A 57,671-nucleotide genomic window follows, 5' to 3' on the forward strand; every position below is an offset into this window, starting at 1 on the left:
CAGCTGTTCGGCGTGCAACTTGACCGGTAGGCCCAGCTCCCGCGCCGCAATAAATACCCGCTCGACCTGAGCCGGTGAAAAGGCCAGGTGCTCGCAGAAGGCATCCACCGCATCGACCAGCCCCTGCGCCGCCAGGGCCGGGAGCATCTCGGTGCAGATATGCTCGATATAGTCGTCGGCACGCTCGGCGTATTCGGGCGGTAGCGCATGGGCGGCCAGGCAGGTACTGCGCACCGTCACCGGCAGCACCTCGCCCAGGCGGCGGATAACCCGCAGCATCTTGCGCTCATTGGCCAGGTCCAGCCCGTAGCCGGACTTGATCTCGACCGTGGTCACGCCTTCACGCAACAAGTTGTTCAGGCGCTGGCAAGCACTGCTGAACAACTCGTCCTCACTGGCCGCACGCGTGGCTCGCACGGTACTGGCGATGCCACCACCGGCGGCGGCAATCTCGGCATAGCTGGCACCTTGCAGGCGCTGCTCGAACTCCGCGCTGCGGGTGCCGCCAAACACCGCATGGGTGTGGCAATCGATCAGCCCCGGGGTGACCCAGGCGCCGTCCAGATCCTCGACGAGCCCATAGTCGTCTGCGGGCAGCTCGCTTCGCGGGCCGATCCATTCGATCTGCGTCCCGCGGGTCACTATCGCAGCATCCTCGATCATCGAGTAACTGCCTTGGGCCATGCTCGCCACATGGCAGTTGTGCCAGAGCGTCTTCATCTCTCTATTCCTTGTCGGTGCGAACGGGCTCGCGATTACAAACTGGGCAACAGTTGCGCCGGTACCAGCGCATTCAGGCAGCGGGAGGCCAGCAGTTGCCCGGCCGCCTCGATATCCGGGGCGAAGAAACGATCCTTGTCGTAGTACGCAACCTTCTCGCGCAGCACTGCCCGGGCCTGCTCAAGACGGGGTGAGGTCTTCAGCCCCGCACGCAGGTCCAGGCCCTGGCAAGCGGCAAGCCACTCCACAGCCAGGATCACCCGGGTGTTTTCGGCCATTTCCCAGAGACGCTTGCCGGCCGCCGGGGCCATGGACACATGGTCTTCCTGGTTGGCCGAGGTGGGCAGGCTGTCGACACTGTGGGGATGGGCCAGGGCCTTGTTCTCGCTGGCCAGCGCGGCCGCGGTGACCTGGGCAATCATAAAGCCGGAGTTGACCCCGCCATTGGCCACCAGGAACGGCGGCAACTGGGACATATGTTTGTCCATCATCAACGAGATCCGTCGCTCGCTCAGCGAGCCTATCTCGGCAATGGCCAGGGCCAGGTTGTCGGCGGCCATGGCCACCGGCTCGGCATGGAAATTCCCCCCGGAGAGCACATCCCCCTCGGCGGCAAAGACCAGCGGGTTATCCGAGACGGCGTTCGCCTCGACAGCCAGCACCTCGGCGGCCTGGCGCAACTGGGTCAGGCAGGCCCCCATCACCTGTGGCTGGCAGCGCAGGGAGTAGGGATCCTGGACCTTGTCGCAGTTCTGGTGGGACGTCGAGACTTCGCTGCGCTCGCCCAGCAGGTGGCGATAGCTGGCCGCCGCATCGATCTGCCCGCGCTGGCCGCGGGCCGCATGAATGCGTGCATCGAAGGGCGCACGCGAGCCCAGTACCGCCTCGACGGTCAGGCTGCCGCAACTCAGCGCGGCGGCGAACAGGTCTTCACCCTCGAACAGCCCACGCAGGGCAAACGCCGTGGAGACCTGGGTGCCGTTCAACAAGGCCAGGCCTTCCTTGGCCGCCAGCGTCAGCGGTTGCAGGCCGGCCTGCTTCAGCGCCGTCGGCGCATCCAGCCACTGCCCCTGAAAACGCGCCTTGCCTTCGCCCAGCAGTACCAGCGACATATGGGCCAGCGGCGCCAAGTCACCAGACGCCCCCACCGACCCCTTGAGCGGAATATGCGGATAGACCTGGGCATTGATCAACGCGATCAGCGCATCGATCACCTGCCGACGGATCCCGGAAAAGCCCCGGCTCAAGCTGTTGACCTTGAGCACCATGATCAACCGCACCAAGGCATCGCTGAGCGGCTCGCCAACGCCGGCGGCATGGGACAGCACGAGGGAACGCTGGAGATTTTCCAGGTCTTCGCGGGCAATCCGCGTCGAAGCCAGCAAGCCAAAACCGGTGTTGATGCCGTAGGCGGTGCGATTTTCGGCCAGGATCTGCTCGACACAGGCCACGCTCGCGTCGATGGGCGCCGCAGCGCTGGCATCCAGACTCAGTTGCAGCGGCTGCTGATAAATAGCGCGCAGTTGGGCAAGGCTTAGCTGGCCGGGAATCAGGGTTAGCGCAGTCATCTTGTGCTCCTTATCGCAGATTCGGTAACAGCAATGCCAGAGATTGAGGGTCCTTGAGAATGGCCGCACTGCGGGCAATATCCGGCGCCAGCCAGCGATCCTGCTCATACGCAGGTACATGCTCGCGCAGCAGACGCCAGGCCAGCGCCGTGCCGGCACCGAAGCCCTGCTCACGCAGAAACTCGAAGGCCTGGGCCGCCAGCAGGTATTCGATGGCAAGGATCTGCGTGCAGTTTTCCAACAGTTGCAGCAACTTGAGCGCGGCATTGGTTCCCAGGCTCAAGTGATCCTCCTGCAGCCCCGATGTGACGTAATTGTCCAGGACTGCGGGTTGGGCCAATTGGCGGTTCTGCGCGCACAGCGACGCGGCCACGTACTGGACAATCATCATCCCGGAGTTAACCCCCGGCTGGCTGACCAGAAACGCCGGCAGGCCGCTGACATGGGGATTGATCAGGCGATCCAGGCGACGCTCGGCAATCGAGCCGATTTCCGCCATGGCCATGGCCAGCAGATCGGCCGCCATGGCCACCGACTGGCCATGAGGATTGGCCTGGGACACCACCCGATAGTGTTCCGGGGTGCCAAGCAGCATGGGGTTGTCGGTGACGGCATTGAGCTCGGTTTCGATCTGCACCCGTGCGTGCTCCAACTGGTCACGGGCTGCGCCGTGAACCTGCGGGATCGAACGGATACTCAAGGCGTCCTGGGTGCGGATGCCCTGGCTGGCGGCAATCACCTCACTGTCCGCCAACAGCGCCCGCAGATTCTCGCCGACCACCTGCATGCCTCGATGGGGTTTGAGGGCAATGATCTCGGCATCGAAGGCGGCGATCTGGCCGCGCTGGGCCTCGAAACTCATGGCGCCGATCACGTCGGCCCATTGCAGAAGGTGAGTCGCATCAGCCAGGGCCAGGCAGCTCAGGCCGGTCATGCAGGGCGTGCCATTGACCAGGCACAGGCCGTCCTTGGCTCCCAACTGCGCAGGCGCCAGGCCTTCGGCGGCCAGCGCCTGCTCTGCCGGGACGATCTGCCCCTGGTAGCTGACCTGGCCCACGCCGAGCAGGGTGATGCCGATATGCGCCATATGGGTCAGGTAGCCGACCGAACCCTGGGACGGCACCTGTGGCGTGATACCCCGGTTGAGCAACGCCAGCAGGGCCTCGACCACCGAGCGCTGAATACCCGATTTGCCCTGGCTGTAATTGGCGATGGCGGCGCACATGATGGCCCGCGTCTGTTCGTCGCTCAGCACCGGGCCGACGCCGCAGGCATGGCTGAGCAGGGTATTGCGCGACAACTGGGCCAGTTGTTCCTGTTCCAGTGACACATTACATAAGGCGCCCAGGCCGGTATTGACCCCATAAGCTCGCTCGCCACTGGCAACGATGCGCCGGACAATGGCCTGGGCATTTTCGATCCGAGCCCAGACCGGGTTCGACAGCGCCAAGGGCGCGCCGTGACGGGCGACTGCCACCACATCCTGCCAGCGCAGTGGCGCCTCGGCGATTAAGACTGTTTCAACCAACGACATACTGCACGCCCTCACTGATTTCGTTTGGGCCGCCGGGCGGCCCCCTGACACCAACCATTATTCGATGGTCGCGACCCGTCGCTGGACAAACCGATCGACGTACTCGTCGGCCGGCGTATGGAGAATCTCCCGCGGCGTGCCGACCTGGATCAGTCGACCGTCCTTGAGAATCGCGATGCGGTTGCCGATGCGCACCGCCTCGTCGAGGTCATGGGTGATGAAGACAATAGTCTTGTGCAGGGTCTTCTGCAGCTCGAGCAACTGGTCCTGCATTTCGGCGCGAATCAGTGGATCGAGGGCACTGAATGCTTCGTCCATCAGGATGATGTCGGTGTCGGCCGCCAGGGCCCGGGCCAGGCCAACCCGCTGGCGCATGCCGCCGGACAGTTGGTGCGGATACTTCTTTTCGTAGCCCTTGAGGCCTACGGTATTGATCCAGTGCTGGGCGCGCTCGCCGCAATAGGCCTTGCTCTCGCCCCGAACCTTGAGGCCATAGGCGACGTTGTCCAGCACGCTCTTGTGCGGCAACAGGCCGAAGCTCTGGAAGACCATGCTGATCTTGTTGCGCCGAAACTGGCGCAGGGCTTCCATGTCGTATTGCAGGATATCCACACCGTCCACCAGGATCGCTCCGCTGGTGGGGTCGATCAGGCGGTTGAAATGGCGGACCAGGGTCGACTTGCCGGAGCCGGACAGGCCCATGATCACGAAGATCTCACCGGTACCAATGGTCAGCGATAAGTCATTGACCCCAACCACGCAGCCGGTGGCGGCCAGCACCTGGTCCTTGCTGCTGTTCTGGCGAATCATCGCCAGGGCCTCATCGGCGCGGGCGCCGAAGATCTTGAAGACATTGCGCACTTCGATCTTGCTACTGGCCTCACTCATTTGCTCACCTCATGTCGCGGGCGACCATACGCCTGGGTAATGCGGTCGATGACCACGGCAAGAATCACAATCGCCAGGCCGGCCTCGAGCCCACGTCCGACGTTCAGAGTCTGGATACCCACCAGCACATCTTCACCCAGGCCACGGGCCCCGATCATCGAGGCGATCACCACCATCGACAGCGCCATCATGGTGGTCTGGTTGATCCCGGCCATGATGCTCGGCAGCGCCAGTGGCAACTGCACGCCGAACAACTGCTGCCAGCGGTTGGCGCCAAAGGCGTTGATCGCCTCCATCACCTCGCCATCGACCTGGCGAATCCCCAGGTCGGTCAGGCGGATCAGGGGCGGCGCGGCATAGATCACCGTGGCGAAGATTGCCGGAACCTTGCCCAGGCCGAACAACATCAGTACGGGAATCAGGTACACGAAGCTGGGCATGGTTTGCATGATGTCGAGCAACGGCATCAGCACCGAGCGCAACCGATTGCTGCGGGCCGACAGAATGCCCAGGGGGATGCCGATCAGGACCGAAATCAGCGTCGCCACCAGCATCAACGCCAGGGTCTGCATCAGCTTGTCCCAGAGCCCGACCGCGCCGACCAGAAACAGCAGGCCGACAATCACGGCAGTGGTCAGCAGCTTGCGCGTGGCGTGCCAGGTGATCCCGCCAACGATGGCCAGCATCAGCCACCAGGGCGCCATGCGCAGCAGCCCTTCCAGGTTGACGATGGCCCACAGCAGGGTGTCGGAGATGTGTCGGAACACATCGCCGTAGTTGGTCACCAACGAGTCAACCCAGGCGTTGACCCAGTCGGCGATGGAGAAGGTGAAACGTTCGGGAAACATAAGGTGCTCTCGATCAAGTGGAGGGAGCCAGGCTCCCGGCCGGCCTACAGCGCTGCGTCGATTTTCTTCGCAGCATCCTCACTGACCCAGGCGTGCCAGACCTCTGGATGCTCCTTGAGAAAGAGCTTCGCCAGCTTGGGCGACTCGATGCGCTCCCGGGTCATGCGGGCCAGGTTCTGATTGAGCAGGTCGATCGGCAAGTTGGCTTTTTCCAGCACCGCCACCAGCTCGGGCGCCTCGTCATGGAAGGTCTTCGACAGGCCGACCTTGATGGTCACGGTCTTGTCGACACCCGGTTTTTCATCGAGCTTGACCAGCTCGACCTGGCCCATTAGCGGTGTTGGCGACCAGTAATAGAACAGGATCGGCTCGCCGCGCTTGTAGCTCGACAGCACCGCAGCATCCAGCGCCGGGCCGGTGCCCGGACGGAAGTTGGTGTAGCTGCCTTCAAGGCCGTAGCGCTTGAGCATCTCGCTGTTGTCCAGCTCACAGGTCCAGCCGGCGGGGCAATTGTAGAAGCGGCCTTTGCTCGGTTCTTCCTGGTCCTTGAACACCATGGCGTAGCGGCTCAGGTCGGCAATGCTCTTGAGGTCCGGGGCCTTGGCTTCGAGCTTGCGCTTGGCATCGCCTTCGATCACATAGCGCGGCACATACCAGCCTTCGACCGCCCCCACCACCGGCGCACCGACACCCACGACCTTGCCGGCCTTCTCGGCCTTCTTCCAGACCTCGCTGCGCCCGACCCACTCTTCGGCAAAGACCTGGATATCATTGCTGCTCAGTGCGTTTTCCATGGTGATGGAGTTGCCCGGCAGGCTATCGGTCTTGCAGTCGTACCCCTTGTCCAACACGATCTGGAGGATATCGGTGAGCAGCATGCCGCTTTCCCAATTCAGGCCGGCAAACTTCACCGGCTTGCCGGACTCGCACCAGCCCGCAGCCTGGCTCGCGCCAACGCTGCCCAAAAGGCCTAGGGAAACAAACGTGGTCAGCAGGGTCTTGGTCATTCTCATTGTGTGACGCTCCTAATCATGAAAGGGATAACGGCAGTCAAGAGGCATCCAGCCCTGTCAACGTCCAATCCGGGTGCCACGCACGCCCCTTGTGCTTGAGCCTGCGCCCGCCAAGCCGACGCAGGCGGCGACCCGTTACTTAGTTCCCGGTAATCATTGGCAGGTTCAGCCCCTGCTCTTTGGCGCAATCAATCGCAATCTGGTAACCCGCATCGGCATGGCGCATCACCCCGGTGGCCGGATCGTTATGCAGCACCCGGGCAATGCGCGCGGCCGCCTCGTCGGTGCCGTCGCAGACAATCACCATGCCCGAATGCTGGGAGAAGCCCATGCCGACGCCACCGCCGTGGTGCAGCGAGACCCAGGTCGCGCCGCTGGCGGTATTGAGTAAAGCATTGAGCAGCGGCCAGTCGGAGACCGCATCGGAACCGTCCTGCATCGACTCGGTTTCCCGGTTGGGGCTGGCCACGGAACCGGAGTCCAGGTGATCGCGACCGATTACGATGGGAGCCGATAGCTCGCCACTGCGCACCATCTCATTAAAGGCCAGGCCCAGCTTGGCGCGCAGGCCCAGGCCGACCCAGCAGATACGGGCCGGCAGGCCCTGGAAGCTGATGCGCTCGCGGGCCATGTCGAGCCAGTTGTGCAGGTGGGCATCGTCGGGGATCAGTTCCTTGACCTTGGCGTCGGTCTTGTAGATGTCCTGCGGGTCGCCGGACAGCGCCGCCCAACGGAACGGGCCAATCCCCCGGCAGAACAGCGGACGAATGTAAGCTGGGACGAAACCTGGGAAATCGAAGGCGTTTTCGACCCCTTCCTCCTGAGCCATCTGGCGGATGTTGTTGCCATAGTCAAAGGTCGGAATGCCCTGCTTCTGGAAGTCGAGCATCGCACGCACATGCACGGCCATCGACTGCTTGGCGGCCTTGACCACGGCGGCCGGCTCGGTCAGGGCGCGGGCGCGGTACTCGTCCCAGGTCCAGCCGGCAGGCAGGTAACCATTGAGCGGATCGTGGGCGCTGGTCTGGTCGGTGACCATGTCCGGGCGCACGCCACGCTTGACCAGCTGCGGCAGAATTTCGGCGGCATTGCCCAGCAAGGCGACGGAAATGGCCTTGCCTTCGCGGGTGTAGCGCTCGATGCGCGCCAGGGCGTCGTCCAGGTCAGCGGCCTGTTCGTCGACATAACGACTGCTCAGGCGGAAATCGATACGGCTCTGCTGGCATTCGATATTCAGCGAGCTGGCCCCGGCCAGGGTCGCGGCCAGTGGTTGCGCGCCGCCCATGCCGCCGAGACCGGCGGTCAGGACCCAGCGCCCCTTGAGGTTGGCGTCATAGTGCTGGCGGCCAGCCTCGACGAAAGTTTCGTAGGTGCCCTGGACGATGCCCTGGCTACCGATATAGATCCAACTGCCGGCGGTCATCTGGCCGTACATTGCCAGGCCCTTGGCATCCAGTTCGTTGAAGTGTTCCCAAGTGGCCCAGTGCGGCACCAGGTTGGAGTTGGCAATCAGCACGCGCGGCGCATTGCTGTGGGTCTTGAATACGCCGACCGGCTTGCCGGACTGCACCAGCAGGGTTTCGTCGTCGTTCAGTTGGGTCAGGCTTTCGACAATCTTGTCGTAGCATTCCCAATTGCGTGCGGCCCGGCCGATCCCGCCATAGACCACCAGTTCGTTGGGGTTCTCGGCGACCTGTGGGTCGAGGTTGTTCATCAGCATCCGCAGGGGGGCTTCGGTCAGCCAGCTTTTGGCAGTCAGGGTGTTACCCCGGGCGGCACGGATTTCACCAGCGCGGTGGGTGGTAAAAGTGGCGGTCGATTTCTGGCTGTTGTCGGTCACGAAAAAACTCCTCTGCAATCATCCGAACCCGCCCAGGCAGTGGGCGTGAAAACTTGCGCGGGACTGTCCCGGTGCAAGGGGAAAAGACGGGGGTGGTCAGTGCAGCCGATGGGCTCTTACACACACATCTCTACTTGTACATACAAGCATATGCAATCAAGCGGCCAACTTGCCGAAACGCCCTTGGAGAAAAGCAAAAAAGCCTGGACAGCCCTGTGAAATCAGGCGCTCGCTAGAGAGGGAAGAAGACCGGGAGGAGGAAGACGCACTGAGGTTTCTTGTTACTACAGCCCGGCATTGCGCCGTTCTGGGGCATTCGGTAACACGCCGGGGCGCAGACGGGGCACCCAGGCTCGCGGTTGCACAACATAGAGGTTGTGCCATCGCGACAGGTCGCTCAGGCCGCCGTCAACTCGACCACGCAGCAACGTCCGGTCAGGGCCAGTTCCTGCAACCCCGGGTTGCCTTCGATCTGCAGGCAATCGTGCCGGCCCAGCAATTCGTAGCCGCTATTGCCCAGCCCGACATGCAGTTGGTCGGCGACACTGAAGACCAGCACCACATCGGCCGAACTGAACAGGCGCTGCTGCCCGCCATCCAGCCATTGCAGGCGGGCGCGGAAACGATCCGGGGCATAGATCAGGTTGAAGTCGCGAATCGGCCCGTTCAGCAAGGCACACCCCACCTGGCTGGCACCGTTGAAGGCAAAGGCATCGAGCGGCAGCAAGGCCCGCGTGACCCGGCCGTCGACCCGCAAGGTCATCCCGGCCCCCTGGAGCACCGTGATGATCCGCTGATAGCCGGCAAAGCTTGAGAAACCGCCCGACTCGCTGATATCGGCAATCGACAGGCGCCAACCAAAACCTTCCAGGCCTTCGCCAGTATCACGGGTGATTTCCTCGGTGCTACCGCCGCCGTTTTTCCACGGCATACGCGCGTAATCAGCGGCGCGCAGTACTTTCAACTGGCTCATTTACTGAAGCGTCCTTCCAGACGGTGACGGGAACCGGGGTGGATCAAGCGCGCCGCCGTCACTGGCTGGCGCCCTGACCAGGTGCGACGGCGAATCAGCAAGCAGGGTTCGCCGCGCTCGATCTGCAGCAGACTGCACTCTTGCGGCTCGGCCAGAATCGCCTCGACCACATGCTCACCCTCGGTCAACGGGGCGACCTGGGACAGGTAGGCATAAGGGGTTTGCAGGGTGAAATCCTGTTTGAGGTAGTCCGGAGCGATCTGTGCATTGACGAAGCGATCCTCGATCTGCACCGGGATATCGTTTTCAAAATGCACGATCAGCGAGTGGAATACCCGCTGCCCTTCGCGCATATCCAACGCCAGCGCGCGCTCGGAACCTGCGGCCTCCTCACCCAGGCTGACCACCCGGCAGGTATGGCGATGACCGCGCGAGGCGATCTCATCGGCAATATTGTGGACTTCGAACAGGGCCGACTGGCTCTTGGGTTCGGCGACGAAGGTTCCGACGCCCTGCATCCGGACCAACAGGCCTTCGGCGGTCATTTCCCGCAGGGCGCGGTTGATGGTCATACGGCTGAACCCCAACTGGCTGACCAGTTCACTCTCCGACGGCACGCGGTAGTGTGGCGGCCAGTTTCCGCTTTCGATTTGCTGGGTGATCATCTGCTTTACACGGGCATACAGCGGCGCCGGACTGTCACCCAGGTGGGCAGCCAGCGAGGAAACGGCAGGCGGAGTCGGCACGGGAAATCCTTGTTCGAATTTAAAGAGGGCTAGCTTGCCGGAGTTTACCGAGCAGGCAAACGTCTGTATATGTATATACAAATAAACACGATGGGGTGCCGAACCATGTCCGCCTTCTTTGCCGAGCGCGCTTTACTGCCGAGTGGCTGGGCCGCCAATGTCCGCTTTGAGGTGGACGCCGACGGCACGCTCAGCAGTATCCTGACCGACGCCAGCGCCCACCATGCCGAGCGCCTCAACGGACCGGTCCTGCCCGGCATGCCCAACCTGCACTCCCATGCGTTCCAGCGGGCCATGGCCGGGCTGGCGGAGGTGGCCGGCAATCCCAATGACAGCTTCTGGACCTGGCGCGACCTGATGTACCGCCTGGTCGGCAAGATCACCCCCACGCAACTGGGCATCATCGCCCGCCAGCTGTATATCGAAATGCTCAAGGCCGGCTACACCTCGGTCGCCGAGTTCCACTATGTCCATCACGACCACAACGGCCAGCCTTACGCCGACCGCGCGGAGCTGGCCCTGCAAATTAGCCAGGCCGCCCGGTGCGCCGGGATCGGCCTGACCCTGCTGCCGGTGCTGTATAGCCACTCGGGCTTTGGCGGCCAGGCGCCGAACGCTGGCCAACGCCGTTTTATCAACAGCACCGATGCCTACCTGCGCCTGCAGGACGCTCTGCGGCCGGTCCTGGCAACACAACCGGCGCAGGCGCTCGGGCTATGCTTTCACTCCCTGCGGGCGGTAACGCCGCAGCAGCTCGAGACCGTGCTGGCGGCCAGCGACCCCCACTGCCCAGTGCATATCCATATTGCCGAGCAGCAGAAGGAAGTCGATGACTGCGTGGCCTGGAGCGGCACGCGCCCGCTGCAATGGCTCTACGACAATGTCGAGGTCGATCCACGCTGGTGCCTGGTCCACGCCACCCATGCCAACCCTGAAGAAGTCAGCCTGATGGCCCGCAGCCAGGCCGTTGCCGGCCTGTGCCTGACCACCGAAGCCAATCTGGGCGATGGCATCTTTCCCGCCGTGGACTTCCTGGCCCAAGGCGGACGCATGGGCATCGGTTCCGACAGCCATGTATCGCTGAGTGTGGTCGAGGAGTTGCGCTGGCTGGAATACGGCCAGCGCCTGCGCGATCAGCGACGCAACCGCCTGTATCGGGGCGACCAGCCGATGGTCGGGCGCACGCTGTACGACGCCGCACTGGCTGGCGGCGCCCAGGCGCTTGGCCAACCGATTGGCAAGCTGCAGGTCGGCCAGCGCGCCGACTGGCTGGTGCTGGATGGCAACGATCCCTACCTGGCAACAGCCGAAGGCGATGCCATTCTCAACCGCTGGTTATTCGCCGGCGGCGATCGTCAGGTCAGGGATGTACTGGTCAATGGCCGCTGGGTCATACGCGACGGTCATCATGCCGACGAAGCGCAAAGCAGCCAGGCGTTCACCCAGGTACTGCGCGAGCTGCTGGGCTGACCAGCCTCTGCAGGGGCGAGCGTGCTCGCGCCTGCAGAGCGATCAGCGATCGTCCTTGTGCAGCTTGGGCATCTGCGCATCCGGCGTGCGCCAGATCAGTCGGCTCGTATCGTAGCCCTGCTGACGCGCCTTGCTCAGCAACTCCTCGCGATGCACCGGGTTGATCTGCGGGGTGCGCGACAGCAACCACAGGTAGCGCCGATCCGGGCTGCCGACAATCGCACTCTTGTAGTCGTCGCTGACATACAACACCCAATACTCGCCCTTGGCGACGCCCGGCAGCAGGGTCGAGAACCAGTTATCGAACTCCACCCACAGCTTGTCGGTCTTGCCCGGCACCTGCGGCCGCGCCGTGCCCTTGGCTTCCTCCCATTCCCACTGCGCGGTCAGGCAGCGGTTGTAGACCGCCATATTGCCGTCCGGCTTGAGGCTGTAGCGAGCTTCGGACTGTAGGCAATTGCGCTGGAAATACATCGGCAAGCGCGCCAGTTCATACCAGGTGCCCTGGTAGCGTTGCAGGTCGACACTGGCCACGGTCCTGGGCTGCAACGGATCGTCGCCATGCCCGGCACAGCCGGCCAGGAGCAACACGGCGCAGAGGCTTATCAATAAACGCATCATCTTCTTCTCCCGAAGGCCCGAGGCCCCGGTCTACTTCAGGCCCTGCCCGGAAAACATCAGCACTTTGTCACCCGCGTATTGCACGCTGATAAAGCTCTTCTCGTCACCCCAGGTGCAACTGGACATCCCCAGCGCGCCGGCACAATCGGTCGGGCTACCCAACAATGCCTCGACCTGGGCCTTCGGCATGCCGGCCGACAACTTCGAATAATTTTCCTGGGTGACCTTGCTGCACGCAGCCAGCAACACGCAAACGGTCAGTAGGGCAAGGGAGCGCAACGACATGGGGGGGAACTCCTGGATACAAGGGGGGATGGCGATAAGGCCTACCGCAAGCTTAGAAGAGAAAACAAGGTTCTGGTTCCCCAGCCATCCAGGCTTTTTATCATTTCTAGAAACAAGGTTTTTTCTTGAAAATCAGTAAGTTCCCTTGGATTAACGGTATTTCGTCGGATTCCTTGTGTGAACCTGGAACTTTCACGAAGAACGGGCATCATCTGCCGACTTGCCCCAATAGAGTGTGGCAAATTGACGCCACCCCTACACCAGCCGCTGCGGACCTCCTTCCCCATGACCCGTAATCTCAAGTTCAGCCATAAGATTTTGCTCGCCGCCGCCCTGGTGGTCGCCGTGGCCTTCGCCTGCTTTATCCTGTTCAACGATTACCGCCAACGCCAAACCTTGCGCAGCAGTACCGAAGCCTCCATGCAAGATCTGGGCAGCCTGACCACAAGCAATATCCAGACCTGGCTGGAAAGCCGGATCCAACTGCTGCAATCGCTGGCACAGCAGATCGCCGTCGACGGCAACGCCAACGAGAGCCTGAAGCGCAGTGTCGGCCTGCCGGTTTATGCCGCGAACTTCCAGTTGAGCTACTTCGGCGGCCAGGACGGCGTGATGTTTTCCGTGCCCGCCGGCAACCGCCCGGCCGACTACGATCCGCGCGTACGCGGCTGGTACAAGGCGGCCAGCCAGGCCGGCCAGACCATCGTCACCGAGCCCTACATCGCCTCCTCCTCGGGCAAACTGGTAGTAACGGTTGCCACTCCGGTGCAGCGCCAGGGCACTACGCTGGGTGTCGCCGGTGCCGATATCGACCTGGGCAGCATCAGCGCGATTATCAATTCGCTGAACTTCGGCGGCCACGGCCAGGCCTTTATCGTCAGTGGCAACGGCAAGATCCTGATCCACCCGGACAGCCAGCTGATCCTCAAGAACCTCAGCGACGCCTACCCCAGCGGCGCCCCGAAAATCAGCGCCGGCCTGAGCGAGGTTGAAGTCGACGGCAAGACCCAGTTTATCTCCTTTACCCGCGTCAACGGCGTGCCCTCGGCCGACTGGTACGTGGCCCTGGTGCTCGACCAGGATGCCGCCTTCGCCATGCTCGGCGAGTTCCGCACTTCGGCACTGATCGCCATGGTGATTGCCGTCGTGATCATCATCGCCCTGCTCGGCGTGCTGATCCGGGTGCTGATGGAGCCCCTGCACGTGATGGGGCGCGCCATGCACGATATCGCCGAGGGCGAGGGCGACCTGACCAAACGCCTGAACATCCATGGCCACGATGAGTTCGGCACCCTGGGGTTGTCGTTCAACCGTTTCGTCGAACGTATTCACGGTTCGATCCGTGAAGTCGCCTCCGCCACCGGCCAGGTCAACGAAGTGGCCCTGCGCGTGGTCAGCGCCTCGAATTCCTCGATGTTCAACTCCGACCAGCAGGCCAGCCGTACCAGCAGCGTCGCCGCGGCCATCAATGAACTGGGCGCCGCTGCCCAGGAAATCGCCCAGAACGCCGCCCTCGCCTCGCAGCACTCCAGTGACGCGCGCGGCCTGGCGACCGAGGGTCAGCAGGTGGTGGACCAGACCATCAGCGCCATGCACCAGCTCTCGTCAAAAATCAGCGACTCATGCACCAACATCGAAACGCTCAATAGCAACACGGTCAATATCGGCCAGATCCTCGAAGTGATCACCAGCATCTCCCAGCAGACCAACCTGCTCGCCCTCAATGCCGCGATCGAAGCCGCCCGTGCCGGCGAGGCCGGGCGTGGCTTTGCCGTGGTCGCCGACGAAGTGCGCAACCTGGCCCACCGCACCCAGGACTCGGCCCAGCAGGTCCAGAAGATGATCGAGGAACTGCAGATTGGCGCCCGCGAGGCCGTGACCACCATGACCGACAGCCAGCGCCAGAGCGAAAGCAGCGTGGGGATTGCCAATCAGGCCGGCGAACGCCTGAGCAGCGTGACCCAGCGGATCGGCGAGATCGACGGGATGAACCAGTCGGTCGCCACGGCCACCGAAGAACAGACGGCCGTGGTCGAGTCGATCAACATCGATATCACTGAAATCAATACCCTGAACCAGGAGGGTGTGGAAAACCTGCAGGCGACCCTGCGCGCCTGTGCGGACCTGGAGCAACAGGCTGCCCGCCTCCAGCACCTGGTGGGTAGTTTCAGAATCTAGCGTGGGCGAGAAACGCCAGGTTCGCCTTAAAACGCCGAGCCTGGCTCTCGCAGGAACGCCCGTTCTTCAGCGCTGGACTCACGACCCAGGATTGCATTGCGATGGGGAAACCGGCCAAACCGGGCAATGACCTGCCGATGTCGTTCGGCATAGTCCAACTGATCGGCAAAGATCGCCCGCTCGGGTTCCGGCTGCTCCGCCAGCAAGGCGGCAAAACGCGACACCGCCTCGTTCTGCACCGACAGGTGCTCACAATGCTCGAAAACCAGATAGATAAAGGTCCGCCGAATGGGCGGCAACTGCCGGTCGAAATCCGCCGCAATCCCTTGGGCCACGAGAGTCTGGGCCCGACTGTCGCCGGAAAAGGCCTTGGGTGTACCACGAAAGATCATCCGTGGCAGTTGATCGAGCAACAGCACCAGGGCCAGCCAACCTTCGGGGCATTGCGCCCACTCGGTCAATCCACCGGCCAGTGCCTGCTCGACCTGGGCACCGAAACGCTCTCGCGCCTCGATATCCTGGCTGTCACGCTTGCCGAACCATAACCCGCCCCTGGCAGCCGCTGTCTGGGCCCCGGTCGGATAATCACCGAACCACTCATCCAGCAACGGCTGCCAGGGCGCGGTCATGGTTTATGCCTTGTGGTACGCCGTAGCGCGCTCGACTTCTTCCTTCGAACCCAGGAACACCGCGACGCGTTGATGCAGGCCTTCGGGCTGGATATCGAGGATCCGCTGATGGCCATCGGTGGACGCGCCACCTGCCTGCTCGACCAGGAACGACATCGGGTTGGCTTCATACATCAAGCGCAGTTTGCCCGGCTTGGACGGCTCGCGGCTGTCACGCGGGTACATGAACAAACCGCCACGGGTCAGGATACGGTGCACATCGGCAACCATCGCGGCCACCCAGCGCATGTTGTAGTTCTTTTTCAGCGGGCCTTCTTCGCCCGCCAGCAATTCGCTGACGTAGCGCTGAACCGGGGCTTCCCAGTGACGCTGGTTAGACATGTTGATCGCGAATTCCTGAGTGGATTCCGGGATCTTGATGTCTTCATGGGTCAGGGCGAAGCTGCCCATTTCGCGGTCCAGGGTAAAGCCCTTGACGCCATCACCCAGGGTCAGCACCAGCATGGTCTGCGGGCCGTAAATGGCATAACCGGCGGCGACCTGCTCGGTGCCGGGCTGCAGGAAGGCCTTTTCGTTCAGGGCTTCGTTCTGGCTCAGGTATTCGTTGGGGCAACGCAGTACTGAGAAGATTGTCCCGACCGGTGCGTTGATATCGATGTTCGAGGAGCCGTCCAGCGGGTCGAAGACCAGCAGGTAGGCACCCTTGGGGTACTTGCCAGGGATCTGATAGGCATTGTCCATTTCTTCGGACGCCATGCCGGCCAGGTGACCGCCCCATTCGTTGGCTTCGAGCAGGATTTCGTTGGAAATCACGTCGAGCTTCTTCTGCACTTCACCTTGCACGTTCTCAGTGCCCATGCTGCCCAGCACACCACCCAGGGCGCCTTTGGACACGGCGTGGCTGATCTCCTTGCAGGCACGCGCCACCACTTCGATCAGGAAGCGCAGATCGGCAGGAGTGTTGTTGCTGCGGGTCTGCTCAATCAAATAGCGACTCAGGGTAACGCGGGACATGGATGGCTCCGGAGAATGGGGGGGCTAAAAACCCGCGCAGTTTAACGCGAGTTGCGCTGCAAATCCTCCTGTCAGACCGAGTTCCGATAGACAGAGTTCAGACGCCGGATTGAGCGTAGTCCGAAACCGGCCAAAGTTGCCTGCAGATTGACCGACAGACTCCGCCTGGCCAGCTCAAGGCTGGGCGTTCGACTGGCGCAACAGGCTGATGGCCATGCCCCCCAGCGCCAGCACCCCCAGCAACAGGACGGCCCAGAGTCCGATACGCTTCCAGTCGATACCTGGGCCCGGCGCTGCCGCCCCCGTTGCCGGCACGACCGCTCCGGGGTCCAGACGTGCCTGGCCAAGGGCTTCGAGCCGCTGCGGCTGATAGTCCGGAATCAGGGTGCTCAGCGGAAGATTCGCCGCCGCAGCCGTGGCATTGCCCAGGGCCAGTGAATAAGGGCCTTCGCCACGTGCCAGGAAGATCAGTTGGCTGGCACGCACGGCAACGCTCAAGCGCGGCGCATCGCGCCCCAAACCACCGCCACGCCCATCGACCTGCAGTTTCAGTTGGCGGACCGCCTGCCCGGGCAGGTACAGACGATCCTGCACCACTTCCCGTTCATTCTGTGTCAGTCGATACAGCAAACCCTGACCGAGTACCCGCCAGCCCTGGTTGTTTTCGCTACGGCCGGACAAGGTGACCGGCGCCAGGCTGTTGGCCTGGGTCAAATCGATTCGTACCTGCTCCAAGGCCAGGGCGCCGGGCAGTTGCCAGGTGTATTCGCCATTGCCGTCTGTACTGCCCGCTAGCGGTTCGGACCAGGCCAGCGGCGCCGGTAGCGTGCTGGGGCTGGCACTGACCAATTGCGCCGAAAGCGTGGTCGGCGGCACTTGTCCGGCCGGCCAGAGCAAGCGCAGATAACGCGCCGACTGTCCGGGCAAGGCAACTTCACGCTGCTCCACCCGCTCACCGGCAAAACTCAGACGAGCCACCTGGCCTTCGCCCCACGACCGCCAATGCTGCAGGTCGTCACTGGCCTCGATGCTGAAACGCTGGAAGCCCTCGCGCTCGCCACTCCAGTCCAGATGCAGCTGGTGCAGGGGGGCCTTGATCGCGCTGGCATCGAGCAGCCAGCCGCGCAGTGCTGCATCCGCAGCCCCGGGGCTGACTTCGATCAGTGTGCCGTTGCCGGCAGCCTGGATCCGCACACTGGACGCAGGCGGCGCATCGCCCTGCCCGGTCAACGGGAAGGCCTTTACCGGGTCCAGTGCGCGGTTTTGCACCCGCTGCGCCGACTCGCGCAACAGGGCAAACGCCTGGGGTTGACCCGCCGCATCGAAGACCCGTACGTCGCGCAGGTCGCTCTGACGCGCACTCAGTTGCACCGCCAGGGGCAGCTCCAGGCGATACCAGGGGCCTGCACCACTGACGACCAGCGGTAGCCGGACACTGAAATCCGCCGGACTGTCCTGTGCCATCACCGTCAGGCTGGCACACAGGCCCATCATCCCCAACCAGGCCCTTCCCCAGGTGTTCTTCAAGAAGCCGCTCCTTGTTCTGTCTTCGCCGATTCGGCCGGCGCCTTCTTTGGTGGCAGCGGCGCAAAGTAGCCCACCACCAGCAACAACCCGCCGACACCGATAAACGACACAATCCGGGCCATGCCGCCACGGTTGCTCAATTCGATGAAAAACAGCTTGGCCACGACCAGTGCAATCAACACCGCCCCGGCCAGCCAGACCTCACGACGGCCACGTAGATGCCCACCGATCATCAAGCCCAGGGCCGCCAGGGTCCAGACCAGCGAGAGACTGGCCTGGACCAGCATCGAGTCCAACTGCACCGACAATTCAAAGGGCACCCCGGCCCATTGATAGGCGGCACGCATCACCGCCACACTGATGAACGCGAACAACGACAACCCCAGCACGCCTTGCAGGCCACGAGCGACGTAACCCGGGGCCGTTGCCCACTGCTTCAGGGCTTCGCGCGACCAGGCAGACAGGGCGAATAGCGCAAACAGTAGCCCCAGCTCCAAAGGATTGAGCAACGGCAGATAAGGCAGCGGCTCGGCACTGCCATCACTGAAGGCGTTAACCAGCCAGAACCAGCCAAACATCCAGAGCGCCACCGGCACCGCCGCGTACCAGCGATATTCGCGAACAAAGCGCGCCACCGGCCAGGACCACTGGCGCGGCGCGGCCATCAGCAGCAGGTACAGGCTCGGCACCACGGCCCAGCCGAGCCAGCGCCAGGCATTGTATTGCTCGGCCAGCGCCAGCAGGGCATAGCGCAGCTCCAGCGCCAGCAAGGTCAAGACCAGCCAGCAACCTAAGATATGCGCGATGCCCAGCGCACGTGCCGGGAGCAATCCGGCCAGATGCCGCAAGACCAGGAAATGCACGGCAATCACCAGCGGCCAGGCCAACAGCCCCAGGTTTGCCGCCGGATGGTAGCGCGCATGGAAAGCGCTCAGCAGCATCGCCAACGCAATCGGCGCCAGCAGGGTGCAAAGCAGGCCAAGATCGCGGTAGCGCAAGCGTCTGGCCAACCAGGCCAACCCGCCAATGCCAAGGGCCAGCAAGCCCAACAGCCACGATGTCTGCAGCACTGGCGCGAGAAACCGTGAGATTTCACTGGCCAGGGCCAGGCCGCCCCAGGCCAGACCCAGCGCCAGCATCACTTGGGCCATGCGCCGCCTGACGTAGCCGCCCAAGGCAGCCGTTCGCGAGCGTTGCAAGTACCAGGCGCCTAGCGCTGCCGCCAGCCCCAGCGCCACGGCCGCCCAGAATCCGCCATGGAGCAGCGGTCGCAGCCCTTCGCCCGGCATCATCCGCAGCAATTCATCGCCGGCCAGCCACAGGGTCGTGCAGGCGAAAATCTGCAGCAGCATTGCCATCAGCCGGCCCATGGAGAGACGCAAGTACAAGCTCAACCAGAAAGCCACCAACGCATTAGCCACCCAGACCCCGTTGGCGATCGGCCAATGCTGCGTCAGGAACGCGCCCAGATCGATCAGTGCCAGCCCCACCAACAGGCCCAGAGCCAACGGCCGCAGTGCTCCGGCATGACCCCGTGTGCGCGTTATCCACAACGTCGCGGCCATCAGGCACAAGCCCAACACGCCGCCACAGAGCAGGCCGCTCCACCCGGCCATCAACCAGACTGTGGGATCACCTGCGCCATCCTGCAAATGCAGCAAAAACAACCCGCCCGCCAACAGTTGCACGGCGCACGCCGTGACCAGGAATGTTCGCGACCCCAGGCGCAGCCCCGCCAACAGGGTCGCCAGCCCGGCAAGAGCCCAGGCGATGGACGTACCCTGCGCCAGCAGGTTCAACGGTGCCACCAGATACAGCCCAATCAGGCCGGCCCCGGCCAGCCAGGGCCCAAGCCAGCGCTCCCATGGAGCCAACTGCTCGGGGGGTGCCCTGTGCAACTGCCAGAAACTCGACAACAACGCTGCGCCCAGCAGCAGCGCGCCCATGGCCGAGCCGGCCAGCAGGCTGCTGTCGCCGACCCGCAATTCAGAGAGGAACGCCAGCGCCGCCCCCACCTGCAACAGCAAGGCAAAGGCCCGGGCAAAAGGCCGCTGCTGACGCAGGCCCAACCAGAAGATCCCTGCCCCCTCCACCGCCCAGGCCGCCGCGGTCCAGCGCGCGTCCAGGCCGAGGGGAATCGCCAGGCTGGCGAAAATCACACCCAGGGCCAGACAGGTCTCACCCAGCAACAGCGTTCGCTTGGCCATCAGCGGCCGGGCCAACGCCAGATACAGCAGGCCCAATATCAGGGCACTGAACGCGGCGCCCAGCGGCAGATGACGGACCAGGGCAAACTGCAGGCCGAAGCCCACCAGCGGCGGACCAAATAGCAGCGTGCCATCGACATAATCGCCCTGGCGCGCCGCGCCGCGCAGCCGCCCGCTGCGGCTCGGCTCTTCGGTTTGCGCCGGCCACTCCTGCAGCTTGCGCCGGGCAACCAGCAGGCCGATTGCCAGGTACATCAGGAAGAACAACACCAGAAACGGCTCGGTACTCCAGAACAGCTCGGGCGTGTAGTCCCGCGCGCCCCAGGCAAACCCGATCCCGAAGGTGCCGACAAAGCCGATCAGGTTCAGCAAGCGCCAGGCCTTGAACCAGGCGATCACAAAGATCCCGGCGTTCAGCAAGGCAAAGTAGCTGAACAGGGCAACATGATCGCCACTGCCGGTGGAGGCCAGGATCGGCGCGGCGAATCCGCCCAGGGCCGCGGCCGCCGCCAGGCCCAGTGCATCCTGGGTAATCGCCAGAATCGCCGAAAAAGCCGTGACCAGCACCAGCAGGCCAAACCCCGCCGACGGCTCCAGCAGGGGATGCAGGCGCATCGCGGCAAAGATCGTGAGGTACAGCACCGCAATCGCGCTGCCCTGCAGAATCAGTGCATAACCGCGATTGCGCCTGCGTAGCCACCAGCCCAGTCCGAGCAGACCGATGGCGCAACCGGCAACCCCGGCATAACGCAACTCGATGGGCACCACCAGGCCCTCGGTGGCATAGCGCAGAAGAAACGCCAGGCCGAGAAACAGCAACAGCACACCAACCCGCAGGACCGTATTACCGCCCAGCAGCCAGGCGCGTGCGGCGCCAAGGGCGCGCTCGATCAGGTTGGGGGTTCGGGGAAGTGCCGGTTGCGAACTGGCCGGGCTGGCAGTCCAGGCATCGACGGTGGCAGCCGCGACGGTGGGCTCGGGCGGCAATTCCCAGACCAGATCAGGCTCGGGGGCGCTCTCCACCGTGGCGCTCGGCACTGGCTCGACAGCCATCGCCGGCGACTCGAAGGCCGGCGATGTCTCGGCCGCAGGCTCGCGCTCTAGGCTATCCAGGCGCTGGAGCACAGTCGTCAGTTCGGCACGCGTCGCCGTCAACTCCCGTTGCTGCGCCGCGCTTTCGCGCTCCAGCCTGGCCTGGCGCAGTGCCTGAGCGATGCCCAGGCCGAGCAAGGCGCCAATCAGCGCATCGCCCGGCGATTCATCCAGCATCCAGCCGAGCAACAGCCCGACCACGGCGAAAATCCATTGCATGCTTACGTTCCCTGGCCGATGCCCGCGTTCTCTTCGCCAACCGCGCGCGCAGCGGCGTTGGCCGCGCAGTATAAGCTCACTCGAGGGCTTTCCAGATATCCGTGGCGTATTCGCGAATCGTCCGGTCCGAGGAGAACCAGCCCATCCGAGCGGTATTGAGTACCGCCGAACGCCACCACTGCCGGTCATCGTGCCAATGGGTCTCGACCCTGGCCTGGGCGGCCCAATAGGCGTCGAAGTCGGCACACACCAGGAATCGGTCGTAGCTCACCAACGAGTCGACCAGGCCAACGTAGCGCGCCGGATCGTCCGGCGAAAACACCCCGTCGCGAATGGCTTGCAGCACATCATTCAACCGATGGGACGCGGCAATCTCCGCCGAGGCGCTGAAGTCGCCGCTGCGCTTGCGCGCCTCGACCTGCTCGGCACTCAAGCCGAAGATAAACATATGCTCGGCGCCCACCCGTTCGCACATCTCGACATTGGCGCCGTCCAGGGTGCCGATGGTCAGCGCGCCATTGAGGCCGAACTTCATGTTGCTGGTGCCCGAGGCCTCGAAACCGGCGGTGGAGATCTGCTCGGACAGGTCAGCCGCCGGAATGATGCTCTCGGCCAGGCTGACGTTGTAGTTGGGCAGGAAAACCACCTTGAGCAACCCGCGTACCGTCGGGTCATTGTTGACGGTCCGGGCGATATCGTTGGTCAACTTGATGATCAGCTTGGCCTGCTGATAACTGGCCGCGGCCTTACCGGCAAAGATTTTCACCCGCGGCACCCAGTCAGTCCCCGGCTCTGCGCGAATGGCCTGGTACAGGGCCACCGTGTGCAACAGGTTAAGCAACTGGCGCTTGTACTCGTGGATCCGTTTGACCTGCACATCGAACATTGCCGCCGGATTGACCGCGATCCCCAACCGCTCCTGGATCAGGCCCGCCAGCACCCGCTTGCTGTGCAGGCGCTGTTCGGCGAACTGCTTGCGAAACGCGGCCTTTTCGGCGAAAGCCTCCAGCGCACCGAGCCGTTGCTCCGGCTCGTCCAGCAACTGCGGCCCCAGGGCTTCGACCAGCATGGCCGTCAGCTCTGGGTTGGCCTGGTACAGCCAGCGGCGAAAGGTAATGCCGTTGGTCTTGTTGTTGATCCGGTCCGGGTACAACTTGTGCAATTCGGCAAAGACCGTGCTGCGCATCAGTTGGGTGTGCAGGCCGGACACTCCGTTGACGCTGTGGGAGCCGAGAAAGGCCAGGTTACCCATGCGAACCCGGCGCCCGTTGTCTTCCTCGATCAACGAGACGGCGCGCAGCACGTCGAAGTCGTGAATGCCCTTGGCCCTGAGGGCGTCGATATGCTGGGCGTTGATCAGGTAGATGATCTGCATATGCCGCGGCAGCAACCGCTCCATCAAGCCTACCGGCCAGGTTTCCAGGGCCTCGGGCAAGAGGGTGTGGTTGGTGTAGGCGAGGGTGTCGACGGTCACCTGCCAGGCCGCGTCCCAGGTGACGCCATGCAGATCGACCAGTTGGCGCATCATTTCGGCCACGGCAATCGAGGGATGGGTATCGTTGAGTTGGATCGCCGCATGTTCGCCGAGGGTCAGCAGCGTATCGTGCATATTCAGGTGGCGGCGCATCAGGTCCTGCAGCGAGGCCGAGACAAAGAAGTACTCCTGGCGCAGGCGTAGCTCCTGACCCGCCTGGGTGCTGTCGGCCGGGTACAGGACCCGGGAAATGCTCTCGGCCCGCGCCACTTCGGCCACCGCCCCCAGGTGATCGCCGGCATTGAAGCGCTCCAGGTGCAAATCCTCGACGGCCCGCGCGCGCCACAGCCTCAGGGTATTCACACTGGCGCCGCGCCAGCCGACCACCGGGGTGTCATAAGCCACCGCGCGTACGGTTTCCCCCGGCCACCAGACCTGACGGTCCTGGCCGTTGGCATCCTGGACCGTCTCGACACTACCGCCAAACCCGATCGAATAGATCACTTCCGGGCGCTCGAACTCCCACGGATTGCCAAAATCCAGCCAGCGTTCGGTCTGCTCCTGCTGCCAGCCGTCGACAATTGCCTGACGAAACAAACCATGCTCATAGCGAATGCCGTAGCCATGGCCGGCGATGCCCAGGGTCGACATGCTTTCCATAAAACATGCGGCCAGGCGCCCCAGCCCGCCATTACCCAGGGCAGCGTCGGGTTCGAGCAGGCGGATGCGCTCCAGGTCCACGCCCAGGTCGACCAGCGCTTCGCGCGCCACATCGAGCAGGCCCAGATTGCTCAGGCTGTCGTACAGCAGGCGACCGATCAGGAACTCGAGGGACAGGTAATAGACCCGCTTCTGCCCCTTGCGATAGATCTGTCGCGTGTGGTCCATCCAGTGTTCGACCATATGATCGCGAGCGGCCAGGGCAATGGCTTCGAACCAGTCATGATCGAACGCATGATCCGGGTCCTTGCCCACCGCGTAGGTCAGTTTGGCTAGCACGGCGGCCCGAAAAGCCGCCACCTGCACGTCATGATCAAGCGGTTCCTGAAGCATCGATACGACCTCGAGCGAGATGAGCGATTTAAACGACGAGTTGTCTGAGCCTAGACGCTTGAGCACAAGCCGACGGCTCTGCTGCGCGGTTTTTTTCGTCGGTCCCTCCCCGGCCACCCCGAAGCGCCAGCGGGCGGATACTGACGCCGCGTCGCCGCGCCCAAAGGGAAAACCGGCAAATGGTTATTCACAAATCCATCAGCCCCGGTATCATCGCGCGCCCTGATGCACCCTGGATAACCGAGCCCCATGAAACCCACCCTGATCGCCGCCGCGGAAATCGACCGTCTTGATACCTGGGCGAAGTACTCCAGTTACATGTGCGGTGGCTGCATATCCAGCTGCTGCACCCTGCCGGTAGAGGTCAAGGTCAAGGACCTGATCCGCATCGGGCTCGTCGACGAATTCGAACTCGGCGACCCGGCGAAGAACATCGCCAAGCGTCTGCAAAAGGAAGGGATCGTCGAGCGTTTCAACCAGAAATCGGAAATCTTCACGCTGACGCGCATGAGCAACAACGACTGCCTGTTCCTGGACCGCAAGAGCCGTCTGTGCACCATCTACGACAAGCGCCCGGACACGTGCCGCAACCATCCGAAGATCGGCCCGCGTCCGGGTTACTGCGCCTACAAGCCCAAGGCGCAAAGCCGTTAGAAACCTTAGGCGCCTGTGGCGACCGGCCGCTGCGGGTCGGTGATCCACTCGCTCCACGAGCCGGCGTACAAAGGCGTCAGCGGATAACCCGCGAGGCACAGGGCGAACAGGTTATGACACGCGGTCACCCCGGAGCCGCAATAAGCCACCAACTCGGCCGCCGGTCGCTCGCCCAGAAGGGCGGCAAAACGTTCGCGCAACTGCGCGGCCGGCAGAAAGCGCCCATCGCTGCCCAGGTTGCCACTGAAGGCCGCGCATCGCGCGCCCGGGATATGTCCGGCAACCGGGTCGAGCGGTTCGACTTCACCGCGAAAGCGCGGCTCGGCCCGGGCGTCGAGCAAGGTCAGCCCCGGCTGGCCCAGACGCCGACCCAAGGCCAGGGCGTCGACCAGTAGACCCGCATCTGCATGCCCCACGAACCGACCCGGCATGACGCTGGGCGCATCCAGGCTTAGAGGAAATCCGGCGCCGTGCCAGGCCTTTAGGCCACCATCGAGAATCGACACGCCGCTGCGCTTGCCCAGCCAGGCCAACAGCCACCACGCGCGCGCGGCGAAAGCCCCGGGGCCATCGTCATACAACACGATATCGCTGTCGTCATTAATGCCCCAGGCACGCAGCCGCTCGTTCAGTTTGACGGCGTCGGGCAGCGGGTGGCGCCCGGTCACGCCTTTGATCACGGGGCCGCTCAGGTCGCGCTCGAGATCAGCGAACAGGGCCCCGGCAATATGCCCCTCGCTATAGCTTTGCAGGCCGTAATCCGGGTCTTCGAGGGCAAAACGACAATCCAGGATAACCAGCCCGGGGGATTGCTGGCGCTCGGCCAGGGCCTGTGGGCTGATCAGTTGCGCAATGGACATGACTGTCTCCTTTAGGGGCGATGCCACGATCCTACTGCACTTCCTCCAGCGCTTGCTCCAGGGGCACGTAAAACTCTTCAATCAATGCGTCAATCTCCGCCCGGGCGACCGGCGCGATAAAACCGACTTCCAGCGCCAGCACCTGATAGACACCGCGTTTGATTGCCCGCTCGCTGAGATGGGTGGAGTTTTCACGCATTGTGCCCAGAAAGCGTACCCAGGAAGTCAGCACGATCCAGGCATTGATCACGATCGACTCGATCTGCACCTTGTCCATGATCAGGATACCGGCGTCGACGAACCCACTGTAGATCGCATGGCCCTGGTTCAGGCAGCGCTGGGAAAAACGCCGATAGCTGATCGCCAACTCCGGATCATTGCCCAGCAATTGCTCGAGGTCGCGATAGAGAAAGCGATAACCCCACATCGCCGCCAGCACGGACTTGAGATAGAAACGCTGGTCCTCCACGGTCACGGCGCGCCCGGGCGGCAGGTGCAGAAAACTGTCGAGCAATGCTGCGTATTCGTCGAACAGCACGGCGATGATCGCCTGCTTGTTGGGGAAGTGGTAGTACAGGTTGCCGGGCGAAATCTCCATATGCGCAGCAATATGGTTGGTGCTGATATTGCGTTCGCCCAGTTGGTTGAACAGTTCCAGGCTGGTCTGGACGATCCGGTCTCTGGTTTTCATCCTTGGAGCCATAAGGGTATCAATTCAAATAGTGAACTTTCGGGTCAAGGATTTTACGAATTTATGTCGAACAGCGGTAATGCCATACGCGACAAAATCCTTCGGCACGCTGGTTGACAAACCAGCGTCTGGGTTCTACAACCTCGAACACGTGTTTAAAAATAAAAATTAATCCACAGGAGCTGCCCATGTCTGCCGATGTCGCCTTTCTACAAGAGAACTTGCAGCTCCAGTCCCAGCTACGCCAGGCTTTCGATCTCCAGCGCCAGGCTTATGCCGCCCACCCCATGCCGCCGGCCACCCAACGTCGACAATGGCTCAAGAGCCTGCGCCAGATACTGAGTGACGAACGCCAGGCGCTGATTGAGGCCATCAGCCAGGACTTCAGCCACCGCAGCGCCGATGAAACCCTGCTCGCCGAACTGATGCCCAGCCTGCACGGCATTCACTACGCCAGCCGCCACCTGGCGGGTTGGATGAAACCGTCCCGGCGTCGGGTCGGCATTGCCTTCCAGCCCGCTTCGGCCAAGGTCATCTATCAACCGCTGGGCGTGGTCGGCGTCATTGTGCCGTGGAACTATCCATTGTTTCTGGCCATTGGCCCGCTGGTTGGCGCGCTAGCCGCCGGCAACCGAGTGATGCTCAAGCTCAGTGAAGCCACCCCCGCCACCGGGCTGCTGCTCAAGGAATTGCTGGGACGGGTCTTCCCCGAAGACCTGGTGTGCGTCGTACTGGGCGAGGCCGACGTCGGCATGGCGTTCTCCCGCTTGCCCTTTGACCACCTGCTGTTTACCGGCGCGACGAGCATTGGCAAGCACGTGATGCGCGCGGCCGCCGAGAACCTGACACCGGTTACCCTGGAGCTGGGCGGCAAGTCGCCCGCCCTGGTGTCCGCAGACGTGCCGCTCAAGGACGCAGCCGAGCGAATTGCGTTCGGCAAGACCCTCAATGCCGGGCAGACCTGCGTGGCGCCCGACTACGTGCTGGTCCCGCAGAACCGCGTCGAAGCGTTTGTCGAGGCTTACCGACAGGCCATTCGTAGCTTCTACCCCACGCTGGTGGATAACCCCGACTACACGGCCATCATCAACGACCGGCAGTTGGCTCGGCTTAATCGCTACATCGACGACGCTACAGCTCATGGCGCGCAGCTGGTCCCACTGTTCGAGCAGAACCAGGGCCGGCGCATGGGCCATAGCCTGTTGCTGAACGTCAACGACGACATGACCGTGATGCAGGACGAAATCTTCGGCCCCTTGTTACCCATCGTGCCCTACACCAGCTTCGATCAGGCACTTGCCTACATCAATCAGCGCCCACGTCCTCTGGCCCTCTACTACTTCGGTTACAACAAGGCCGAGCAGCAGCGCGTGCTGCACGAAACCCACTCCGGCGGTGCCTGCCTCAACGACACCCTGCTGCATGTGGTCCAGGACGATATGCCGTTTGGCGGGATCGGCCCTTCGGGCATGGGCCATTACCACGGCCACGAAGGCTTTCTCACCTTCAGCAAGGCCAAGGGCGTGCTGATCAAGCAGCGCTTCAACGCCTCCCGCCTGATCTACCCACCTTATGGCAGCGGTATCCAAAAGCTGATCCAGAAGTTGTTCGTGCGTTAACTCCCCCCAATAAAGTTCAGGTGAATAACAACAATGCATACAAGCCTGTCTGAATCCCCCGCGCTGTCACGGCGCGGCCTGCTCAAAGTCGGTCTGCTGGGCAGCGCCTTCCTGGCCACCGCCGGCCTTGGCGCCAGCCTGAGCGGCTGCTCTGCCAGCGTTCCGGCCAACGGCTTCGCCATATTGCGCGACAACGACCTGCCGTTTCTGCGCGCCCTGATTCCGGTGCTGCTGGCCGGCAGCCTGGCAACCGAGCAAATGCCTGCCGCCATCGAGGGCACCTTGCGCAGCCTGGATGTGAACCTCAATCACTTGTCCCCGCAAATGCTCGCCCTGACGCGCCAACTATTCGATGTGCTCGGCATGGCGGTCACACGCGGGCCGCTGACCGGCATCTGGGGCAGTTGGGAAAACGCCAGCGGCGAGTCGATTCGGGCCTTTCTGAACCGCTGGGAAAACAGCTGGCTGGCGCTTCTGCGCATGGGCCATGGCTCCTTGCTCCAGCTGGTGATGATGGCCTGGTACACCCAGGCCGGTGCCTGGAGTCACTGCGGCTACCCCGGCCCTCCGCAAATCTGACTGCCCCCCTTTGCTCGAATCCTCCTAACAATAAGAAAAGAGAGCCCAGAGATGCCTGTACCTGATCCGTTTCGCGAAGGCCTGAGCCGTGGCTGGAAAACCTATGACGGTTCGCAGCTCGAACAAGACCTCACCCTCGAGGCCGACGTGGCGATTATCGGCAGCGGTGCCGGCGGCGGGACCACCGCCGAGATCCTCAGCGCCGCCGGCTACAAGGTCCTGCTGATCGAAGAAGGGCCGCTCAAGACCAGCAGCGACTTCAAGATGCTCGAAGACGAGGCCTACACCAGCCTCTACCAGGAAGGCATCGGGCGCATGAGCAAGGATGGCGCCATCACCATCCTGCAAGGCCGGGCTGTCGGTGGCACCACGCTGATCAACTGGACCTCGAGTTTTCGCACACCGACTCCGACCCTGGAACACTGGGCCAGCGAGTTTGCCGTCAAGGGCCACAGCGCCGAGGACATGGCGCCCTGGTTCGAAAAGATGGAGCAGCGCCTGGGCGTCGCGCCCTGGGCCATGCCGCCCAATGCCAACAACGACGTGATCCGCAATGGCTGTGAAAAACTCGGCTACGGCTGGAAGGTGATCCCGCGCAACGTGCGCGGCTGCTGGAACCTGGGCTACTGCGGCATGGGATGCCCGACCAATGCCAAGCAGTCGATGTTGGTCACCACCATCCCGGCAGCCCTGGAGCGCGGCGGTGAACTGCTTTACCTGGCCCGAGCCGAGCGCCTGCAACTGAGCGGCGATCATGTGTCAGGGCTGGAATGTGTGGGCATGGATGCACGCTGCGTCGCCCCCAATGGGCGCAAAATCATGGTCAAGGCCCGCCACTATGTGCTGGCGGGCGGCGGCATCAACAGCCCCGCCCTGCTGCTGCGCTCCAAGACGCCAGACCCCCATGATCGCGTGGGCAAACGCACCTTCCTGCACCTGGTGAATTTTTCCGCCGGGCAGTTTTCCGAGGTGGTCAATCCCTTCTACGGCGCGCCCCAGTCGATCTACTCCGATCACTTCCAGTGGCAGGATGGCACCACCGGAAAGATGTCCTACAAACTCGAAGTCCCGCCGCTCCAGCCCGCCTTTGCCAGCACCCTGCTTGGCGGGCTCGGTGAGCAAAGCGCCTTGCGCATGGAGCACCTGCCGCACACCCATATGATGCTGGCGCTGATGCGCGACGGTTTCCATGAAGGCAGCCAGGGCGGCGCCGTGGAGTTACGGGGCGATGGCACGCCGGTACTCGACTACCAGGTTTCCCCCTATGCCTGGGACGGGCTGCGCCGGGCCTTCCACAGCATGGCCGAAATCCAGTTTGCCGCAGGCGCCAAAGCCGTACTGCCCCTGCATGCCGACGCGGGCTATGTCACCCGCCTGCAAGACGCCCGCCAGTTGATCGACAGCCTGAGCATGGAGCTGTACCGCACTCGCCTGGGCAGCGCCCACGTCATGGGCGGCTGCGCCATGGGCGAGGACAGCACACTGGCCGTCGCCGACAGCCTGGGCCGGCATCATCACCTGAGCAACCTGTCGATCCATGATGGCTCATTGTTTCCCACCAGCATCGGCGCCAACCCCCAACTGTCGGTCTACGGGCTCACGGCCCAGTTGGCGAGCGCCCTGGCCGAGCGCCTGAAAAATGCCTGAAAGCGAATTATTCGTCGCATCTATAGTGCTTTCTTCCCCTAATGGCGACTTGGCCGACCGGGACGGCTGCGCTACCATCCGACACCTCAACGGACTCCCGCCAGGACGAAGCGATGAACCGAGTGTTGTACCCAGGCACCTTCGACCCTATTACCAAGGGCCATGGCGATCTGGTCGAGCGTGCTTCGCGCCTGTTCGACCACGTGATCATTGCCGTTGCCGCCAGCCCCAAGAAAAACCCGCTGTTCCCTCTGGAGCAACGTGTGGAGCTGGCCCGCGAGGTGACCAAGCACCTGCCGAATGTCGAAGTCGTGGGGTTTTCCACCCTGCTCGCGCATTTCGCCAAGGAGCAGAACGCCAATGTGTTCCTACGCGGCCTGCGGGCAGTCTCGGACTTCGAGTACGAATTCCAGCTGGCCAATATGAACCGCCAGTTGGCGCCCGACGTGGAAAGCCTGTTTCTCACGCCTTCGGAGCGTTATTCGTTTATCTCCTCGACGCTCGTCCGTGAAATCGCGGCCCTGGGCGGCGATATCAGCAAGTTCGTTCACCCGGCAGTCGCCGACGCCCTGACCCTGCGCTTCAAGAAGTAATCACGCCACCCCTCGGCGCCCGCGTGCACTGCGGGCGCCAATGCGGCACAATTGCGCGCATTCGATTTCAGATGCCTGGGCCTGACGCCCCGGCAGGAGTACCCGATGTCCCTGATCATCACCGACGATTGCATCAATTGCGACGTCTGCGAGCCCGAGTGCCCTAACGCTGCCATTTCCCAGGGCGAAGAGATCTACGTGATCGACCCGAACCTGTGCACGCAATGCGTGGGCCACTATGACGAACCACAGTGCCAGCAGGTTTGCCCGGTCGACTGCATCCCGCTGGATGAAGCGCACCCGGAAACCGAAGAGCAACTGATGGAGAAGTACCGGCTGATTACCGGCAAGGCCTAAGGCCTTTTACACGATCATTCACGAGCACCACCGCCCCTGCAAACAGCAATGTCCCCGTAGGCAGGACGTGCTCGTGATTGTTTTTGGCTACTCGCGCTCGTTGTAACCATCACCCGTGCAGCCCAGGCAACGCACAAACGCCGCCTTACCCGGGTCAACCACCAAGGCTTTGCCCGCAGCCCCAATGCCACCACCGGTCGCAGCGAACGGTAGCGCAATCACAAACAATCCCGCGCCAATCACCGTGGCAGCAATCAATAGCGGTCGAGCGATCACCAAATCAGCCACCATGGCATAGGCCGGTGGAGCTTCGACGTTGTACAGCGGGTCGGCACTCCCCTCCGAAGCCAGGGTCGGCACGGCTTGCAGGCCAAAGCTCAAGGCCAGCAGGAAGGCAAGGGTACGAAACGGATTCATGGCACGGTCCTTGAGCAACACGGCGAAGGGCAAAGACTCACTATAAACAGCGATTGGCGGCTTGTCAGGTCAACGCTGGCAACGCGGGCAATAGACGCTGGCGCGCTGGCCCAGGCGGACCTCGCGCAACTCCGTCGCGCAGACCTTGCAATGCTCCCCACCCCGGCCATAGACAAACAGTTCCTGCTGGAAATAACCCGGCTGGCCGTCGCCACCGATAAAATCGCGCAACGTGGTCCCGCCGCGCTCGATGGCGTGGGTCAGGATGCGCTTGATCTCGATGGCCAGCTTCAGGTAGCGCGCCCGGGAGATACTGCCCGCTTCGCGGCGTGGATCGATGCCAGCGGCAAACAGCGCCTCGGTCGCATAGATATTGCCCACCCCCACCACTACCGCGTTATCCATGATGAACGGCTTGACCGCCATCGAACGGCCACGGGACAGCTGAAACAGGCGCTCGCCGTCAAACAGATCCGTCAACGGTTCCGGCCCCAGCTTGATCAGCAACGGATGATTCAGCGGATCGAGGCTCCAGAGCATCGCACCGAAGCGTCGCGGGTCGGTATAGCGCAGGGCCAGGCCCGACTCCAGTTCGATATCCACATGCTCGTGCCGAGCAGCCGGCATACCGATTTCCACCAGACGCAGGTTGCCCGACATGCCCAAGTGACTGATCAAGGTGCCAACCTCGGCATTGATCAGCAGGTACTTGGCCCGCCGCTGCACCTCGACAATCCGCTGGCCGGACAAGCGCACATCGAGGTCTTCCGGAATCGGCCAGCGCAGACGTCGATCACGCACGATCACCCGGCTGACGCGCTGGCCCTCCAGATGCGGGGCGATACCGCGCCGGGTGGTTTCGACTTCTGGCAATTCAGGCATGGGGTATTCCGCTCAGGCGACCGGGACGATCAGTGATGAGCGCCCAGTTCGCGAATGGTTTCCTTGAGGTTCTCGAAGTCATAGTCGGTCAGGCCGACATAATCGAGGACCAGATGGCCGATGCTGTCCCACTCGTGATCGTCGGTCTGGTTACCCAGCACCCGATGAGAGGCACAGATATGCTCGGCCATTTTGAGGATCGCCAGCAGGTTCTTCAACTGGCTGTTGCGGGTCGACTCGTCGCTGAAGATTGCCAACGCATTGTGGTGATTGGCAATCGCGGTCGTGACGTGCTCCGGCAGGCGCCAGGACTTGGCCGTGAAGTAGCCGACCACGGCGTGGTTGGTATTGAACGCCTGGTTTTCCGTGTCCACCACGCGCTGCTGCGGGCCGGCATTGGCATAGGCCTGCTCCAGCACCTGTATGTAATTGGGGAAACGCTTGAGCATCAGCGGCACGCCACAATCATGGAACAGCCCCAGGGCATAAGCTTCGTCGCACGCCTGCGAGCCGGTGCGCTTGGCCAGGGTCAGGCTGGTCATCGCCACATCCTGGGCGGTGTCCCAGAAGCGGCTGAGCGTGACGATCGTGTCATCGTTCATCTCACCCTTGATGGACAGCGCGTTGATCAAGTTGATGATCGAGCGGCTGCCCAGCAGGTTCACGGCGCGCTGGATCGAAGCAATCTTGTTCGCCAGGCCGTAATAGGACGAATTGACGATCTTGAGCAGCGCCCCGGCAAGCCCCGGGTCCTGAGAAATCAAGCGGGCAATCACCTCCAGATCCGGATCGGGCATGTACTGCTCCATCTGCAGATCCACCATGATCTGCGGTTGAGGCGGCACGCTGATGCCTTGCAAGGACTGTTGGATCTGCTCGGAGGAAAGCTCTGGGGGCATGGGTTCGCACTCTGGACTGGCCTGCGATTCTAGCGGAAATATTTTGATAGATGGGTGTTAGATCCGACGCAATGCGCTGAAACAGCCAAACCCGAGACGGGCGTCTAAGGCTATAATTCCGCTCTTTTTTCCGGAGCGACGTCATGTCCCTGCCCAGCCTGCGCCTCAAAGCCAATGCCGACCGTCGCCTGCGCAACGGCCACCTGTGGGTCTACAGCAACGAAATCGACGTAACGGCCACCCCGCTCCACGGCTTCAAGGCCGGTGACCAGGCCCTGCTCGAAGCCGCCGGCGGCAAGCCCCTGGGCATCGTGGCCATGAGCCCGAACAACCTGATCTGCGCCCGCCTGGTGTCGCGCGACATCAAGGTCCTCCTGGACAAGTCGCTGCTGGTGCACCGCCTGAACGTTGCCCTGTCGCTGCGCGAACGCCTGTTCGACAAGCCGTTCTACCGCCTGGTCTACGGCGACTCCGACCTGCTGCCGGGCCTGGTGGTCGACCGTTTCGGCGACATCCTCGTGGTGCAGATTGCCTCCGCGACCATGGAAGCCCACAAGGATGACGTGATCGCGGCCCTGACCCAGGTGCTCAAGCCAAGCGGCATCCTGTTCAAGAACGACTCCGCGGCACGCGATGCCGAAGGCCTCAACCGTTACGTCGAAACCGTGTTCGGCCTGGTTCCGGAGTGGGTTGCCCTGGAAGAAAACGGCGTGAAGTTCGAAGCCCCCGTTATCCAGGGCCAGAAAACCGGCTGGTTCTACGACCACCGCATGAACCGCGCCCGCCTGGCCCCTTATGCCAAGGGCAAGCGCGTCCTGGACCTGTATAGCTACATCGGCGGCTGGGGCGTGCAGGCCGCAGCCTTCGGCGCCAGCGAAGTGTTCTGCGTCGACGCCTCGGCCTTCGCCCTCGATGGCGTGGAACGTAACGCCGCACTGAACGGTGTCGCCGAGAAAATGACCTGCATCGAAGGCGACGTCTTCGAGGCCCTGAAAGAGCTGAAGGCCAGCGAAGAGCGCTTTGACGTGATCGTGGCCGACCCGCCCGCCTTCATCAAGCGCAAGAAGGACATGAAAAACGGCGAAGGCGCCTACCGCCGCTTGAACGAGCAAGCCATGCGCCTGCTCAACAAGGACGGCATCCTGGTCAGCGCATCGTGCTCCATGCACCTGCCGGAAGATGATCTGCAGAACATCCTGCTGACCAGCGCCCGCCACCTGGATCGCAATATCCAGCTGCTGGAACGCGGCGGCCAGGGCCCGGATCACCCGGTGCACCCGGCCATCCAGGAAACCCGCTACATCAAGAGCATCACCTGCCGGTTGCTGCCCAACAGCTAAACCGTTGGCGTCCAGTCTGGACGCCACGCGATGCCGAAAAGCTCGCCCCTGCGAAGCTCGTGTTACTCACGAGCGGCAGCAGGGGCGAGCTTTTTGGCATTCGTCCAGGCAAAAACTTCAGCGCGGCGCGGTGCGCGGCCAACCTTGCAGTAATGCCGCACGACCACGGCATGCGCAGTACACCCCCAACGCAAACAACCCCATGGGGCGAACGAAATACAGCAGTGCCGAAGCATCGCTCTTGAACGGATCAGTGTGCTGCCAGGTTTGCCAAAGATGACTCGCCCACTGAGCGGCCCAGGGCAATGGCAGGGCCAACGCCACGATCACGACACCGTCGAGGCACGAGCGCCCGACCCCGCAACGCTGTCGTTCACCGATCCATGCCGCACTGGCGATCGTCAATAGCGCCAGCCCCGCCACCCCTTCATACACCCGTGAAAAGCCTATATCCCACTGATTCACCGCCACGCTCACCAGTACTGCCAACACGACCGTGACCACCAACGACTGGGCCAGTGCCGCTGCGCTCCAGGCATGCCGGCCCAGGAGTTGCAGCAACAAGCCCCCCACCAGGGCCGCCGTCACGGCAAACACCGCGGGCCCCACCAGCCCGCCCTTGAGCACGCCCCACCACAGCACAAGACCCTGCGCCCCACCGATGCCCAGGTAGTACATCAACATTCGCTTGCCTGAATCCACCTCATCTCCCACCGCCAACCCTCCCCTGATACTCGCGGCGATGCGCGACCTTGTAGAGCTGCTCTGTGTAGCACGCCAGTTTACCTAGGGTGCTGTAAGCCAGCGGGTCATTGTGCACACCGTCAACTCAGGCTTGAACACCCACGCCCGTTCCTTCCTGGCGCCAGCGGTGTAGAATCGCCAGATTCATCGCCAGTCATCCCCCGGCGGGTTTATGAGCTCAGGCCTCGACGCGCGGCGATCCCGCAACGTCTACGGCATCATCCGGACACCCGGCCATTTTCGGCGTGTTCAGGACGTCAATAGAAGCTCACTTCCCTTTGTGTACCTGATTAGCCGCCCGGAGTGCTCCATGCCTGATTACCGCTCGAAAACATCCACCCACGGCCGCAACATGGCCGGCGCCCGTGCCCTGTGGCGCGCCACGGGGATGAAGGATGACGACTTCAAGAAGCCGATTATCGCCGTTGCCAACTCGTTCACCCAATTCGTCCCTGGCCACGTCCACCTCAAGGACATGGGCCAACTGGTCGCCCGCGAAATCGAACGCGCCGGTGGCGTGGCCAAGGAATTCAACACCATTGCCGTGGATGACGGCATCGCCATGGGCCATGACGGCATGCTCTATTCGCTGCCCAGTCGCGAAATCATCGCCGACTCGGTCGAATACATGGTCAACGCCCACTGTGCCGACGCCATTGTCTGCATCTCCAACTGCGACAAGATCACCCCCGGCATGCTGATGGCCGCCCTGCGCCTGAATATCCCGGTGATCTTCGTCTCCGGTGGCCCGATGGAGGCCGGCAAGACCAAACTGGCCAGCCACGGCCTCGACCTTGTCGACGCCATGGTGATCGCCGCCGACTCCAGCGCTTCTGACGAGAAAGTCGCCGAGTACGAGCGCAGCGCCTGCCCGACCTGCGGTTCCTGCTCCGGCATGTTCACCGCCAACTCGATGAACTGCCTGACCGAAGCCCTGGGCCTGGCCCTGCCGGGCAACGGTTCGACCCTGGCCACCCATAGCGACCGCGAGCAGCTGTTCCTGCAGGCCGGGCGCACCATTGTCGACCTGTGCAAGCAGTACTACGGCCAGAACGACGAATCGGTCCTGCCGCGTAATATCGCCAACTTCAAGGCCTTCGAAAACGCCATGATGCTGGACATCGCCATGGGCGGCTCGACCAACACCATCCTGCACCTGCTGGCCGCCGCCCAGGAAGCCGAGATCGACTTTGACCTGCGCGATATCGATCGCCTGTCGCGCACCGTGCCACAGCTGTGCAAGGTCGCGCCGAACATCCAGAAGTACCATATGGAAGACGTGCACCGTGCCGGCGGGATCTTCAGCATCCTCGGCTCCCTGGCCCGTGGCGGCCTGTTGCACACCGACCTGCCGACCGTGCACAGCAAGTCCATGGCCGACGCGATCGCCAAGTGGGATATCACCCAGACCAACGACGAAGCCGTACACCACTTCTTCAAGGCCGGCCCCGCCGGGATCCCGACCCAGACGGCGTTCAGCCAGTCGACCCGTTGGGAAACCCTGGACGACGACCGTGAGAACGGCTGTATCCGCAGTTTCGAACATGCCTACTCGAAGGAAGGCGGCCTGGCCGTGCTGTACGGCAATATCGCCCTGGACGGCTGCGTGGTGAAAACCGCCGGCGTCGACGAATCGATCCATGTGTTCGAAGGCAACGCCAAGATCTTCGAAAGCCAGGACAGCGCCGTGCGCGGCATCCTTGCCGACGAAGTCCAGGCTGGCGATATCGTGATCATCCGCTACGAAGGCCCGAAAGGCGGCCCGGGCATGCAGGAAATGCTGTACCCGACCTCCTATCTGAAGTCCAAGGGACTGGGCAAAGCCTGCGCCTTGCTGACCGACGGCCGCTTCTCCGGTGGCACCTCGGGCCTCTCCATCGGCCACGCCTCGCCGGAAGCCGCTGCCGGCGGTGCGATCGGCCTGGTGCGCGATGGCGACAAGGTACTGATCGACATTCCAAACCGCTCGATCAACCTGTTGATCAGCGACGAGGAAATGGCCAGCCGCCGTGCCGAACAGGACAAGAAAGGCTGGAGGCCGGTCGAAGTCCGTCCGCGCAAAGTCACCACCGCCCTCAAGGCCTATGCCCTGCTGGCCACCAGCGCCGACAAAGGCGCAGTACGCGACAAGGCCTTGCTGGACAAGCTGGTTCCTTAAGCACGCGCCTGCCTCAGGAAAAGCCCGGTAACCACCGGGCTTTTCTTTGGCCGAACAGTCCTGCCAGCGTGTCAACAGGCGCAAGCCAGCCCGACGCCGATAGCCCCCACCACCACCTCGCATACGTATTGACGTACAACCCGCCCCAGCATTCGAGGGCTAAAAATTTACGAAGCTTGCCTGTATTGCTGGCTCCCCCTGGACCATAGACTCTGCTTGTCCACTAGGAGGAATCCATATGCCAAGAATTTCTTCAGCCATGTCCCGCGATCACGCGACTAGCGAGGGAGCGGAGCGCTCCTTGAACGTTACGCTCGAACAGTTTAAGAGCCTCCCTACCAACAACAGCGCCGCTCCTCCAGACAAAAGCCCCGAGCTGCTCTCTAACACCTACAACAACAAACGACTGGCCCTGCATGTGTCCCAGGAAGTGAAGTCCGCTTATAAGGTGGGTGCCGGCTCCTCGAACAAAGATTACGAAGTGAACGAAAGCTTCAGCAGAAAAAAAATAAAGGCCATAGAAGCTCGGCAAATGGACACTGCAACACGGAACAAAATCCGAAAAACCCTTAAAACCATACGGGCCAAAAGCCGACGGGCCTTTGAGGACAAGGCAATTTTCGCTGACCTTCCCCATCTAAAAATTGATGCAGCCCACTGCGGGGAACTCGCCAGAGCAACAGCAAAAAGAACACTCGCCTATGGAGGCTATGCCGAAGTATGGGAAATCGAGGGGCAAGACCACGCCTTCGCCGTGATTGGCCGTCCGCCGGAGCAGTCCACCGTGGATTTCAAAACCTGGAAAGGCATCTGGATTGTCGACCTCTGGGCCGAGGTCACGTGCAAGGCACCGGACTATATCCAGGCCATCATCAAGAACATGAAAAAGTGGGCCCGTGACGGCAGGATCATCGTTGAGCAAGTGCCAATTTCCCCACTAAAGTCGACCTGGATCGACGCCCTCGAAAAGGGAAAAAAATCTCAACATGAATTTCCTTCGGAACAACTGAAGAACCCGTGGAAACACTACGCATTCTCTACCAGCGAAACACCGCTAGCCGAGCACGAAACCGTCGAACCGTTGCCCCCCATCAAGAAATGCAGCCGCTACTCGCACCTGAAAACCGTCGTCACTCAGTTCATCGCAAGAAAATAACAACATAGCCGTTTATTAGCACAGAGACCTGCACCGCACTCCCTGGCGTCGCAGCCCTGCTGCCAGCTTAAGAATCGTATAAAGCCACCATTGCCTTCAAGGCCTGTGCCTTGCTGGCTACCAGTGCTGACAAGGACGCGGTACGTAACAAGCCGATCCTGGACATTCTGTGATCGGTCCGGGGCGAACGTTGCTCTGAGTATCGCAAGTACTGGAGGCACCAGGACAATGGCCTCAATGTGCCACAGTGCTCAGCGGCTCTAGAGCACACACCCGACAGCACTCATCGCCCCAGAAACCCGTGCAACCTGTTCGATACCTGTCACTGTCAGTCAACGCCGCATTTTTAATACAAATAGGCTCGCAGCGATAACCTTCAAAACGGCGACTGATACTCGTATGTCTCACCTCCCTAGTTTCCTAGAGTCGTTACATGCTTATAGCGATTTAGGAGTTGATGATGCGCAGCGCTCCCTCAGGATTCTCCATCCTCCCCTTTTCTGACTGGCCCGCAATCAAAAAGGGGAACCCGCAAAACCAGCCGACAAGTACCCCGCAAGACGCCCTTGCTCTGGCTGCTCGCACCGAGAAAACGTGGCGCCTAAAATTGCTCGATAGCCTGAAAGCTTTCATCGTCAGGATAAAAACGTCCGTACGCGCATGGCTCGACAAACTACTCAACAGACCCGATCCTCAACCACAGACATCGATCAACGAAGCACTGAGCAGCCTGAAAACCCAGAATCCGGACTTGGGAGCGGTGCTCGGCGGGTTCATGCAGTTTACTCGGGATACCGAAGCGGATTGGGCCAATAACTGCGAAAAAGGGGCCGCGTTTGAAGGCAAGGCCTTAGAACCTAAAAACCGCCTGGATGCGATAATACAGCTGAGATTCCTTACAACAAATCTCCAGACGCATATCCAAGATCTGGATCAAAGGAGCGCACAGAAAATCTTGGACCACCTAAAAAGCGGGTTCGGTTTGCGCATGCGCGGAATAATTGATGCCGTAGCCGACACCCTTTCGTCCCAAGTCGATAATACCAACAGCAAAGAGGCTCAAATCCTCTCGCGCTTAGCCCGTACCAGTAGCCTCGTAGTTGAGCTCATCGACAAGCTTCATACCCTGATCAAATTACCATTGAGCGAGGCGGTGCCGAATGCTCCGATGATTAAGCTAAGTGAGTTAAATCACCTAGAACTCACCTCGCTGATCGGCATCGGCCTCTACCCGAATCAAACAGCTGTCTGATGGGCCTTATATTTCCGCGACAGCAAAAGGGCGACTATTAAGTTCGAACAACCAACTATCAAAAACAAATTTCACCACAACTATCATGCACCTAAGAAACACCCCTAGAACAAAACTGCCACTCAACAAGACCGCCTACTATATACATCACTGAAAACCACCAAACTTGCAGCAGCACAGCATCTCCTTACATAAACAAGAATCGATTACTTTCACCTTGATCCTGGATAAGTAAATATGCGCATTCAAGCTCTAGAAGCAAGCCCTAACCACAGTCCAGCCATAAACACAGAATCCGGCGAATTCAAAATAACCTCCGCAGATTTTAGAGCAACCTGCAGCAACACAGGGAGCACCACAGAAAAACGGGATACCACGCCAGAGCTCCTCGCAAGGACCATAAATAATGAAAAGGTCGCAACCGAGGTTGCTCAAGAGGTCAGGAAAGCCTATAAGGAGGGACTAGAATCATCTAATAAAGCGTACTTCTCGGAAGAAGCAAGCCCCGAATGGAGGGACATTGCTCAAATAAAATCGGGTAGAAATAAAGGACTCCGCGCCAAAGATACCTACCTGAACAATATACAAGCCCTTAATATTCTGGCGGGCAAGTTAAAAAAAAGCATCACTGACTCTCCGCCACTTAAAATCGATGCAGGTAACTGTGGAGAGTTGGCGAGCGCAGCCGCCAAAAAAGCCATCGAACATGGCGCGCATGTTGAAAAATGGCATATCCCCAAATACGATCATAGTTTTACGGTCGTCGGCAAACCACCTGAACGCGCCACTACTGACTTTAAAGTATGGACAGATTGCTGGATCATTGACCCCTGGTCCAATATTGTTTGCAAGGCTCCGGAGTATGTCGACAAGTTGAAAAAAAAGATGGGGCAATGGGCTAGCAAAGGCAAATTTATTGTGACTGGCTTCTACGATGATGGTCGCTTCAACTTGAGAAGGCCTCTTAATCCCGAGTGGATAAAAGCGATTGCGTCAGACGAGAAACTTCCGCTGGTCGTTCCCTCTTCAGACAACAAAAACCCATGGGCGTATACCAGCGCTTCACTGAGCGATCTAAAGCGCTCTGTTCCTCAAGAAAATCAATATCCTGCACGGCCGCTACAGGAACAATTGAGGTCGGAAAACCCGAGGCTTAAATCCCGGGTTTACTGAATCTCCTCCGGCTTCACGATGACCCAGTTTTTATCCGCGGTCACAGGCAACCCTTCCTTGGCCTGGGCCGCGGCATTTTTGCTGATCATGTCGTTGAGCTGGACCATGTACTTGTCTTTGCGGTTGATCCACAAGTGGATCCCGCCCTTGGCCACGTCCACCCCGTGAAACAGCATGTAGCCGTCGCTGGTGGGCGTATCGCCAGCCACGAGGACGGGTTTCTTCCACTGATCAATGTACGTCAGGATCGCCGCCTGCTTGCCCGCCATCCAGGTCGCCGGGGTCCACAGGTAAGGCGTCAGTTCGAGATCCAGGTTGGCTTTTTCATCGTACTTGGCGGCGCTGATTTGTTTGCGTGCGGTGGTCAGTTCGCCGCTCTTGCGGTCCTTGAGCAGCAGGGTCACGCCGATCACATTCTGCGGTTTGACGTTGTAGCCATACTTCGGATCGGACGCGACCATACGCACCAGCTCCTCCGAAGCCGCAGTCATGACATAGACCTCAATGCCGTTCTCCATCAATTTGTTATACAACTCGGCCTGGGCGGTGAAGATCTTCGGCGGCTGAACATCAATGGTCTTCACCACATCGCCGTCGTAGTAAGTGCTCGGCACCGGCTTGCCGGAGGCCATCAGCTCATCGACATAGCCTTTCAGTTCCTTGAGCGTGAACCCCGAGAACACTTGGGCCACCCAGGGATAACAGACCATGTCGTCTATTTCACAGAGCCGGTAGTAGTAACTGAACAGACTTTCCTTGTGCTCGGCGCTGTCTTTGAACGGCATCAGTTTCAGGGACGGATCCAGTGTCTCGCGGGTAATCAGCCCCTTATTTTCCATGAACGGCAACAGCGACTCTTCAAGGTCGTAGCGGTAGCTGGTGTTGTCCATGTCAAAAACCGCGAAATTACCCTTGTTGGCATTAGCGACAATCATCGCCTCCAACTGCCTGGCCTGTTCTTTGGGCCAATGCTTGAGTTCGGTGGCGAACGACTGACCCGCCAATCCAAGGCAAAGCAGTGCAGCCAGTAGTTTCGGAGCGAGCTTCATCGGTTTTTTCTCCCTGAGTGCGAGGGTTTGAAGCTAGCAAATCCCTGTGACGCCTCCCGCCTCAACACGACTCAGCAGAGTCTGTTCACGTCATTGCCATGCCTCATAGCGCAACGGCCTTATTCCAAAAACGACACATGCCATGCGATAACGGTATTAAATTCCTATATTTCAAGCTGTTAGGCTTACCGGTTCTTTATTGCCTCCTGGGCGATGAGTGTCTGCCGTTTTCTGGAGTCTCAATGAACGTCCCGTTGGTCCTCAATCTGTTGGTCTTTCTCGCCTTGCTGCTTGGCCTGGCACAAACCCGTCACACCACCTGGAGCCTGGCCAAGAAAGTACTGCTCGCTCTGGGCCTGGGTGTAGCGTTCGGCCTGGCCCTGCACACGATCTATGGCAGCGACAGCGCGGTGCTGAAGGCCTCTATCAGTTGGTTCGATCTGGTCGGCAACGGTTACGTACAGTTGCTGCAAATGATCGTGATCCCGCTGGTCTTTGCCTCCATCCTCAGCGCGGTGGCCCGCCTGCATAATGCTTCGTCGCTGGGCAAGATCAGCTTTCTGACCATCGGTACCCTGCTGTTCACCACCCTGATCGCGGCGCTAGTCGGCATCGGCCTGACCAACCTCTTCGGCCTCACCGCCGAGGGCCTGGTGGCCGGCACCCAGGAACTGGCCCGCCTGCAAACCATCCAGAACGACTACGCGGGCAAGGTGGCGGACCTGAATATTCCGCAATTGCTGCTGTCGTTTATTCCACAGAACCCTTTCGCCGACCTGGCACGCGCCAAGCCGACGTCGATCATCAGCGTGGTGATCTTCGCCGCCTTCCTGGGTGTCGCCGCCTTGCAATTGCTCAAGGACGATGTCGAAAAAGGCAGCAAAGTGCTTAACGCCATCGACACGCTGCAAGCCTGGGTCATGCGCCTGGTACGCCTGGTGATGAAGCTGACGCCTTACGGCGTACTGGCGCTGATGACCAAAGTGGTCGCCGGCTCCAACCTGCAAGACATCATCAAGCTCGGCAGTTTCGTGGTGGTTTCGTACATCGGCCTGGCCCTGATGTTTATGGTGCACGGCCTACTGGTGTCTCTGGCCGGGGTCAACCCGCTGCGGTTTTTCCGCAAGGTCTGGCCGGTACTGACCTTCGCCTTCACCAGCCGCTCCAGCGCGGCCAGCATCCCGCTGAGCATCGAAGCGCAAACCCGACGCCTGGGCATCCCGCCGTCCATCGCCAGCTTCGCCGCCTCGTTCGGGGCGACGATCGGCCAGAACGGCTGTGCTGGGCTCTATCCGGCCATGCTCGCGGTGATGGTCGCACCGACGGTCGGGATCAACCCGCTGGATCCGCTATGGATCGCCACGCTGGTGGCCATCGTGACCCTGAGTTCGGCCGGGGTGGCTGGGGTCGGGGGTGGCGCGACCTTCGCCGCGCTGATCGTGCTGCCGGCCATGGGCCTGCCGGTCTCGCTGGTGGCGCTGCTGATTTCCGTCGAGCCACTGATCGACATGGGCCGCACCGCACTGAACGTCAGCGGCTCGATGACGGCCGGTGTCATCACCAGCCAGGTGATGCAGCAAACCGATAAAGCGTTGCTCGACGCCGACGAGCACGCCGAGCTGGCGCACTCCTGAGGGCAAACCTGTCGCCTGGCGGCGCCGTGCCTTAGCGGCGCTGCCAGAGCTCGAAATTGAACGCCGGCTTGTCAGCCGTCGCCGGATGCGCCTCGTTCGAGGCCAGCAGCCACTGGGCCGGGTCGAATTCGGGAAACCAGGCATCGCCCACCGGACTCAACGCCACGCGAGTCAGGTACAGCCGATCGGCGTGGGCCAGGCCCTGAGCATACAACTGCGCCCCGCCAATCAACATCAACTCGTCAACGCCATGCTCCAGTGCCCAGGCTTCGGCGCGCTCGACCGCATCGTCCAGTGAGGCAAACACCTCGGCGCCCTCCAGTTGCAGGCCCGCCTGGCGACTGACCACCAGGTTCAGGCGGCCCGGCAAGGGTCGGCCCAGGGAATCCCAGGTCTTGCGGCCCATGATGATCGGTTTGCCGAGGGTCATGGCCTTGAAATATTTGAAATCCGCCGGCAAATGCCAGGGCATGCTGTTATCGACGCCGATCACGCGGTTCTGTGCGAGGGCCGCGATCAGGCTGAGGGGGAGAGTTTTTTTCATGTCGGCGAGGATAGCAGAGCCTTGGATGCAGGCAGAAGCCACAGCGGTTATGCTCTAGCATCCCTTGAGCAACAGGACGTCGCGTGAGCCCCTTGACCCCGCTGCAAAGCCTCTGGCTGACCGAAGCCGTTCGCCTGCGTGAAGAACAGGCCGGCCCGCTCGACGATCAGGAAGCCAATCGCCGCGCCCGGGCCACGGCCGGCGACCTGCCAACCCGCATTCAGAACCGCGCCCTGTGGCTGGCCGAGCGCGACGGACTGACCGGCGCCTTGCAGCACTGGCTCCAGGGCGCGCGCCTGGCCTTGCTGGTGTTGGCGGTGCTGGTCGCCCTGAGCGGCGCAGGCCTGGCCTTTGCTGCCCTAGGCAACGGCCAGGCGCCGGTCAATGTGTTCTGGGCGGTCGGCAGCCTGCTGGGCCTGAACCTGTTGATGCTGCTGAGCTGGGTCGTGGGCCTGGTCTTTGCCGGCGAACATGGCACCACCCTCGGCCGCCTCTGGCTCTGGCTCAGTGCAAAGCTCGCCCGCGATGCCCGCGCCGTACAACTGGCCCCGGCGCTGTTGATATTGCTGCAGCGCCAGCGGCTCAATCGCTGGGCCATTGGTCTGCTGGTCCACGGCCTGTGGCTGCTGGCCCTGCTCAGCGCCCTGGTGATCCTGCTACTGCTGATGGCGACACGCCGCTACGGCTTTGTCTGGGAAACCACCATTCTGCGCGGCGACACCTTTGTGGCCGTGACCCAGGCCCTCGGTGCGCTACCGGCCCTGCTGGGCTTCAGCGTACCTAGCGTGGAGATGATCCGCGCCAGTGGCGATACAGCACTGAATATCGAAAGCGCCCGCCAGGCCTGGGCTGCCTGGCTGGTAGGCGTGCTGCTGGTCTATGGCGTGCTACCGCGCCTACTGCTGGCGGGGTTCTGCCGGTGGCGCTGGGTACGGGGCCGCGCGGCCCTGGCGCTGGACCTAAACCTACCGGGCTACAGCCAACTACGCGAAGTGTTGATGCCCAGCAGCGAACGCCTTGGGGTCAACGATGCCGCACCGGCCCAGTTGCACCAGGTGCAGGTCGAAGGCTCGAGCCTGGCCCGCGAAGGCGCGGTGCTGGTGGCCATCGAACTCGATGATCAGCGCCCCTGGCCGCCCGCCCTGGCCACCGAGGTCAAGGACGCCGGGATTCTCGACAGCCGCGAGTCACGCAACCGACTGCTCGAACAGATGAGTCGCTTTCCGCCAGCCCGCCTGGTGATCGCCTGCGATCCACGTCGCTCACCCGATCGCGGCAGCCTGGCCTTGATCGCCGAGTTGGCGCGCAGTGCCGCCGCCACCCGGGTCTGGCTGCTGCAGGCTCCACCAGGCAAGGCCCTGGACGCCGAGCGCCTGGGCGACTGGCATGCCGCCCTGGAACAGCTGGAACTGCCCTTTACCGATTGCTCGCCCCTGACCTGGCTGGAGACCGGCCATGACTAAGCCCCTGAAACTGGCCGTCGTCGGCCACACCAATGTCGGCAAGACCTCGCTGCTGCGCACGCTGACCCGCGATGTTGGCTTCGGCGAAGTCTCCCATCGCCCCAGCACCACCCGACATGTCGAAGGCGCGCGATTGTCAGTGGAAGGCGAAGCACTGCTCGAACTCTACGACACCCCGGGGCTGGAAGATGCCATTGCCCTGCTCGACTACCTGGAGCGCGTCGAGCGCCCTGGCGAACGCCTTGACGGCCCCGCACGACTGGCACGTTTTCTCGACGGCAGCGAAGCGCGCCAGCGTTTCGAGCAGGAAGCCAAGGTGCTGCGCCAGTTACTGGCCTCGGACGCCGGGCTCTATGTAATCGATGCCCGCGAACCGGTGCTGGCCAAGTACCGCGATGAACTGTCGGTGCTGGCCAGTTGCGGCAAGCCGCTGCTGCCGGTGCTGAATTTTGTCAGCAGCGCCGAGCAGCGCGAAGCCGACTGGCGCGAAGCCCTGGCCCGCCTCGGCCTGCACGCGCTGGTGCGTTTCGACAGCGTGGCCCCTCCCCAGGATGGCGAACGGCGACTGTATGAAAGCCTGGCGATCCTGCTGGAAAGCGCCCGACCGCAATTGGAACGCCTGATCGCCGACCAGCAGACCCAGCGCCTGAACCGCCAGCGCAGCGCCAAGCGCCTGATCGCCGAGCTGCTGATCGACTGCGCAGCGTGCCGGCGCAGCGTCGCCAGTAGCGCCGAACGCCAGGCCATCGACGCCCTGCACCAGGCCGTACGCCAGCGCGAACAACGCTGTGTGGAGGCCTTGCTCAAGCTCTATGCCTTTCGTCCGCAGGACGCCGCAGCCGGTGATTTACCCTTGCTGGACGGGCGCTGGGGCGACGACTTGTTCAACCCGGAAACCCTCAAGCTGCTGGGCGTGCGCGTCGGAGGCGGGATCGCCGCCGGCGCCGCTGCGGGTGCCGGCGTCGACCTGCTGGTCGGTGGCCTGACCCTCGGGGCCGCCGCCCTGGCCGGCGCGATTGCCGGGGGCGCGCTGCAGACCGCGCGCGGCTATGGCAGTCGCCTGCTGGGCAAGCTCAAGGGCGAGCGTGAACTGAGCGTCGATGACAGCGTGCTGCGCCTCCTGGCCCTACGCCAACGCCAGCTGCTGCACGCCCTCGACCTGCGCGGGCATGCGGCGATGGACACCATCAAGGTCGCTACGCCGACGGACAAGGCCTGGCGCGAAGGCAAACTGCCCGATGCCTTGTACAAGGCCCGCGCGCACCCGCAATGGTCGTCGCTCAACGAACACCCCAAGCTGAACCAGAGCGAGCGCCAGGAACAGATCGAAGCCCTGGCCGAGCAGCTTTAACCCGCCTTGCTCGAAGCCAGCACCGACACGAAGGCGCTAGCTGACCTGCAAAACGCGACGGGCCATGGCTTTGAGGCGCTCAAGGTCGATCACCGGCACCTGGCTCTCCTTGGCCTGCTCGTCCCAATGGCGCAAACGCACGCTGACTTCGCACAGGGGGTCGGCCTCGAAGGCGACGGCCTCCGCCTCGCTCATCACCCCGCCCTGAAAGTCCAGGGTACGTCGGCTGGCCTCACTCAATCGCCCGTAGTAACCGGGTTCCCTCAAGGTCAGATAACGCTTGGCCTGCACGTGATACTCCACCAACCGCGCCAAGCGCTCACCAAACCCGGCCCGACGCAGGTAATCGGCGCCCAGCCGCTCATGGCTGACGATGCCAAAGCCGCCCATCTGTGCCTCGCTCTCACCACAGATATGCCCGATATCGTGGAAGAACGCCGCCAGTACCACCTCATCGTCAAAGCCCTCGGCCAATGCGCACTGCGCGGCCTGGGACATATGTTCGAGCTGCGACACCGGCTCGCCGATATAGTCGGCCGCACCAAAGCGCTGGTACAGGCCGAACACCTCGTCAACGACCCGTTCAACCTCGGTCACGGCGACTCCCCCAGCAGACCGGCGATATTGCGCTCGGCCATCGCCGGCCCGACGCTCATGCCCACGCCCGTCTGCATCAACGCCGCGCTCAAGCCTGGCGCCACCCGCAGATGACTGAAAGGCTTGGCGCCACGGGCACCGTAGACACCCTGCCAGCGCTCCAGTACCTGCACTTTGCAGCCCAGCGTGTCCTGCGCCAGCTCGATCATCCAGTCGTCGATCTGTTCGGCATTGAACGGCGAGGCATCGCTGCCGTAGTCGTGGGAGTCGCCGATAATCAGCTCGCCATGGGGCGTCGGGCTGATCAGCAGGTGAATGCCATGGGCATCCAGGTGCGGGCTGTCGCTCAGGATCTGCGCCTGCACCGCCGCCGCTTCCGGCAGATCGGCAAAGGCACCGTAGTGCACGCCACTGAGCCCCGTCAGCACGGCATGCTGCAGATCCAGGTTGTCCAGCGTCCGGGCGCGGAGCATTTGCAGGCGACAGACCTGCGGCGCCAGCGTGGCCAGCGCCTCGCTCAACAGGGTCTGGTAGTCATGCCCGGAGCAGACGATGATCTGCTCGCCGTGGAACACCCCAGCTGTGCTGTGCAAGCGGCCGGGCTCGACATCGCGCACCAGGGTGGAAAAGTGAAACTCGACCCCCAGCTCGCGACGCAGGTAGTCAATCAGGCAGGGCAACGCTTCACGCGAGTACACCTGCTGGTCATCGAGGCCATGCAGGGCCGCCCGATGATGGCTGAAGCGGCCATCATATAAAGCGTGCAAGGCCGGGCCCCGCAGCAGTTCGGCACGATAGCCGTGGGTCTGCGCACGGCCGTTGCAGAACGCTTCGAACAACTGCTCCTCGGCCTCGGTCCGGGCGAATAGAAACGAGCCATTGCGCTTGAGTTCAAAACCCGCGTGTTGCGCCCAGTGCGCCCAGATCGGGCGGCTGTCGCGGGCCAGGTCGAGCATGATGCCGGGAGGCTGGCCGGTGACCAGGGCCTGCCCGAAGTTGCGCACCGAGGCGCCGAGGGGCGTGGCGCTGCGTTCGAACACCTTGACCCGCAGGCCGCGCCGGGCGGCGGCATAGGCATGGGACAGGCCCAGGATGCCGGCGCCGACAATCAAAATATCGCTGTGATTTGCCATGGATACGTTTTCCGAGGGGCAACCGCCATGGCGCTCAAACGAACCCCATGGCGGTGCGGGTCTTACTGAGCGACTTTTTCTGATTTGCCGTCATAGCGCTTGCGCCACTCGGCCAGGATCGCGTCGCGGTTTTTCGAAGCCCAGCCAAAGTCGTTCTTTATCAGGCGCTGCTCGTAGTCGGCCGGCAGTTCGGTTTGCGGCTTGGCAATGCCCGGCTGGGCCAACACGGCGAAGTTTTCCTTGTACAGCTCCATGGCCGCAGGGCTGGCGGAGAAGTCAGCGAGCTTTTTCGCGGCCTCTTCATGGGGGGTGCCCTTGATCACGGCTGTGGCTTCGATTTCCCAACCCAGGCCTTCCTTGGGCAACACGATATCCAGCGGCGCGCCTTTACGTTTGAGCTGTACGGCCGGGTATTCGAAGGAGATGCCGATCGGGAATTCACCGGCCGCGGCCAGCTTGCATGGCTTGGAGCCGGAGTGGACGTACTGGCCGATGTTCTGGTGCAGGTCATCCATGTACTGCCAGCCCTGCTTTTCGCCAAAGGTCTGCAACCAGGCGCTGACATCGAGGAAGCCGGTGCCCGAGGAGGCCGGGTTGGGCATCACTATCTTGCCCTTGTACTCGGGCTTGGTCAGGTCCTGCCAACTCACCGGCTTGGTCAGGCCCTGCTTCTGCGCTTCGACGGTGTTGAAGCAGATGGTCGCGGCCCAGACATCCATCCCGACCCAGCTAGGCGGGTTGGCCGCATCGCGGTAGTTCGGGCCGATCTTGGCCAGATCCTTGGGCGCATAGCTTTGCAGCATGCCCTGCTGGTCGAGGATCGCCAGGCTCGATGCCGCCAGGCCCCAGACCGCATCGGCCTGTGGGCGGGCTTTTTCGGCCAGCAGCTTGGCGGTGATGATCCCGGTGGAATCACGCACCCACTTGATCTCGACATCCGGGTTGGCCGCCTCGAAGGCCTGCTTGTAGCTCTTGAGTTGCTCGGCTTCCAGGGCGGTGTAGACCGTCAGTTCGGTTTTCGCGGCAAAGGCATTGAAACTCAGGGCGCAGAGGACAGCAGAGGCAAGAGCCAGGGGCTTGAACATGGTGCGATTCCTTGGTGAGTGAATTGGACGGTGGGAAGGATCAATGACCGGGCGCGCCCTGGCGCCAGGCCTGGGAGCGGCGCAGCAAGCCGCGCGAGGCCCAGGCCAGGAGCAGGGACACGCTCGCCGAGGTAAACAGGATCAGGGTGGACATCGCGGCCGCGCCGCCGACATTGCCGGCATCGTCCATGTTCAGCACCGCCACCGCCGCGAGGATGGTGTCGGGGCTGTAGAGGAAGATCGCCGCCGAGACGGTGGTCATGGCCGAAACGAACAGATAGCGCACGATATCGAGCAGCGCCGGCAGGCAGATCGGCACGGTGACGCGCAGGTAATGGCGGTACAGCGGCGCCTTGAGCGAGCGCGCGGCGGCTTCGAACTCGGCGTCCAGCTGGCGCAACGCAGTGGTCGCGGTCATCTGCGCTGTGGTCAGGTAATGGGCGATGGTGCAGACCACCAACAGCGCCATGCTGCCGTAGAACACATGCAGCGGATTGCCGTTGAGGTTGAAGAAGAAGACATAGCCCAGCCCCAACACCAGCCCGGGTACCGCCATCGGCACAAAGCTGAGCATGCGCAGCACCAGGTTAAGGCCGCGCGAACCGCCGGTCTTTTCCATCAGGTAGGCGCCGGTAAAGATCAGCACGCTGCCGATCAACGCCGAGCACAGGGCCATGGTCAAGCTGTTGCGATAGGCCAGCCAGCCACCGCCGGCGGAATCCTCGAAGAAGTAATGATCGAGCGACAACGACAGGTTGTACGGCCAGAACTTGACCAGCGACGAGTACACCGCCATGCCGAACACCAGCAGCAACACCGCGCAGATCAGCAGGACAATCGCCAGGAAACAGCCATCACGGACCCGTGACGGCGCCGGACGAAAGACCTGGGCGCGGCCGCTCATCGCGTCACCCTGGCGGCGGCGCAGCCAGGCATCGACGGCAAAACTCAGTAGTGCCGGAACCAGGAGCACCATCCCGATCAAGGCGCCTCGACCGAACTGCTGCTGGCCGACCACCGCCTTGTAGGCTTCCAGCGCCAGCACCTGGTAATCGCCACCGACCACTACCGGCACGCCAAAGTCCGTGATGGTCAGGGTAAAGACCAGGCAGAACGCCGCGAATACGGCCTGCCGGGTCGCCGGCCAGGTAATGCTGCGAAACGCCTTCCAGGGCCCTGCGCCCATGCTCGACGCGGCATCGAACAAGCGCGCGTCGGCCAGCGTCAGCGCCGACAGCAGGATCATCAAGGCATGGGGGAAGGTATAGATCGCCTCGCCCAGCACAATGCCCCAGAAACCATAGATGTTTTCGCTGACCAGCCCGCGCAACAGGCCCTGGTTGCCGAACAGATAGACCAGGGCAATGCCCGGCAGCATCGACGGCGCCATCAGCGGCAGCAATGACAGCCCGCGCCACAGTGGCTTGGCCGGGATCAAGGTGCGCTGCAAGGCATAGGCAAACAGGTAAGCCAGTGGCACCACTAGCGCCGCCACACTGAGCGAGACTTTCAGGCTATTGCCCAGCAGCCAGTGGAAGTTAGCGCTGTTCACCAGCTCACGCGCGGCCAGCCAGCCACCACCCTGCCCGGCCTCGCTACTAAAGCCGCGCCAGAAGATCGCCAACAGCGGCAGCAGCACGGCCAGGATCAGCAGGCCCAACCACAACAGCTTGCCGCCCTGGATAAACAACCGGTCGCCCAGCTCGGCGCGGGACGTGCCTATCGCCTGCTTGCGCGGCATCGCCAGGGTGATTTCAGCAGCCATCTCAGGCAAACACCTGGAGGCTACGCGGCGGCAAGGCCACCCAGATATCCGCCGAGCCGAGGCGCGGCAGGGCTTGCGGCGCCACTTCAGCCAGCAATGCATGGCCTGGCAACTGGTTGAGCTCAAAGCTCATGCGGCAACGATTGCCCAGAAAGGTGATCTCGCGCACCCGCGCCGGGAACAAGTTTTCCTCGTGTACCGGCGGATTGACGCTGATGGCTTCAGGGCGACAGAACAAACGGCCCGGGCCGGCATGGCCGCTGCCTTCGGCCAGCCGCACGCGCATATCGCCGACCAGGGCATGGCTGTCGCTGCTGCGCTGGAACGGCAGCCAGTTACCCTGGCCGACAAACTGCGCGACAAAAGGCGTCGCAGGACGATCGTAGATTTCCTGGGGCGTGGCGTACTGCTCGACCTTGCCGTTATTCATCACGGCGATCCGGTCGGCCATCAACATGGCTTCATCCTGGTTGTGGGTCACCATCAGGGTGGTGACGCCCAACTGGCGCTGCAACTGACGCAACTCGCCACACAGGTGCTCGCGAACCTGGGCATCGAGCGCCGACATCGGCTCATCGAGCAGCAACAACGACGGCGCCGGCGCCAGGGCGCGAGCCAGGGCGACACGCTGCTGCTGTCCGCCGGACAACTGGCCGGGGTATTTCTTCTCGCTGCCGAGCAGGCCGACCAGTTCCAGCATCTGCCCCACCCGCTGGCGTACGGCTTCACGGCCGCTGCCGGCCAGGCCATAGGCGATGTTCGCGGCGACGGTCAGGTTGGGAAACAGCGCATAAGACTGGAACAGAATGCCGTAGTCGCGGGCCTGGGGCGCCAGGTCCGAGACATTGCGCTCGCCCAGGTACAGCTCGCCCTGGTCCTGACGCTCCAGCCCGGCGATGCACCGCAGCAGCGTGGTCTTGCCGCAGCCCGAAGGCCCAAGCAGGCAGACCAGCTCGCCGGCGGCCACATCGAGGGAGACATTATCCAGCGCGGTAAAGGCGCCAAAGCGTTTCTGGATGCCGCGTACCTTCATCGGTACACCGGGATTCGACAGCGCGGTTGCCACTGGAGTGTTCATGGACGGACCTCATCAAGCAGATGAAGGCCATCCTAGGGAGGCAATGCGTAGAACTGATGGCAGTGAGATAAAAACCGCCGATAGTGGTATTGGCGAATTTGGGTAGCCGTTCTCCCTACCCGATCAGCACCCGCCCATCTCCTGGGCCAGGCCCAGGAACGCGGCGGGCAGACGCGCCGCCTTGCGCTCCTTGAGGCAATACAAGTACTCGGGGATCTGCGGCGCATTTTCCAGGGTCAGCACGCGCAACTGCGGATCATGGGGCACCTCCTGGCGGGCAATGATGCTGATGCCGATGTTGCGCAGCACCGCCTCGCGAATCGACTCCCGGCTGCCAATCTCCAGCAGCGGGCCGAACTTGACCCCGGCGCCCTGCAACATCTGCTCGGTCAGTTGCCGAGTGGTCGAGCCCGGCTCGCGCATCAACAGGCAATGGCCGCTCAGTGCGCTGAGCGGCACATGCTCGTGAACCGCCAGCGGATGGCTGCGATGGACCGCCAGGACCAGCGGGTCGCTGCCCAGCACCCGGCGCACCAGCCGCGCATCGTCGAGCAACTGTGACGAGGCGGCCACATCGACGCGATACTCCTCCAGGGCTTCGAGCACCTGCTGGGAGTTGCCGATTTCCACCGAGACTTCGATATGAGGCAAGCGCTCGCGAAAGGCTTTGACCAAGTCGAGGATGTAGTACGGCGCCGTCGCCGCGATACGCAAGGTGCCTTCAAGTTGGCCGCTATTGCGCAGGAAGAATTCAATGTCGGCTTCCTGCTGCAGCAGGCCCTTGACCATCGGCAACAGCCGCGCGCCTTCATCGCTGAGGCTCAGGCGCCGCCCGCCGCGAAAGAACAGCTCGACCGCATACTGGGCCTCCAGATGGCGAATCTGGGTGGTCACGGTGGGCTGGCTAAGGCCGAGCTTTTTCGCCGCCTGGGTAATGCTGCCCAGGCGGGCGACCATGTAAAACGCCTTCAGCTCGGCACTCAGCACTGCAACCTCTTTCGTTTACTTGCGCAGCAGGCGCAAACCGTTGAAGACCACCAGCAGGCTCACGCCCATATCGGCAAACACTGCCATCCACATCGTGGCCAGACCGAGGAAGGTTACCCCAAGAAAGATCGCCTTGATGACCAACGCCAGAATGATGTTCTGCTTGAGGATACTGGCAGTCTGACGTGACAGCTGAATAAACGCCGGGATTTTGCGCAGATCATCGTCCATCAACGCGACATCGGCGGTCTCGATGGCCGTGTCGGTGCCCGCTGCGGCCATGGCGAAACCGATTTCGGCACGGGCCAGGGCCGGCGCATCGTTAATGCCGTCACCGACCATGCCCACCCTGTGACCCTGGGCATACAGCGCTTCGATGGCCTGCAACTTGTCGTTGGGCAGCAGGTTACCGCGGGCTTCGTCGATCCCGACCTGAGCGGCAATCGCCTCGGCGGTGTGCGGGTTGTCGCCGGTCAACATCACCGTCCTGATACCCAGCGCATGCAATTGCGCAATGGCTTCGCGGCTCGTGTCCTTGACGGTGTCGGCGACCGCGAACAACGCCAGCGGGCCGGAGCGGTCGAGCAGCAACACCACCGTCTTGCCCTGTCTTTCAAGGGCATCGAGTTTTTCTTCCAGCGCCGGCGAGCACAACCCCAACTCTTCAACCAGGCGATGGTTGCCCAGGTGATACACCTGGCCATTGATCTCGCCGCGCACGCCGCGCCCGGTCAGGGCCGTGAAGTTATCCACAGGGTGCACGCCCAGCTGTTTATCCACAGCCGCACGGGCCACGGCCAGGGACACCGGATGATCCGAGCGCCCGGCCAGGCTGGCCGCCAGGGCCTGGGCCGTGTCAACGGCCAGCGGATCGAGGGCCAGGTAGTCGGTCTGGACCGGCTTGCCGTGGGTGATGGTGCCGGTCTTGTCCAGGGCCAGGTAATCGAGCTGATGACCGCTTTCCAGGTACACCCCGCCCTTGACCAGGATGCCTTTACGCGCCGCTGCCGCCAGGCCGCTGACAATGGTCACCGGGGTGGAGATCACCAGGGCACAAGGGCACGCAACCACCAACAGGACCAGGGCGCGATAGATCCAGTCGAACCAGATACCGCCGAGCAACAGCGGCGGCACCAACGCGACGCCCAGCGCCAGGACGAACACCACCGGGGTGTAGATTTTCGAGAAACGGTCAACAAAACGCTGGGTCGGCGCCCGAGCGCCCTGGGCCTGCTCGACGGCGTGGATGATCCGCGCCAGGGTCGAATGACTCGCCTCGGCGGTCACCCGATATTCCAGCGAACCGGCCTGGTTGATGGTGCCGGCAAAGACTTTGTCGCCGACGCCTTTCTCCACGGGCAGGCTTTCCCCGGTGATCGGCGCCTGATCGATGCTCGAACTGCCGGAAATCACCTCGCCATCCAGGCCCACGCGCTCCCCCGGACGAACCCGTACAAGCGCGCCAATCTGGATTTCCCTGACATCGCGCTCCTGCCAACTGCCGTCGGCCTGGCGCACCGTGGCCTGCTCGGGGGCCATCTGCATCAAGCCGCTGATGGCATTGCGCGCCCGATCCAGGGAGCGGGCCTCGATCAATTCGGCGACGGTGAACAGGAACATCACCATGGCCGCTTCGGGCCACTGGCCAATCAAGACCGCACCGGTGACGGCGATACTCATCAGCGCGTTGATGTTCAGGTTGAGATTTTTCAGGGCAATCCAGCCCTTTTTATAGGTGCCCAGGCCGCCGCTGAGAATCGACACCAAGGCGACCAATGCCACCACCCAGGTCGGCGCTGCATCGGTGAAATGAATCACCTCGGCCGCCAGCGCAGTAACGCCGGACAGGGCCAGCGGCCACCAGGGTTTCTTTGGCGCCACCGCAACGCTTGCTTCGGCTTCAGCGCCGTCATCAAGGGGTTCGGCGTGCATGCCCAGGGACTTGATCGCGTCGGTGATCGGCGCGGTGCCGGGCAGGTCATGGGTCACGCCCAGGACCCGATTGATCAGGTTGAACTCCAACTGCTGGACGCCCTTGAGCTTGCCGAGCCGATTCTGGATCAGCGTCTGCTCGGTGGGGCAATCCATCGCCTCGATACGAAAACGGCTGAGCCGCGCGCCCGCGGCCGAAGCCTCGCCGACCGTGACCCGCGAGGGCCCCGCCGTCGAACCGCAGCAACTGTGCTCATGCTGGGGCGCTGGTGCGGCGTGATCGTGATCGTGATCGTGATCGTGATCGTGATCGTGGCCAGCATGCCGGGAGTCGAGGTCCGGCTTGCGCGGGGTGTGCAGGGAATCACTCATGGGTTTGCGTCCGAAAAGGTGCCTGTTGCCAAGTGAACACCCTGTAGCCACTATAGGGTCAAGCCTCTGATGGAGATGATTGGCAATGAAAATCGGCGAACTGGCGAAACTCACCGACTGTCAGGTCGAGACCATCCGCTATTACGAGCGTGAAGGGCTGCTGCCAGAGCCGGCGCGCAGTGACGGCAACTATCGCCTGTATACCCAGGCCCATGTCGAACGCCTGACGTTTATTCGCAACTGCCGCAGCCTGGACATGACCCTGGAAGAAATTCGCAGCCTGCTGAGCTTGCGCGACAGCCCGCAAGACCAGTGCGAAAGCGTCAATGCGCTGGTCGACGAGCATATCCAGCACGTCAAGGCCCGGATCGACGGTCTGCTGGTGTTGCAGGCACAGTTGCTCGACCTGCGCCAGCGCTGTGGCGAAGGGCCGGACATCGAGCAATGCGGGATTTTGCAGCGGCTGGAGGTCAGTGGCTCGGTGATGCCCAGCGAGACGGAGCCGTCTCACGTCGGCAGAAGCCACGGCCACTGAACTGAGCCGATACGCTGGCCACTGCAAGCATGGCCAGCCCTTCGTAGCCGCTACCGTAACTACGAAGGGCGAGGTTTTTTAGACCGCCATGGGCGCCGTCATCGGCGCATGGTGCTCATAGCCTTCAAGGGAGAAATCGCTCGGCTCGATCTGCTCCAGCCACTCCGGTTGGTACACACCGGTCTTGGCGAATTCCGGCACGCGCTCGGAAATTTTCAGCCGGGGCATCGCGAACGGTTCACGGGTCAGTTGCTCGTTCAGCATGTCCAGATGGTTTTCATAGACATGCGCATCACCGATGAAATAGGTGAACCAGCGCGGCGTATAGCCGGTCAGGCGCCCGATCAGGCTGAGCAGCGCCGCGCCTTCCGTCAGGTTGAACGGCGTGCCCAGGCCCAGGTCGTTGGAACGGATGTAGAGGGTCAGGGAAATCTCCCGGGTCTCGACATTTGGGTGGAACTGGTACAACAGGTGGCAGGGCGGCAGGGCCATCTCATCGAGCTGGGCGCAGTTCCAGCCGTGGAACAGGATCCGTCGGCTGCCCGGGTCCTTGATGATGGTGTCGACGCACTGGCGAATCTGATCGATGGCCTTGTACAGGACCACGTAGGCCTGGCCGTTTTCCTCGCCTTCGGCGATCTGCCGATAGCCCTGGCCCAGGCACAGGTCGATGGCTGCCTGGTTGCTGCGGGCGACCTGCTTGTAGGCAGGCCACTTGCGCCATTGCACGCCGTAGATTTCCCCCAGGTCGTCTTCGCCCTGGCGAAACGGGTTGGCCAGCCACTGGGCGTTTTCATTGGCGTTCTGGTCCCAGACCTTGCAGCCCAGTTCACGGAACTCGGCGGCGTTGTTCACGCCCCGCAGAAACCCGACCATCTCGCCGATGGCCGACTTGAAGGCCATACGCCGGGTGGTGATCGCCGGGAACCCTTCCTGCAGATCGAACCGCAGCATCGCCCCGGGAAAGCTGATGGTGTTCACACCGGTGCGGTTGGCCTGCTTGGTGCCGTTCTTGATGACGTGAGCGACTAAATCGAGATATTGCTTCATGACTTTCCTGAATCCTTGAACGCGGGGCCGCAGCCCCGCCATTCGAATTTAAAGCGCGGCGGGCTTGGCCGCCGGGGTGCGTTTGTAGGCCCACCAGATCAGGCCGAGGCCACCGACAATCATCGGCACGCACAGTACCTGGCCCATGGTCAGCCAGCCGAACGCCAGGTAACCGA

50 protein-coding genes and 1 pseudogene (2 of these 51 only partly in view) are annotated in these 57,671 nt (G+C 62.4%); 18 read left to right on the forward strand and 33 right to left on the reverse strand.

The window, feature by feature from the left end; genetic code table 11:
• The 9 genes from hutI to hutC form a co-directional block, all read right to left on the reverse strand.
• A protein-coding gene (gene hutI, locus NPS46_RS12805) for an imidazolonepropionase (RefSeq protein WP_274107653.1) crosses the window boundary here: on the reverse strand, positions 1–720 show its 5' portion. It extends 486 nt beyond the left edge of the window; only the first 720 of its 1,206 coding nucleotides appear in the window; the start codon lies at positions 718–720; its stop codon lies off the left edge, out of view.
• Positions 721–755: 35 nt separating this feature from the next.
• Complete coding sequence (gene hutH, locus NPS46_RS12810; protein ID WP_274107655.1) at positions 756–2,288, reverse strand: histidine ammonia-lyase; 1,533 nt, start codon at positions 2,286–2,288, stop codon at positions 756–758.
• Between the two features lie 10 nt (positions 2,289–2,298).
• Entirely contained in the window at positions 2,299–3,822 is a 1,524-nt protein-coding gene (locus tag NPS46_RS12815) for an HAL/PAL/TAL family ammonia-lyase (protein WP_274107657.1), read from the reverse strand.
• Between the two features lie 57 nt (positions 3,823–3,879).
• Entirely contained in the window at positions 3,880–4,710 is an 831-nt protein-coding gene (locus tag NPS46_RS12820; RefSeq protein WP_274107659.1) for a quaternary amine ABC transporter ATP-binding protein, read from the reverse strand.
• Positions 4,707–5,558: an ABC transporter permease gene (locus NPS46_RS12825; protein WP_274107661.1), complete on the reverse strand. Its 852-nt coding sequence runs from the start codon at positions 5,556–5,558 to the stop codon at positions 4,707–4,709. Before NPS46_RS12825 ends, NPS46_RS12820 begins: the two co-directional genes overlap by 4 nt.
• A gap of 44 nt (positions 5,559–5,602) precedes the next feature.
• On the reverse strand, positions 5,603–6,571 hold the full coding sequence (locus NPS46_RS12830; protein WP_274107663.1) for an ABC transporter substrate-binding protein: 969 nt from the start codon (positions 6,569–6,571) through the stop codon (positions 5,603–5,605).
• A 139-nt stretch (positions 6,572–6,710) separates the two neighbouring features.
• On the reverse strand, positions 6,711–8,411 hold the full coding sequence (hutU, locus tag NPS46_RS12835; protein ID WP_274107665.1) for a urocanate hydratase: 1,701 nt from the start codon (positions 8,409–8,411) through the stop codon (positions 6,711–6,713).
• 397 nt (positions 8,412–8,808) lie between these two features.
• Positions 8,809–9,384 (reverse strand): HutD/Ves family protein, encoded by a 576-nt coding sequence (locus NPS46_RS12840; RefSeq protein ID WP_274107667.1) that lies wholly within the window; start codon positions 9,382–9,384, stop codon positions 8,809–8,811.
• Positions 9,381–10,130: a histidine utilization repressor gene (gene hutC, locus NPS46_RS12845; protein WP_274107669.1), complete on the reverse strand. Its 750-nt coding sequence runs from the start codon at positions 10,128–10,130 to the stop codon at positions 9,381–9,383. The genes NPS46_RS12840 and hutC overlap by 4 nt, the downstream gene beginning before the upstream one ends.
• Before the next feature lie 105 nt (positions 10,131–10,235).
• Here hutC and NPS46_RS12850 point away from each other — a divergent pair, with 105 nt between their 5' ends.
• The gene (locus NPS46_RS12850) at positions 10,236–11,600 is read left to right on the forward strand and encodes a formimidoylglutamate deiminase (RefSeq protein WP_274107671.1); all 1,365 of its coding nucleotides are present in this window, start codon (positions 10,236–10,238) and stop codon (positions 11,598–11,600) included.
• Between the two features lie 42 nt (positions 11,601–11,642).
• Here the strand turns inward: NPS46_RS12850 and NPS46_RS12855 are convergent, their stop codons facing one another.
• Together NPS46_RS12855 and bamE are read right to left on the reverse strand one after the other, a co-directional pair.
• Positions 11,643–12,221 (reverse strand): lipocalin family protein, encoded by a 579-nt coding sequence (locus tag NPS46_RS12855; RefSeq protein WP_274107673.1) that lies wholly within the window; start codon positions 12,219–12,221, stop codon positions 11,643–11,645.
• 30 nt (positions 12,222–12,251) lie between these two features.
• A complete protein-coding gene (gene bamE, locus NPS46_RS12860) occupies positions 12,252–12,506 on the reverse strand; it encodes an outer membrane protein assembly factor BamE domain-containing protein (protein ID WP_274107675.1) in 255 nt (84 codons plus the stop codon).
• Between the two features lie 285 nt (positions 12,507–12,791).
• On the opposite strand from bamE, the pseudogene NPS46_RS25370 reads away from it, so the two are divergent.
• Together NPS46_RS25370 and NPS46_RS25375 are read left to right on the forward strand one after the other, a co-directional pair.
• Positions 12,792–13,826 (forward strand): annotated as a pseudogene (locus NPS46_RS25370) (HAMP domain-containing protein); the annotation flags it as partial.
• Positions 13,827–13,919: 93 nt separating this feature from the next.
• Entirely contained in the window at positions 13,920–14,684 is a 765-nt protein-coding gene (locus tag NPS46_RS25375) for a methyl-accepting chemotaxis protein (protein ID WP_425312740.1), read from the forward strand.
• A gap of 26 nt (positions 14,685–14,710) precedes the next feature.
• Here the strand turns inward: NPS46_RS25375 and NPS46_RS12870 are convergent, their stop codons facing one another.
• From NPS46_RS12870 to NPS46_RS12890, 5 genes are all read right to left on the reverse strand, one after another.
• Positions 14,711–15,313, reverse strand: coding sequence for a DUF924 family protein (locus tag NPS46_RS12870; RefSeq protein ID WP_274107679.1), 603 nt, complete (start codon positions 15,311–15,313; stop codon positions 14,711–14,713).
• A gap of 3 nt (positions 15,314–15,316) precedes the next feature.
• Positions 15,317–16,327, reverse strand: a complete 1,011-nt coding sequence (locus tag NPS46_RS12875; protein ID WP_274107681.1) for a class 1 fructose-bisphosphatase — start codon at positions 16,325–16,327, stop codon at positions 15,317–15,319.
• 174 nt (positions 16,328–16,501) lie between these two features.
• Positions 16,502–17,854, reverse strand: a complete 1,353-nt coding sequence (locus NPS46_RS12880; RefSeq protein WP_425312732.1) for a DUF3999 domain-containing protein — start codon at positions 17,852–17,854, stop codon at positions 16,502–16,504.
• Positions 17,851–21,372: a DUF2339 domain-containing protein gene (locus tag NPS46_RS12885; protein ID WP_274107683.1), complete on the reverse strand. Its 3,522-nt coding sequence runs from the start codon at positions 21,370–21,372 to the stop codon at positions 17,851–17,853. The genes NPS46_RS12880 and NPS46_RS12885 overlap by 4 nt, the downstream gene beginning before the upstream one ends.
• Positions 21,373–21,448: 76 nt before the next feature.
• Entirely contained in the window at positions 21,449–23,899 is a 2,451-nt protein-coding gene (locus NPS46_RS12890) for a glycogen/starch/alpha-glucan phosphorylase (protein ID WP_274107685.1), read from the reverse strand.
• Positions 23,900–24,148: 249 nt separating this feature from the next.
• On the opposite strand from NPS46_RS12890, the gene NPS46_RS12895 reads away from it, so the two are divergent.
• Positions 24,149–24,553, forward strand: coding sequence for a YkgJ family cysteine cluster protein (locus NPS46_RS12895; RefSeq protein WP_274107686.1), 405 nt, complete (start codon positions 24,149–24,151; stop codon positions 24,551–24,553).
• Positions 24,554–24,558: 5 nt separating this feature from the next.
• Here the strand turns inward: NPS46_RS12895 and NPS46_RS12900 are convergent, their stop codons facing one another.
• A complete protein-coding gene (locus NPS46_RS12900) occupies positions 24,559–25,413 on the reverse strand; it encodes a sulfurtransferase (RefSeq protein ID WP_274107688.1) in 855 nt (284 codons plus the stop codon).
• A 31-nt stretch (positions 25,414–25,444) separates the two neighbouring features.
• Positions 25,445–26,116, reverse strand: coding sequence for a TetR/AcrR family transcriptional regulator (locus NPS46_RS12905; RefSeq protein ID WP_274107690.1), 672 nt, complete (start codon positions 26,114–26,116; stop codon positions 25,445–25,447).
• 176 nt (positions 26,117–26,292) lie between these two features.
• On the opposite strand from NPS46_RS12905, the gene NPS46_RS12910 reads away from it, so the two are divergent.
• From NPS46_RS12910 to NPS46_RS12930, 5 genes are all read left to right on the forward strand, one after another.
• Positions 26,293–27,723, forward strand: coding sequence for a coniferyl aldehyde dehydrogenase (locus NPS46_RS12910; protein WP_274107692.1), 1,431 nt, complete (start codon positions 26,293–26,295; stop codon positions 27,721–27,723).
• A 33-nt stretch (positions 27,724–27,756) separates the two neighbouring features.
• Positions 27,757–28,302, forward strand: coding sequence for a twin-arginine translocation pathway signal protein (locus NPS46_RS12915; protein ID WP_274107694.1), 546 nt, complete (start codon positions 27,757–27,759; stop codon positions 28,300–28,302).
• 51 nt (positions 28,303–28,353) lie between these two features.
• Entirely contained in the window at positions 28,354–29,949 is a 1,596-nt protein-coding gene (locus NPS46_RS12920) for a GMC family oxidoreductase (RefSeq protein ID WP_274107696.1), read from the forward strand.
• 113 nt (positions 29,950–30,062) lie between these two features.
• Entirely contained in the window at positions 30,063–30,542 is a 480-nt protein-coding gene (gene coaD, locus NPS46_RS12925) for a pantetheine-phosphate adenylyltransferase (RefSeq protein ID WP_003229157.1), read from the forward strand.
• A gap of 105 nt (positions 30,543–30,647) precedes the next feature.
• Entirely contained in the window at positions 30,648–30,899 is a 252-nt protein-coding gene (locus NPS46_RS12930) for a YfhL family 4Fe-4S dicluster ferredoxin (RefSeq protein WP_003213796.1), read from the forward strand.
• An 87-nt stretch (positions 30,900–30,986) separates the two neighbouring features.
• Here NPS46_RS12930 and NPS46_RS12935 read toward each other — a convergent pair whose 3' ends face one another.
• The 3 genes from NPS46_RS12935 to NPS46_RS12945 form a co-directional block, all read right to left on the reverse strand.
• Positions 30,987–31,316 carry a multidrug transporter gene (locus NPS46_RS12935; protein WP_274107699.1) on the reverse strand — a complete coding sequence of 110 codons (330 nt, stop codon included), beginning with the start codon at positions 31,314–31,316 and terminating at the stop codon, positions 30,987–30,989.
• A gap of 69 nt (positions 31,317–31,385) precedes the next feature.
• Positions 31,386–32,198, reverse strand: coding sequence for a bifunctional DNA-formamidopyrimidine glycosylase/DNA-(apurinic or apyrimidinic site) lyase (gene mutM, locus NPS46_RS12940; RefSeq protein ID WP_274107701.1), 813 nt, complete (start codon positions 32,196–32,198; stop codon positions 31,386–31,388).
• 29 nt (positions 32,199–32,227) lie between these two features.
• Positions 32,228–33,043, reverse strand: a complete 816-nt coding sequence (locus NPS46_RS12945) for an HDOD domain-containing protein (RefSeq protein ID WP_274108073.1) — start codon at positions 33,041–33,043, stop codon at positions 32,228–32,230.
• Positions 33,044–33,240: 197 nt separating this feature from the next.
• Between NPS46_RS12945 and NPS46_RS12950 the strand changes: the two genes are divergently transcribed.
• Positions 33,241–34,437, forward strand: a complete 1,197-nt coding sequence (locus NPS46_RS12950) for a class I SAM-dependent rRNA methyltransferase (RefSeq protein ID WP_274107703.1) — start codon at positions 33,241–33,243, stop codon at positions 34,435–34,437.
• A gap of 117 nt (positions 34,438–34,554) precedes the next feature.
• Here the strand turns inward: NPS46_RS12950 and NPS46_RS12955 are convergent, their stop codons facing one another.
• Positions 34,555–35,121, reverse strand: a complete 567-nt coding sequence (locus NPS46_RS12955; protein WP_274107705.1) for a hypothetical protein — start codon at positions 35,119–35,121, stop codon at positions 34,555–34,557.
• Between the two features lie 370 nt (positions 35,122–35,491).
• Here NPS46_RS12955 and ilvD point away from each other — a divergent pair, with 370 nt between their 5' ends.
• The 4 genes from ilvD (at position 35,492) to NPS46_RS12975 (ending at position 40,920) form a co-directional block, all read left to right on the forward strand.
• Positions 35,492–37,339 carry a dihydroxy-acid dehydratase gene (gene ilvD, locus NPS46_RS12960; protein ID WP_274107707.1) on the forward strand — a complete coding sequence of 616 codons (1,848 nt, stop codon included), beginning with the start codon at positions 35,492–35,494 and terminating at the stop codon, positions 37,337–37,339.
• A gap of 259 nt (positions 37,340–37,598) precedes the next feature.
• A complete protein-coding gene (locus NPS46_RS12965) occupies positions 37,599–38,495 on the forward strand; it encodes a hypothetical protein (RefSeq protein WP_274107709.1) in 897 nt (298 codons plus the stop codon).
• A 460-nt stretch (positions 38,496–38,955) separates the two neighbouring features.
• The gene (locus tag NPS46_RS12970) at positions 38,956–39,747 is read left to right on the forward strand and encodes a hypothetical protein (protein WP_274107711.1); all 792 of its coding nucleotides are present in this window, start codon (positions 38,956–38,958) and stop codon (positions 39,745–39,747) included.
• Positions 39,748–39,984: 237 nt separating this feature from the next.
• The gene (locus NPS46_RS12975) at positions 39,985–40,920 is read left to right on the forward strand and encodes a hypothetical protein (RefSeq protein ID WP_274107713.1); all 936 of its coding nucleotides are present in this window, start codon (positions 39,985–39,987) and stop codon (positions 40,918–40,920) included.
• Here the strand turns inward: NPS46_RS12975 and NPS46_RS12980 are convergent.
• A complete protein-coding gene (locus NPS46_RS12980; RefSeq protein WP_274107715.1) occupies positions 40,914–41,969 on the reverse strand; it encodes a haloacid dehalogenase-like hydrolase in 1,056 nt (351 codons plus the stop codon). The genes NPS46_RS12975 and NPS46_RS12980 overlap by 7 nt on opposite strands.
• A gap of 242 nt (positions 41,970–42,211) precedes the next feature.
• Here NPS46_RS12980 and NPS46_RS12985 point away from each other — a divergent pair, with 242 nt between their 5' ends.
• Positions 42,212–43,603 (forward strand): L-cystine transporter, encoded by a 1,392-nt coding sequence (locus NPS46_RS12985; RefSeq protein ID WP_274107717.1) that lies wholly within the window; start codon positions 42,212–42,214, stop codon positions 43,601–43,603.
• Between the two features lie 31 nt (positions 43,604–43,634).
• Here NPS46_RS12985 and NPS46_RS12990 read toward each other — a convergent pair whose 3' ends face one another.
• Positions 43,635–44,147, reverse strand: a complete 513-nt coding sequence (locus tag NPS46_RS12990) for a dihydrofolate reductase (RefSeq protein ID WP_274107719.1) — start codon at positions 44,145–44,147, stop codon at positions 43,635–43,637.
• A gap of 83 nt (positions 44,148–44,230) precedes the next feature.
• Between NPS46_RS12990 and NPS46_RS12995 the strand changes: the two genes are divergently transcribed.
• Both NPS46_RS12995 and NPS46_RS13000 read left to right on the forward strand, forming a co-directional pair.
• Entirely contained in the window at positions 44,231–45,610 is a 1,380-nt protein-coding gene (locus NPS46_RS12995; RefSeq protein ID WP_274107721.1) for a DUF2868 domain-containing protein, read from the forward strand.
• Positions 45,603–46,961, forward strand: coding sequence for a DUF3482 domain-containing protein (locus NPS46_RS13000; RefSeq protein WP_274107723.1), 1,359 nt, complete (start codon positions 45,603–45,605; stop codon positions 46,959–46,961). The genes NPS46_RS12995 and NPS46_RS13000 overlap by 8 nt, the downstream gene beginning before the upstream one ends.
• Positions 46,962–46,997: 36 nt before the next feature.
• Here NPS46_RS13000 and NPS46_RS13005 read toward each other — a convergent pair whose 3' ends face one another.
• The 7 genes from NPS46_RS13005 to NPS46_RS13035 all read right to left on the reverse strand — a co-directional run bounded on the left by NPS46_RS13005 (position 46,998) and on the right by NPS46_RS13035 (position 55,910).
• Entirely contained in the window at positions 46,998–47,558 is a 561-nt protein-coding gene (locus tag NPS46_RS13005) for a phosphonate degradation HD-domain oxygenase (protein WP_274107725.1), read from the reverse strand.
• Positions 47,555–48,691, reverse strand: a complete 1,137-nt coding sequence (locus tag NPS46_RS13010; RefSeq protein ID WP_274107727.1) for a TIGR03364 family FAD-dependent oxidoreductase — start codon at positions 48,689–48,691, stop codon at positions 47,555–47,557. Before NPS46_RS13010 ends, NPS46_RS13005 begins: the two co-directional genes overlap by 4 nt.
• Positions 48,692–48,753: 62 nt before the next feature.
• Positions 48,754–49,776: a putative 2-aminoethylphosphonate ABC transporter substrate-binding protein gene (locus NPS46_RS13015; protein WP_274107729.1), complete on the reverse strand. Its 1,023-nt coding sequence runs from the start codon at positions 49,774–49,776 to the stop codon at positions 48,754–48,756.
• A 40-nt stretch (positions 49,777–49,816) separates the two neighbouring features.
• Positions 49,817–51,541, reverse strand: a complete 1,725-nt coding sequence (locus NPS46_RS13020) for a putative 2-aminoethylphosphonate ABC transporter permease subunit (protein ID WP_274107730.1) — start codon at positions 51,539–51,541, stop codon at positions 49,817–49,819.
• A gap of 1 nt (position 51,542) precedes the next feature.
• Positions 51,543–52,619 (reverse strand): putative 2-aminoethylphosphonate ABC transporter ATP-binding protein, encoded by a 1,077-nt coding sequence (locus tag NPS46_RS13025; RefSeq protein WP_274107732.1) that lies wholly within the window; start codon positions 52,617–52,619, stop codon positions 51,543–51,545.
• Between the two features lie 123 nt (positions 52,620–52,742).
• Entirely contained in the window at positions 52,743–53,606 is an 864-nt protein-coding gene (locus tag NPS46_RS13030) for a LysR family transcriptional regulator (protein WP_274107735.1), read from the reverse strand.
• A gap of 15 nt (positions 53,607–53,621) precedes the next feature.
• Positions 53,622–55,910 carry a heavy metal translocating P-type ATPase gene (locus tag NPS46_RS13035; protein WP_274107737.1) on the reverse strand — a complete coding sequence of 763 codons (2,289 nt, stop codon included), beginning with the start codon at positions 55,908–55,910 and terminating at the stop codon, positions 53,622–53,624.
• Between the two features lie 85 nt (positions 55,911–55,995).
• Here NPS46_RS13035 and cadR point away from each other — a divergent pair, with 85 nt between their 5' ends.
• On the forward strand, positions 55,996–56,445 hold the full coding sequence (cadR, locus tag NPS46_RS13040) for a Cd(II)/Pb(II)-responsive transcriptional regulator (RefSeq protein ID WP_274107739.1): 450 nt from the start codon (positions 55,996–55,998) through the stop codon (positions 56,443–56,445).
• 78 nt (positions 56,446–56,523) lie between these two features.
• Here the strand turns inward: cadR and NPS46_RS13045 are convergent, their stop codons facing one another.
• The gene (locus tag NPS46_RS13045) at positions 56,524–57,495 is read right to left on the reverse strand and encodes a thymidylate synthase (RefSeq protein ID WP_274107741.1); all 972 of its coding nucleotides are present in this window, start codon (positions 57,493–57,495) and stop codon (positions 56,524–56,526) included.
• 48 nt (positions 57,496–57,543) lie between these two features.
• Positions 57,544–57,671, reverse strand: partial view of a prolipoprotein diacylglyceryl transferase gene (gene lgt / locus NPS46_RS13050; RefSeq protein ID WP_274107743.1) — the 3' end only. The gene runs 685 nt beyond the window's last position; the window shows 128 of its 813 coding nt (coding positions 686–813); its start codon lies off the right edge, out of view; the stop codon is at positions 57,544–57,546.

It is taken from the genome of Pseudomonas putida, assembly GCF_028682395.1.
Classification (GTDB): Bacteria; Pseudomonadota; Gammaproteobacteria; order Pseudomonadales; family Pseudomonadaceae; genus Aquipseudomonas; species Aquipseudomonas putida_AB.

Excerpts from the sequence above, each read along its gene's own strand:
- NPS46_RS13035 (WP_274107737.1), bottom strand. The coding sequence starts at position 55,910 with ATGAGTGATTCCCTGCACACCCCGCGCAAGCCGGACCTCGACTCCCGG.
- NPS46_RS13045 (WP_274107741.1), bottom strand. The coding sequence starts at position 57,495 with ATGAAGCAATATCTCGATTTAGTCGCTCACGTCATCAAGAACGGCACC.
- NPS46_RS12875 (WP_274107681.1), bottom strand. The coding sequence starts at position 16,327 with ATGTCCCGCGTTACCCTGAGTCGCTATTTGATTGAGCAGACCCGCAGC.
- NPS46_RS12840 (WP_274107667.1), bottom strand. The coding sequence starts at position 9,384 with ATGAGCCAGTTGAAAGTACTGCGCGCCGCTGATTACGCGCGTATGCCG.
- NPS46_RS12830 (WP_274107663.1), bottom strand. The coding sequence starts at position 6,571 with ATGAGAATGACCAAGACCCTGCTGACCACGTTTGTTTCCCTAGGCCTT.
- NPS46_RS12900 (WP_274107688.1), bottom strand. The coding sequence starts at position 25,413 with ATGTCCATTGCGCAACTGATCAGCCCACAGGCCCTGGCCGAGCGCCAG.
- bamE (WP_274107675.1), bottom strand. The coding sequence starts at position 12,506 with ATGTCGTTGCGCTCCCTTGCCCTACTGACCGTTTGCGTGTTGCTGGCT.
- cadR (WP_274107739.1), top strand. The coding sequence starts at position 55,996 with ATGAAAATCGGCGAACTGGCGAAACTCACCGACTGTCAGGTCGAGACC.
- mutM (WP_274107701.1), bottom strand. The coding sequence starts at position 32,198 with ATGCCTGAATTGCCAGAAGTCGAAACCACCCGGCGCGGTATCGCCCCG.
- NPS46_RS12850 (WP_274107671.1), top strand. The coding sequence starts at position 10,236 with ATGTCCGCCTTCTTTGCCGAGCGCGCTTTACTGCCGAGTGGCTGGGCC.
- NPS46_RS12895 (WP_274107686.1), top strand. The coding sequence starts at position 24,149 with ATGAAACCCACCCTGATCGCCGCCGCGGAAATCGACCGTCTTGATACC.
- NPS46_RS12905 (WP_274107690.1), bottom strand. The coding sequence starts at position 26,116 with ATGGCTCCAAGGATGAAAACCAGAGACCGGATCGTCCAGACCAGCCTG.
- NPS46_RS12890 (WP_274107685.1), bottom strand. The coding sequence starts at position 23,899 with ATGCTTCAGGAACCGCTTGATCATGACGTGCAGGTGGCGGCTTTTCGG.
- NPS46_RS12920 (WP_274107696.1), top strand. The coding sequence starts at position 28,354 with ATGCCTGTACCTGATCCGTTTCGCGAAGGCCTGAGCCGTGGCTGGAAA.
- NPS46_RS12975 (WP_274107713.1), top strand. The coding sequence starts at position 39,985 with ATGCGCATTCAAGCTCTAGAAGCAAGCCCTAACCACAGTCCAGCCATA.
- NPS46_RS12870 (WP_274107679.1), bottom strand. The coding sequence starts at position 15,313 with ATGACCGCGCCCTGGCAGCCGTTGCTGGATGAGTGGTTCGGTGATTAT.
- NPS46_RS12855 (WP_274107673.1), bottom strand. The coding sequence starts at position 12,221 with ATGATGCGTTTATTGATAAGCCTCTGCGCCGTGTTGCTCCTGGCCGGC.
- NPS46_RS25375 (WP_425312740.1), top strand. The coding sequence starts at position 13,920 with ATGTTCAACTCCGACCAGCAGGCCAGCCGTACCAGCAGCGTCGCCGCG.
- coaD (WP_003229157.1), top strand. The coding sequence starts at position 30,063 with ATGAACCGAGTGTTGTACCCAGGCACCTTCGACCCTATTACCAAGGGC.
- NPS46_RS12990 (WP_274107719.1), bottom strand. The coding sequence starts at position 44,147 with ATGAAAAAAACTCTCCCCCTCAGCCTGATCGCGGCCCTCGCACAGAAC.
- NPS46_RS12820 (WP_274107659.1), bottom strand. The coding sequence starts at position 4,710 with ATGAGTGAGGCCAGTAGCAAGATCGAAGTGCGCAATGTCTTCAAGATC.
- NPS46_RS12985 (WP_274107717.1), top strand. The coding sequence starts at position 42,212 with ATGAACGTCCCGTTGGTCCTCAATCTGTTGGTCTTTCTCGCCTTGCTG.
- NPS46_RS13015 (WP_274107729.1), bottom strand. The coding sequence starts at position 49,776 with ATGTTCAAGCCCCTGGCTCTTGCCTCTGCTGTCCTCTGCGCCCTGAGT.
- NPS46_RS12910 (WP_274107692.1), top strand. The coding sequence starts at position 26,293 with ATGTCTGCCGATGTCGCCTTTCTACAAGAGAACTTGCAGCTCCAGTCC.
- NPS46_RS13000 (WP_274107723.1), top strand. The coding sequence starts at position 45,603 with ATGACTAAGCCCCTGAAACTGGCCGTCGTCGGCCACACCAATGTCGGC.
- NPS46_RS13010 (WP_274107727.1), bottom strand. The coding sequence starts at position 48,691 with ATGGCAAATCACAGCGATATTTTGATTGTCGGCGCCGGCATCCTGGGC.
- NPS46_RS12930 (WP_003213796.1), top strand. The coding sequence starts at position 30,648 with ATGTCCCTGATCATCACCGACGATTGCATCAATTGCGACGTCTGCGAG.
- NPS46_RS12915 (WP_274107694.1), top strand. The coding sequence starts at position 27,757 with ATGCATACAAGCCTGTCTGAATCCCCCGCGCTGTCACGGCGCGGCCTG.
- ilvD (WP_274107707.1), top strand. The coding sequence starts at position 35,492 with ATGCCTGATTACCGCTCGAAAACATCCACCCACGGCCGCAACATGGCC.
- hutH (WP_274107655.1), bottom strand. The coding sequence starts at position 2,288 with ATGACTGCGCTAACCCTGATTCCCGGCCAGCTAAGCCTTGCCCAACTG.
- NPS46_RS12885 (WP_274107683.1), bottom strand. The coding sequence starts at position 21,372 with ATGCAATGGATTTTCGCCGTGGTCGGGCTGTTGCTCGGCTGGATGCTG.
- NPS46_RS12970 (WP_274107711.1), top strand. The coding sequence starts at position 38,956 with ATGCGCAGCGCTCCCTCAGGATTCTCCATCCTCCCCTTTTCTGACTGG.
- NPS46_RS13025 (WP_274107732.1), bottom strand. The coding sequence starts at position 52,619 with ATGAACACTCCAGTGGCAACCGCGCTGTCGAATCCCGGTGTACCGATG.
- NPS46_RS12935 (WP_274107699.1), bottom strand. The coding sequence starts at position 31,316 with ATGAATCCGTTTCGTACCCTTGCCTTCCTGCTGGCCTTGAGCTTTGGC.
- NPS46_RS12955 (WP_274107705.1), bottom strand. The coding sequence starts at position 35,121 with ATGTTGATGTACTACCTGGGCATCGGTGGGGCGCAGGGTCTTGTGCTG.
- NPS46_RS13020 (WP_274107730.1), bottom strand. The coding sequence starts at position 51,541 with ATGGCTGCTGAAATCACCCTGGCGATGCCGCGCAAGCAGGCGATAGGC.
- NPS46_RS12815 (WP_274107657.1), bottom strand. The coding sequence starts at position 3,822 with ATGTCGTTGGTTGAAACAGTCTTAATCGCCGAGGCGCCACTGCGCTGG.
- NPS46_RS12825 (WP_274107661.1), bottom strand. The coding sequence starts at position 5,558 with ATGTTTCCCGAACGTTTCACCTTCTCCATCGCCGACTGGGTCAACGCC.
- NPS46_RS12980 (WP_274107715.1), bottom strand. The coding sequence starts at position 41,969 with ATGAAGCTCGCTCCGAAACTACTGGCTGCACTGCTTTGCCTTGGATTG.
- NPS46_RS12950 (WP_274107703.1), top strand. The coding sequence starts at position 33,241 with ATGTCCCTGCCCAGCCTGCGCCTCAAAGCCAATGCCGACCGTCGCCTG.
- NPS46_RS12965 (WP_274107709.1), top strand. The coding sequence starts at position 37,599 with ATGTCCCGCGATCACGCGACTAGCGAGGGAGCGGAGCGCTCCTTGAAC.